General features: G+C 38.7%; 50 protein-coding genes (1 of these 50 running past the window's edge). 29 read left to right on the top strand and 21 right to left on the bottom strand.

Annotated features, from left to right (window positions below; genetic code table 11):
* The 9 genes from bcsB to GQR55_RS06750 form a co-directional block, all read left to right on the top strand.
* A protein-coding gene (bcsB, locus tag GQR55_RS06790; protein ID WP_166419981.1) for a cellulose biosynthesis cyclic di-GMP-binding regulatory protein BcsB crosses the window boundary here: on the top strand, window positions 1-25 show its end. The gene continues 2,222 nt to the left of window position 1, outside the view; the window shows 25 of its 2,247 coding nt (coding positions 2,223-2,247); its start codon lies off the left edge, out of view; the stop codon is at window positions 23-25.
* The gene (bcsZ, locus tag GQR55_RS06785) at window positions 25-1,155 is read left to right on the top strand and encodes a cellulose synthase complex periplasmic endoglucanase BcsZ (protein ID WP_166419980.1); all 1,131 of its coding nucleotides are present in this window, start codon (window positions 25-27) and stop codon (window positions 1,153-1,155) included. The genes bcsB and bcsZ overlap by 1 nt, the downstream gene beginning before the upstream one ends.
* Window positions 1,146-4,964, top strand: coding sequence for a cellulose synthase subunit BcsC-related outer membrane protein (locus GQR55_RS06780; RefSeq protein ID WP_166419979.1), 3,819 nt, complete (start codon window positions 1,146-1,148; stop codon window positions 4,962-4,964). Before bcsZ ends, GQR55_RS06780 begins: the two co-directional genes overlap by 10 nt.
* Window positions 4,965-5,210: 246 nt before the next feature.
* A complete protein-coding gene (locus tag GQR55_RS06775) occupies window positions 5,211-6,704 on the top strand; it encodes a peptide MFS transporter (RefSeq protein ID WP_166419978.1) in 1,494 nt (497 codons plus the stop codon).
* Between the two features lie 145 nt (window positions 6,705-6,849).
* Window positions 6,850-9,597, top strand: a complete 2,748-nt coding sequence (locus GQR55_RS06770) for a metallophosphoesterase (protein WP_166419977.1) — start codon at window positions 6,850-6,852, stop codon at window positions 9,595-9,597.
* Between the two features lie 304 nt (window positions 9,598-9,901).
* Window positions 9,902-10,948: a 4-hydroxyphenylpyruvate dioxygenase gene (gene hppD, locus GQR55_RS06765; RefSeq protein ID WP_024589439.1), complete on the top strand. Its 1,047-nt coding sequence runs from the start codon at window positions 9,902-9,904 to the stop codon at window positions 10,946-10,948.
* 136 nt (window positions 10,949-11,084) lie between these two features.
* Window positions 11,085-12,398 (top strand): fumarylacetoacetase, encoded by a 1,314-nt coding sequence (gene fahA, locus GQR55_RS06760; protein ID WP_166419976.1) that lies wholly within the window; start codon window positions 11,085-11,087, stop codon window positions 12,396-12,398.
* 143 nt (window positions 12,399-12,541) lie between these two features.
* Window positions 12,542-13,705: a M23 family metallopeptidase gene (locus GQR55_RS06755; RefSeq protein ID WP_166419975.1), complete on the top strand. Its 1,164-nt coding sequence runs from the start codon at window positions 12,542-12,544 to the stop codon at window positions 13,703-13,705.
* Window positions 13,695-14,186, top strand: coding sequence for a polymer-forming cytoskeletal protein (locus GQR55_RS06750; protein WP_166419974.1), 492 nt, complete (start codon window positions 13,695-13,697; stop codon window positions 14,184-14,186). The genes GQR55_RS06755 and GQR55_RS06750 overlap by 11 nt, the downstream gene beginning before the upstream one ends.
* Before the next feature lie 3 nt (window positions 14,187-14,189).
* On the opposite strand, the gene GQR55_RS06745 is transcribed toward GQR55_RS06750, so the two are convergent.
* Window positions 14,190-14,663 (bottom strand): hotdog fold domain-containing protein, encoded by a 474-nt coding sequence (locus tag GQR55_RS06745; RefSeq protein WP_166419973.1) that lies wholly within the window; start codon window positions 14,661-14,663, stop codon window positions 14,190-14,192.
* A gap of 185 nt (window positions 14,664-14,848) precedes the next feature.
* Here GQR55_RS06745 and GQR55_RS06740 point away from each other — a divergent pair, with 185 nt between their 5' ends.
* From GQR55_RS06740 to GQR55_RS06730, 3 genes are read left to right on the top strand one after another with little or no spacing between them, the layout of a single operon-like run.
* Window positions 14,849-16,048 carry a multidrug effflux MFS transporter gene (locus GQR55_RS06740; protein WP_166419972.1) on the top strand — a complete coding sequence of 400 codons (1,200 nt, stop codon included), beginning with the start codon at window positions 14,849-14,851 and terminating at the stop codon, window positions 16,046-16,048.
* A complete protein-coding gene (locus tag GQR55_RS06735; RefSeq protein WP_166419971.1) occupies window positions 16,045-16,689 on the top strand; it encodes a LysE family translocator in 645 nt (214 codons plus the stop codon). Before GQR55_RS06740 ends, GQR55_RS06735 begins: the two co-directional genes overlap by 4 nt.
* Before the next feature lie 38 nt (window positions 16,690-16,727).
* Window positions 16,728-17,192, top strand: coding sequence for a methylglyoxal synthase (locus tag GQR55_RS06730; protein ID WP_166419970.1), 465 nt, complete (start codon window positions 16,728-16,730; stop codon window positions 17,190-17,192).
* Window positions 17,193-17,201: 9 nt separating this feature from the next.
* Here the strand turns inward: GQR55_RS06730 and yegD are convergent, their stop codons facing one another.
* The 6 genes from yegD to GQR55_RS06700 all read right to left on the bottom strand — a co-directional run bounded on the left by yegD (window position 17,202) and on the right by GQR55_RS06700 (window position 24,253).
* Window positions 17,202-18,566: a molecular chaperone gene (yegD, locus tag GQR55_RS06725; RefSeq protein WP_166419969.1), complete on the bottom strand. Its 1,365-nt coding sequence runs from the start codon at window positions 18,564-18,566 to the stop codon at window positions 17,202-17,204.
* Window positions 18,567-18,628: 62 nt separating this feature from the next.
* Window positions 18,629-19,471 (bottom strand): DNA ligase, encoded by an 843-nt coding sequence (locus tag GQR55_RS06720; protein ID WP_166419968.1) that lies wholly within the window; start codon window positions 19,469-19,471, stop codon window positions 18,629-18,631.
* Window positions 19,472-19,504: 33 nt separating this feature from the next.
* Window positions 19,505-20,161, bottom strand: a complete 657-nt coding sequence (locus GQR55_RS06715) for an HAD family phosphatase (RefSeq protein WP_166419967.1) — start codon at window positions 20,159-20,161, stop codon at window positions 19,505-19,507.
* Between the two features lie 142 nt (window positions 20,162-20,303).
* Window positions 20,304-20,603: a hypothetical protein gene (locus tag GQR55_RS06710; RefSeq protein WP_101217785.1), complete on the bottom strand. Its 300-nt coding sequence runs from the start codon at window positions 20,601-20,603 to the stop codon at window positions 20,304-20,306.
* Window positions 20,604-20,707: 104 nt separating this feature from the next.
* Entirely contained in the window at window positions 20,708-22,972 is a 2,265-nt protein-coding gene (locus GQR55_RS06705) for a TonB-dependent receptor (protein ID WP_165740498.1), read from the bottom strand.
* A 420-nt stretch (window positions 22,973-23,392) separates the two neighbouring features.
* On the bottom strand, window positions 23,393-24,253 hold the full coding sequence (locus GQR55_RS06700; RefSeq protein WP_166419966.1) for a mechanosensitive ion channel domain-containing protein: 861 nt from the start codon (window positions 24,251-24,253) through the stop codon (window positions 23,393-23,395).
* Window positions 24,254-24,453: 200 nt separating this feature from the next.
* Between GQR55_RS06700 and GQR55_RS06695 the strand changes: the two genes are divergently transcribed.
* The 5 genes from GQR55_RS06695 (at window position 24,454) to GQR55_RS06675 (ending at window position 30,216) form a co-directional block, all read left to right on the top strand.
* Entirely contained in the window at window positions 24,454-24,663 is a 210-nt protein-coding gene (locus tag GQR55_RS06695; RefSeq protein WP_165740494.1) for a hypothetical protein, read from the top strand.
* A gap of 209 nt (window positions 24,664-24,872) precedes the next feature.
* Window positions 24,873-27,008 carry a M3 family metallopeptidase gene (locus tag GQR55_RS06690; protein ID WP_166419965.1) on the top strand — a complete coding sequence of 712 codons (2,136 nt, stop codon included), beginning with the start codon at window positions 24,873-24,875 and terminating at the stop codon, window positions 27,006-27,008.
* A gap of 138 nt (window positions 27,009-27,146) precedes the next feature.
* On the top strand, window positions 27,147-27,998 hold the full coding sequence (locus GQR55_RS06685; protein ID WP_166419964.1) for a carboxylate/amino acid/amine transporter: 852 nt from the start codon (window positions 27,147-27,149) through the stop codon (window positions 27,996-27,998).
* A gap of 69 nt (window positions 27,999-28,067) precedes the next feature.
* Window positions 28,068-29,399, top strand: a complete 1,332-nt coding sequence (locus GQR55_RS06680; RefSeq protein WP_165742027.1) for a glycerophosphodiester phosphodiesterase family protein — start codon at window positions 28,068-28,070, stop codon at window positions 29,397-29,399.
* Between the two features lie 82 nt (window positions 29,400-29,481).
* Window positions 29,482-30,216, top strand: coding sequence for a dienelactone hydrolase family protein (locus GQR55_RS06675; RefSeq protein WP_166419963.1), 735 nt, complete (start codon window positions 29,482-29,484; stop codon window positions 30,214-30,216).
* Between the two features lie 13 nt (window positions 30,217-30,229).
* Here the strand turns inward: GQR55_RS06675 and GQR55_RS06670 are convergent, their stop codons facing one another.
* A complete protein-coding gene (locus GQR55_RS06670; RefSeq protein ID WP_166419962.1) occupies window positions 30,230-31,153 on the bottom strand; it encodes a LysR family transcriptional regulator in 924 nt (307 codons plus the stop codon).
* A 157-nt stretch (window positions 31,154-31,310) separates the two neighbouring features.
* Between GQR55_RS06670 and GQR55_RS06665 the strand changes: the two genes are divergently transcribed.
* From GQR55_RS06665 to GQR55_RS06645, 5 genes are all read left to right on the top strand, one after another.
* A complete protein-coding gene (locus GQR55_RS06665; protein ID WP_166419961.1) occupies window positions 31,311-31,994 on the top strand; it encodes a type 1 glutamine amidotransferase domain-containing protein in 684 nt (227 codons plus the stop codon).
* 115 nt (window positions 31,995-32,109) lie between these two features.
* A complete protein-coding gene (locus GQR55_RS06660) occupies window positions 32,110-32,691 on the top strand; it encodes a rhomboid family intramembrane serine protease (RefSeq protein ID WP_166419960.1) in 582 nt (193 codons plus the stop codon).
* An 81-nt stretch (window positions 32,692-32,772) separates the two neighbouring features.
* Complete coding sequence (gene yghU, locus GQR55_RS06655) at window positions 32,773-33,618, top strand: glutathione-dependent disulfide-bond oxidoreductase (protein ID WP_166419959.1); 846 nt, start codon at window positions 32,773-32,775, stop codon at window positions 33,616-33,618.
* Between the two features lie 235 nt (window positions 33,619-33,853).
* The gene (locus tag GQR55_RS06650) at window positions 33,854-35,794 is read left to right on the top strand and encodes an EAL domain-containing protein (RefSeq protein ID WP_166419958.1); all 1,941 of its coding nucleotides are present in this window, start codon (window positions 33,854-33,856) and stop codon (window positions 35,792-35,794) included.
* A 272-nt stretch (window positions 35,795-36,066) separates the two neighbouring features.
* Window positions 36,067-37,446: a VCBS repeat-containing protein gene (locus GQR55_RS06645; RefSeq protein ID WP_166419957.1), complete on the top strand. Its 1,380-nt coding sequence runs from the start codon at window positions 36,067-36,069 to the stop codon at window positions 37,444-37,446.
* An 88-nt stretch (window positions 37,447-37,534) separates the two neighbouring features.
* Here the strand turns inward: GQR55_RS06645 and GQR55_RS06640 are convergent, their stop codons facing one another.
* Window positions 37,535-37,990 (bottom strand): hypothetical protein, encoded by a 456-nt coding sequence (locus tag GQR55_RS06640; RefSeq protein ID WP_101217777.1) that lies wholly within the window; start codon window positions 37,988-37,990, stop codon window positions 37,535-37,537.
* Window positions 37,991-38,002: 12 nt separating this feature from the next.
* On the bottom strand, window positions 38,003-38,278 hold the full coding sequence (locus GQR55_RS06635; protein WP_007581281.1) for an EF-hand domain-containing protein: 276 nt from the start codon (window positions 38,276-38,278) through the stop codon (window positions 38,003-38,005).
* Window positions 38,279-38,589: 311 nt separating this feature from the next.
* On the opposite strand from GQR55_RS06635, the gene GQR55_RS06630 reads away from it, so the two are divergent.
* A complete protein-coding gene (locus GQR55_RS06630; protein ID WP_010555357.1) occupies window positions 38,590-39,447 on the top strand; it encodes a PA4780 family RIO1-like protein kinase in 858 nt (285 codons plus the stop codon).
* 27 nt (window positions 39,448-39,474) lie between these two features.
* Here GQR55_RS06630 and GQR55_RS06625 read toward each other — a convergent pair whose 3' ends face one another.
* The 5 genes from GQR55_RS06625 to GQR55_RS06605 form a co-directional block, all read right to left on the bottom strand.
* Window positions 39,475-40,149: a response regulator gene (locus tag GQR55_RS06625; RefSeq protein WP_007581275.1), complete on the bottom strand. Its 675-nt coding sequence runs from the start codon at window positions 40,147-40,149 to the stop codon at window positions 39,475-39,477.
* A 92-nt stretch (window positions 40,150-40,241) separates the two neighbouring features.
* Window positions 40,242-41,687: an ATP-binding protein gene (locus tag GQR55_RS06620; protein ID WP_166419956.1), complete on the bottom strand. Its 1,446-nt coding sequence runs from the start codon at window positions 41,685-41,687 to the stop codon at window positions 40,242-40,244.
* Window positions 41,687-42,217: a hypothetical protein gene (locus tag GQR55_RS06615; RefSeq protein WP_165729021.1), complete on the bottom strand. Its 531-nt coding sequence runs from the start codon at window positions 42,215-42,217 to the stop codon at window positions 41,687-41,689. The genes GQR55_RS06620 and GQR55_RS06615 overlap by 1 nt, the downstream gene beginning before the upstream one ends.
* Before the next feature lie 9 nt (window positions 42,218-42,226).
* Window positions 42,227-43,888: a YHYH protein gene (locus GQR55_RS06610; protein WP_206012048.1), complete on the bottom strand. Its 1,662-nt coding sequence runs from the start codon at window positions 43,886-43,888 to the stop codon at window positions 42,227-42,229.
* A gap of 33 nt (window positions 43,889-43,921) precedes the next feature.
* Complete coding sequence (locus tag GQR55_RS06605) at window positions 43,922-44,530, bottom strand: flavin reductase family protein (protein ID WP_166419954.1); 609 nt, start codon at window positions 44,528-44,530, stop codon at window positions 43,922-43,924.
* Window positions 44,531-44,617: 87 nt separating this feature from the next.
* On the opposite strand from GQR55_RS06605, the gene GQR55_RS06600 reads away from it, so the two are divergent.
* From GQR55_RS06600 to GQR55_RS06590, 3 genes are all read left to right on the top strand, one after another.
* Window positions 44,618-46,147, top strand: a complete 1,530-nt coding sequence (locus GQR55_RS06600) for a deoxyribodipyrimidine photo-lyase (protein ID WP_166419953.1) — start codon at window positions 44,618-44,620, stop codon at window positions 46,145-46,147.
* Window positions 46,148-46,149: 2 nt separating this feature from the next.
* Window positions 46,150-46,284: a DUF2256 domain-containing protein gene (locus GQR55_RS06595; RefSeq protein WP_076916399.1), complete on the top strand. Its 135-nt coding sequence runs from the start codon at window positions 46,150-46,152 to the stop codon at window positions 46,282-46,284.
* A gap of 130 nt (window positions 46,285-46,414) precedes the next feature.
* Complete coding sequence (locus tag GQR55_RS06590; RefSeq protein ID WP_166419952.1) at window positions 46,415-46,852, top strand: OsmC family protein; 438 nt, start codon at window positions 46,415-46,417, stop codon at window positions 46,850-46,852.
* 84 nt (window positions 46,853-46,936) lie between these two features.
* On the opposite strand, the gene GQR55_RS06585 is transcribed toward GQR55_RS06590, so the two are convergent.
* Window positions 46,937-47,122 (bottom strand): 2TM domain-containing protein, encoded by a 186-nt coding sequence (locus GQR55_RS06585; RefSeq protein ID WP_166419951.1) that lies wholly within the window; start codon window positions 47,120-47,122, stop codon window positions 46,937-46,939.
* Window positions 47,123-47,341: 219 nt separating this feature from the next.
* On the opposite strand from GQR55_RS06585, the gene GQR55_RS06580 reads away from it, so the two are divergent.
* Entirely contained in the window at window positions 47,342-48,118 is a 777-nt protein-coding gene (locus GQR55_RS06580) for an EAL domain-containing protein (RefSeq protein WP_166419950.1), read from the top strand.
* A gap of 47 nt (window positions 48,119-48,165) precedes the next feature.
* Here GQR55_RS06580 and GQR55_RS06575 read toward each other — a convergent pair whose 3' ends face one another.
* Window positions 48,166-49,653: a dipeptidase gene (locus tag GQR55_RS06575; protein ID WP_166419949.1), complete on the bottom strand. Its 1,488-nt coding sequence runs from the start codon at window positions 49,651-49,653 to the stop codon at window positions 48,166-48,168.
* Window positions 49,654-49,791: 138 nt separating this feature from the next.
* Between GQR55_RS06575 and GQR55_RS06570 the strand changes: the two genes are divergently transcribed.
* On the top strand, window positions 49,792-49,983 hold the full coding sequence (locus tag GQR55_RS06570) for a DUF2986 domain-containing protein (RefSeq protein WP_197178405.1): 192 nt from the start codon (window positions 49,792-49,794) through the stop codon (window positions 49,981-49,983).
* Window positions 49,984-49,985: 2 nt separating this feature from the next.
* On the opposite strand, the gene GQR55_RS06565 is transcribed toward GQR55_RS06570, so the two are convergent.
* The 3 genes from GQR55_RS06565 to GQR55_RS06555 form a co-directional block, all read right to left on the bottom strand.
* The gene (locus GQR55_RS06565; protein ID WP_166419948.1) at window positions 49,986-50,948 is read right to left on the bottom strand and encodes a TDT family transporter; all 963 of its coding nucleotides are present in this window, start codon (window positions 50,946-50,948) and stop codon (window positions 49,986-49,988) included.
* A gap of 189 nt (window positions 50,949-51,137) precedes the next feature.
* Window positions 51,138-53,321, bottom strand: a complete 2,184-nt coding sequence (locus GQR55_RS06560) for a TonB-dependent receptor (protein ID WP_166419947.1) — start codon at window positions 53,319-53,321, stop codon at window positions 51,138-51,140.
* Between the two features lie 154 nt (window positions 53,322-53,475).
* Window positions 53,476-54,774: a PAS domain-containing methyl-accepting chemotaxis protein gene (locus GQR55_RS06555; RefSeq protein WP_165726424.1), complete on the bottom strand. Its 1,299-nt coding sequence runs from the start codon at window positions 54,772-54,774 to the stop codon at window positions 53,476-53,478.
* A 360-nt stretch (window positions 54,775-55,134) separates the two neighbouring features.
* On the opposite strand from GQR55_RS06555, the gene GQR55_RS06550 reads away from it, so the two are divergent.
* Window positions 55,135-56,340 (top strand): MFS transporter, encoded by a 1,206-nt coding sequence (locus tag GQR55_RS06550; protein ID WP_166419946.1) that lies wholly within the window; start codon window positions 55,135-55,137, stop codon window positions 56,338-56,340.
* Window positions 56,341-56,413: 73 nt separating this feature from the next.
* Here the strand turns inward: GQR55_RS06550 and GQR55_RS06545 are convergent, their stop codons facing one another.
* Window positions 56,414-57,460, bottom strand: a complete 1,047-nt coding sequence (locus GQR55_RS06545) for an NAD(P)-dependent alcohol dehydrogenase (protein ID WP_166419945.1) — start codon at window positions 57,458-57,460, stop codon at window positions 56,414-56,416.
* Between the last annotated feature and the right edge of the window lie 211 nt (window positions 57,461-57,671).

Here is a 57,671-nt window from a genome sequence, read left to right as displayed (position 1 = left end):
GCGCTTAGCTGAAGGAGATAAGTAATGAAGTCACTCATTAATGTATTTTTTACCGTGATTGCATTATTTACCTTTAATGTCAGTGCACAAGTAGAGCAGTGTCAGCCATGGGATGCATGGCAAACGTTTAAAAATAACTTTATAAGCCAAGATGGCCGCGTAATTGATTTAGGTAGCGAGCAAAATGTCACAACCTCTGAAGGCCAATCTTATGCCTTATTTTTTGCTGTTGTAGCAAACGATAAAGCAATGTTTGACCTAGTACTTGATTGGACCCAAGAGCATTTATCTGAGGGTGATTTAAGCACTCGTTTACCGGCATGGCAATGGGGTGTTAACAATCAAAATATTGGTGGTATTTTAGATTCAAATCCAGCGTCTGATTCTGACCTATGGATAGCGTATAGCTTATCGCAAGCTGCTATTCTTTGGGATGACCGCCGCTACAGCATATTAGCAGCCGTACTTGCACAGCGAATAATGCGTGAAGAAACAGCCTATATTTCGGGCCTAGGCTTATCATTACTACCTGCTCCTACCGGTTTTGAATTTGATAATGAACGTTTTAAGTTAAACCCGAGCTACTCACCATTATTTATTTACCAGCAGTTTAAAAAGCTCTACCCACACTCCCCTTGGCATCAATTGCACGAAGGCTCAGCAAAGCTAATTTTAGATACAGCAAAGCAAGGTGTTAGCCCTGACTGGGTAATGTATGATGCAAATAACGGTTTTTACTACGATAAAAAAACAAGCGATTTAGGAAGCTACAACGCTATTAGAGTTTATTTATGGGCAAGTATGATGGCAGACAACGCACCTTATAAAAAAGAGCTATTAGCGCAATTTAATCCTTTTATAGAAACAATTAATAAACGTGGTTACGTGCCTTTAAATACTTTTGCTAAGTCAGGAAAATCTGAAAAAAGAGGCCCGCTAGGCTTTAACTCAGCTCTATTACCTTTACTAGCGACTAATAACGATAACTCTACAGTTATGGCAATTCAGCAAAAGCTAATGGTTGATAAATCATTTACCCAGACTCGTTACTACGACAGCGTACTTAACTTGTTTGGTGCAAGTGCTTTAAATAAACGTTTTTCAATTACAGCAGATGGGACGCTACAACCGGTATGGAGCACTGAATGCCGTTAAGGTTTGCCCTAGCTTGCACATTAGCGCTTAGCTCTGGATTAAGCGCTAACACAGTCAACGATATTGATACGCAATCTGTTGATTGGTTACTAAGCCAAATAGGTATTGGTGAAGCACAGCAAAATAATAAACTAGTTGAAGATAGCTTACGAAAGTTAGTTGCTATTGCACCTGCCCGCATAGAAACACAGTGCGCGGTAGCGCGTTATGATTTTGCTAATGGCGAATCAGCGAAAGCTAACCAATTACTAAGTAAAATAGATAATGGGCTTATCAAACAGGCTCCGTGCGTTGAAAAGCTAAAAGTACTTTCTCGTACTGAAGGCAAAGACAAATCTTCAATTCAACAAGCTAGATTACTCGCTCGTGCCGGTCGTTATGAACAAGCTCGCGAAATCTATAATCAAATTTTTAAAAACGTTTACCCTACATTAGATTACGAACTTGAGCATTTAAGCTGGTACGGACAAGACAGCGACCAATGGGAAAGTGTTAAGAAAGGCTATGATAAATTAGCTCAAAACTATCCAAGTATTGCGCAGGTAGAAGTTGCTTATGCACGCCACTTACTTAGGCGTAATCTTACAGATAAGAAAGCTATTGATATTTTAAGTAAATATGGCGCTGGCCCTACTTTTATAAATGAAGTTGAATACATTTGGCTTGGGGCTTTGTCGGAAATGCCTTTAACGAATGATACAGTTAAGCAGTATCAGCGTTATTTCACTCTTTATCCTTTTAGTAGTAAAGGTGAGTTACAATATCAAGATTTTCTAAAAGATTATAAAAAACGCCAAACACTGCTTGCTGATCCTGCCTATCAGCTTTGGGTTAGGGGCGATAGATTACTTGAGAAAAATAAACTTGCCGCCGCAGAACCTCTACTTTTAAAAGCTTTAAGAGGCCGCCCGCAAGACGGCGCTATAATGCGAAGCCTTGGCACACTCTATTTACGCCTTGGTGAAAACCAAAAGTCGTATCAATATTTTACTCGTGCACAAAAGTACACAACTGAGTTCGCTGAGCGTGAAACACTACAAGAGCTTGCAAAAACAGCGAAGCTTTGGCTTTATATACGCGAAGCTAAAAATGCTATTAATAATAAAGAGTTTAAAACGGCTAAGCTTAAGCTCGATTTAGCAGCTACCTTAGGACAAGAAACTAATACCGTAGTATATAACAGAGGTTTATTACAATTTGCTCAAGGACAATATTCACAAGCAGCTCTTACTTATCAAATTGTTTTAAAAAGTGATCCACTTAATAGCAGCGCTTTAATAGGCCTACTTGAAATAGCTGAATTAGAGCAGAATGAAAAAGCCCTAACCTCTTTTTATAACAGCTTATCGTTTAATCAAAAGAAACTAATTAAAGAATCTTATTCTGTCTCTTTAAGCAGTCAGTACCGCGCAAAGGCAAATACGTTTGCACAGTCGGGAGATTTAGAGCAAGCCGAAAAAGTATTAAAAGACGCTATTGAAATAGCGCCAGAACAGCCTTGGTTATACTACGATTTAGCCTTTATATACCAACAAAAGGGGCTTACAGAAGAGGCCCGCGCTTTATTTAATAATGTGCTGTGGCAATTTCCGTTAAACCCTCAGATTCGTTACAGCCACGCGCTTTTTTTACGCTCTCTTGATGACTATCAAGGTGCTATTAAAACCTTGCAGTACATTCCATTTAAATCCAGAGATAAAGACATTATTGCGCTTGAACAGCAGCTGCAACTTAATGAATCTTTAACACAAAGTGAGCGCCACCTTGACGCTAAAGATAAAGCCACTGCTATTTATCATTTAAGTAACTTAGAAGCACAGAGCTTAACACCTGCTATGCAGGCTGAGTTATCACGAAGCTGGTATAGAATCGACGAAAAAAAGCACGCTATAAAACTTATAAACAAAGCACTGAAAGCTGAGCCTTCGCTTTCTGCTTATTGGCATACACTTTATGGTGAATGGCTTTTAGATCAGGGCGATGAGAGTAAAACGAAGCAATGGTTTGAAAATTACGTACTACCAGAGAGCGCAACTGAAAACGAAACAACTCAATATGTACAGCTACAAAATAGCTATATTACTCAGTATTACAATGGTAGTGATTTAATCGCTAAGCTTAATCAGCTGGATCAAAAATATAAAAATACTCCAGCAACAACTACTGCCCTTATTAATGCAAACTTAGCACTTGAACAGCGCGAAGCGGCTGTTATTTTGTATCAACAAAAAGTACAAAACAAACAAACCATAGAGCCTCAAGCACTACTCGCTATTGCTAATACATATCTAGAACTTGGAGACGACTTTCAAGCAAAAGAAGTAACACAAAAAGCGATTACGCAAACCACGTCGCAAGAAGGTTATTTACAACGCCAAATCATGTCATCTCTTAATGAGTTTAATTACTCAGGGGATGCACTTTACTTAGCTAAGCAACTAGTTGAAAAGTCACCCAACGATCAAGAACTACGTTATTTAGGCGCTCAAGTAGCCAGCAAATTTAACGAAACCGAACAAGCACAATCTTGGTACGCGCAAACCCTGTTTCCTAATCGTACATTAAATGAAAAAGAGCTTTACGGGGCGCTTTCAAAAATAGATGAAAACGACGAATGGTATGTAAACGGTGCTAAACGAGAGCTAATAAACGAGCAAAACAAAAACCAAGCCTACATTGCCATTGGTGTTAACTTTAGTGGACAAACAAGTACTGAAAGCGAAGCAACACTTGGTGCGGGCTTAGTCCCGATTGAAGCTTATTTTCCACTTTGGCAAGGCCAAGGGTTTATTAAAGTAGATCCTACAACTATTAGTGCACAAACAACGCGCTTTGATGAACAATTTGCAGGCAGCCGCTACGGGCAAGGTGCTCTGTGTATTTTTACCTGTTCAATTGATGAAGTAACACCACAGGAAAGTGGTGTAGATGTGGGTATTGGTTGGCAAAATGAAAACTGGCGTGTTGATGTAGGTACAACCCCACTTGGCTTTTTAATTGAAGACATTGTATGGGGTGTAAATTACGCAGACAGTTTTGGCGACTTTGGATACAGCCTAGAACTTGAAAAACGCCCAGTTACAAGCTCAGTACTTTCTTATGCAGGTCTTAAAGATGTAAGAACAGGTAAAGTTTGGGGTGGTGTTCGCTCTACAGGCCTAACTGCTAATGTATCGCATGACTTAGGCGGCAAATGGGGTTTTTGGTCAAGCGCCGACTTTACTCTTTATAAAGGTCAAAATGTAAAAGACAACCAACGCTACCGTATGATGGGCGGCACTTACTACCGTGTTATTAGCAATCAAGAGCGTGAATTTACCGCAGGCGCTAGCTTATTACATTGGGCATATAAGTATAATTTAAGTGAAGAAACATGGGGCCATGGTGGTTATTACAGCCCACAAAACTATGTAGGCTTATCTGTGCCACTCACTTATGACGCGCGTTGGGGAGATGATTTTGTTTATCGATTAAAAACCGGTGTTTCTTATTCGCAAACAAAAATTCAGTCTATTGACTTTTTCCCTAACGATGGCGATTTGCAAATAGCTGCATATGATAGAGAGTCAATAACAGGTGTTGATCCTGTATTTGAAGGTGAAACAAGTTCTGGTGTTTCATATAATCTTGAAGGTAGTTTTGAGTATAGAATAACGCCTAATTGGTTCTTTGGTGGTTACTTAGCTATTGATCGCTCTGACTTTTACGAACCAAATTTTGGTCAGCTTTATATACGTTATTACTTTAATCCTGTGTACGGAACACTTGAGTTCCCGGGTACTCCTATTATTCCTTATGCTGAGTTTTAACTTGGCATAAGGTGATATACCGCGAACACTTCCCCTAGCACTAAGGTATATGTATACTTGAGCGCAATTGTAACTAGGATAAGGGTGTGTCTCTTACCTTGTGGTGTTACTGCCATATAGCAAATCATTATCTTAGCTACAAATAATATACTGATGGTCGAGCATTTTAGTGGTTACAAATTCTAAAATAGCTAAAGCAAAAAATTATAAGGCCATCATAACAATACTTAAAGTTAGGAAGTAAATATGAGTTCAGCTCCAGATAGTGGCTGGTTTGGCCACCCTAAAGGACTTTCAACATTGTTCTTCACTGAAATGTGGGAACGAATGAGTTATTACGGTATGCGAGCTATGCTCGTATTATTCATGACAGCAAGCTTACAAGAAGAAGGTTTAGCCTTTACTGTTGCCTCAGCTGCTGCAATTTATGGTTTATACACAGGTGCGGTATACTTTTTAGGTTTACCAGGTGGCTGGCTAGCAGATAGATTGTTTGGTGGTCAAAAAGCAGTATGGTATGGCGGTATAATCATTATGATTGGTCATATTATTTTGGCTATTCCACATGATTATTCTTTCTTCATTGGCTTAATATTTGTAGCAACAGGTACTGGTTTACTAAAACCAAATATCAGCGCAATGGTCGGCCAACTATACAGTGATGCTGATGAGCGTCGTGATGGCGGTTACGCTATTTACTACATGGGTATTAACTTAGGTTCTTTAATTGGTTACTACGTTTGTGGTTACTTTATGGAAAACGTAGGTTGGCACTGGGCGTTTGGTGCAGCAGCTGTTGGTATGGCTATTGGTTTGGTGCAGTATAAACGCTCACTTAGTAATTTACCTGAGCACAGCGCTTTACCAGCTAATCCATTAGGTCCTAAAGGCACTTCTCGCGCCTGGGGTGGTATTGCTGTATTTATAATTGCTGCAGCTGCAGTTACTACGGCTGCAATGACCGGCGCAATTGTAATCAACCCAACAGTGGTTGCAGGCTATGTTGCTGTTGTATTCACGATTATCTTTTTTGTTTATTTTGGTGTTATTTACTTTACAGGTAAATTAACAGATGCTGAAAAACAAAGAATGTGGGCACTATTTTTAGTATGTATTGCATCTGCATGTTTTTGGTCTGGCTTTGAACAAGCGGGTTCATCATTAAACTTGTTTGCTCGCGACTATACTGACCGTCTTATTGGTACTTTTGAAATCCCTACAACGTGGTTTCAATCATTAAATTCACTATTTATTATTGCTTTATCGCCATTTTTTGCAGCGCTTTGGATTAACTTATCTAAAAGCCTAGTGTCACCTAGCTATAGCGTTAAGTGTGCAATTGGTTTAATTATCATGGCATCAGGCTTTTTAGTTATGTTTATGGCGGCTCATTACGCAGCTGAAGGCTTAAAAGTAGCGCCTTACTGGCTTGTTACTACGTACTTTTTACATACTGTGGGTGAGCTTTGTTTAAGCCCTGTAGCATTAAGTGCGGTAAGTAAGTTATCGCCTAAACGTTACACTGGTCAAATGATGGGTGTGTTTGTATTAACTTACTCAATCGGTAATATTATTGCAGGCTTACTTGCTGGTAATTTCGATCCGAACAATGTTGATGAAATTCCTAACTTATACTTACAAATTGCATTATTTAGCATTGGTGTTGGTGTTGTTTTAGTCCTAATGACTTTTAAAGCTAAAGTATGGGAAAAACAAGGGTTAGAAGAGAAAGTCTCTTAATTGTTGTTTATTTTAAATATAACAACATAACCTAAACATTCCTCCATAGCGTCTATGGGGGAATTTTTTATTCAACTTTGCCCCACTCTCGTTAACTGATATTATGCCCTGATTGATTATTGAATAGACTCAGGGACAGCAGTATATGCATTTATTAACGTTATCACGTGCCACTCTAATAGTATTTCTCCTTATTTTTTTATCTGCCTGTGGTGGCGGTGATGATCAAGTTACAGTAAATCCAAATGACCCTGTAGAACCCGAACCTAGCGGTTTAATTATTACCAATGCTAATGGCTTACAAACGTCATTAGATGAAGGTAACTTTGCTATCAATGCTCCTGGCGAAATAGTGGCTAGCGATACTGAAATAACCTACGAAAAATTAGTTCTTGATGAGAGTAATCAAGCAAAAAATATCATTTCAGATATACATACGCTTACCCCAGATACACTTCAACTTTCTAGCCCAATGACTGTCACTATAAAAATACCTGACGACTACATATTAGGCGGCCAATTAACTATTGCTCGTTTAAGCGGAGACTCTTGGTCAAGCATTACTAATTCAACTGTATCGCAAGGCTTTGTTAGTGCACAAGTAAACCAACTAGGTAGCTATGCAATAGAAATGCAACGTACGGTGGCGTTTTCTGATGTTGGCCCAACATGTGATGCTAATGCAACAGAGCAATCTGTAAGGTTTGTGCACGTTGCCGACATGCATTCTCGCTTTGGGTATCAAGAACAATATTTTAGTCGCATTAAGGCTTATTATAAAAAAGCGCTAAGCGAATCACCGCATACATTATTCACCGATGGTGGCGATGACTACGAAAAAGGAACTGTAGCAGAGCAAATATCACAAGGGTTAGCCTCTGATGAAACCGTAAAGCTAATGGCTTTTGATTTACGTGTTTTAGGGAACCATGACTATGCGTGGGGCCCTGAAAAACTACTTGAATTTTCACAAGACGATAATGCCATTGTACTTGCCAGTAATACCCGCTTTGAGGGAGAAAACAGTCAGAATTTTGGTGGTGTCGACTTTGCTAAGGTACAGGTTGGTTGCATAACATTAGGTGTGTTTGGGATGACGTCGGTACCATGGGATGAGCTTGACGAACCAATTGAAAACGACCCTATTCCTGACTTTATAAAACAATTTAAAATGAGTTGGAAATGGCAACAAATCGCACAAAGTATTGTAAGCCAATACAGTGATGACGTTGATTACATGATTATGCTAAGCCACTTGGGCAAAGGAACTGATGTTGAGATAGCAACTAATGTACTGGGTATAGACTTAGTACTTGGTGGGCATACTCATGGTGGTGAGGATTTTATAGAGCTTGATAATAACGCTTTAATCATTCAACCAGATTTTTATGCACGCGGTGTCACCGATTTAAACTTGATCTTTAATACTGCCAATAAAACACTAAGTCGTTACAATAATCAACATGTAGATACACGATCATCTATAGAGCCCGACGAAGAAACCAAGCTAGCCATCGATGAAATAATGGGACGTTACGCACCCGATGCAGATACAGAAATTGCCATTTCAGAAAACTATCCAAGTGACTTTGAAGTTGCGGGTATTACTGCACTTGCAACTAAACATTCAAGCTCAATTAATGCAGCACTGCTCAACCCTGAGCTTGTGCAAAAAAGATGGACGCCAGGGACTGTTACACAAGAAGATTTTCACAAAGCATTTTATGTTGAAAGACAGCCTTCAAACACACCTGGCTTTAATTCACTGTATCAAGTAACCGTTACAGGCACTGATTTAAACACAATGATTGCCAGCCAACCCGATTGGTTTGTGTTAAAGCCAGAAGATATTCAAGTAACGACAAATTATAATGTCGCTTTATTTAAAGGTGCGGCACTTAATCCAGATTTATTTTTTAGCAGTGTTACTTTTAATGATGTAAAGCCAATTGCCGAAGCATGGTGGCTACTTGATCAATACGCACGCTTTAGAACAACGCAATGTCTTCACCTTGATACAGACACACAGCTTAATGCTTGCCAAGATGTTGCAAATATAACAACTTGGAACTTTGACGATCCAACAAACCCACTAATTCCAGACTCAGGTCCATCTGTTTTAAGCTACTTTGACCCAGAAAATGACGGTTGGGGCCCAGAAGATACACGCTATGAGACAACCACTGATCTTAATATTGCCGATTTAACTGATGGTCCTTCTGGTGTAATGGCTTTTACTCGTCATTCTCCAACAGAAGGCTTATTAATTACGTTAAATACAGCTGCAAATGGAGACTTTAAAAATGACGGATTAGTGTCAGACTACACAATAGTTATGGATATAAACTGGCCATTAGAAACAAACGATATTTACCGCGCGATAATCCAAGCCGATACCGAAAACTACGATACAGATGACGCTGATATATTTGCAAGCCCAGACGGTGGGTATGGTGAAGCAACCAGCAGCAGTGGCTACTTTGGCGATACTGAGCCAGGTGATTGGCATCGTATTGCATTTGTATTTTATGCCGCACCAACAAATGGTGTATTTGAAATATACGTAGATGGTGAACTAGCAGGTGTTAAAGAGGAAGGCGAGATAAACCGTCGATGGGCACTTGATAAAACAATCCTGTTATTTACAGATAATAACTACGAAACCCGACCAGGTTATTTAAATGCATTACTCTATGCTGGCCGTGCCATGACCAGAGATGAAATTAAAAGTATGGGCGCTGCACAACAAAAATTAACCTTTGAACAGCCAACGCGAGTGTTAAATCAAACGATTGAACGTCACTACAAAGCAGCTCCAGCAATAAAAACTAATTTATGGATAGAGCAGCGAAACAAGTTCTTTGGTAACGCCTCTCAAAGTGTAAACAATTAAATACAAGTAGGCTTTAGCTTGTTCATTGTAAAAGGAGGTTTAACGCAGATCAAACCTCCTTTTTATCATTTAAAAACAACAAATTAAGAATTAAAACTCACCATTCAATCCTATGGTATATTTCTTCATTTCACTTAACTGTATTACAAACGCGTAACTTTATAATAACCGTCCTATTAAATTTACACATACCACATTTACTAAATAGCGCTCCCCTCTTCCCCAAATCAAAAATCTGGTTAATTATCTACTGCAATATGACAACAACACATAATCGCAGTGCTTAATTGCGGGAGTAATAATGATGAGTGAAGTAAATAACTATTTAGGTTTAGTCGGTATTGAATTTACCGAATACGCAACACCTGATGCTGATTATATGGATAAAGTATTTACTGATTTTGGCTTCTCTAAGCTTAAAAAATTCAAAGGTAAAGACATTGTTTATTACAACCAAAACGATATTCATTTTTTACTGAATAACGAGCGTGAAGGTTTTTCTGCCGAATTTGCTAAAAGCCATGGTCCTGCTATTTGTTCAATGGGTTGGCGTGTTGAGAATGCGCAAAAAGCATTTGAAACTGCAGTAGAGCGTGGTGCAAAACCAGCCACTGATTCAACACATAAAAACATGCCTTACCCTGCAATTTATGGCATTGGCGACAGCCTAATTTACTTTATTGAAAATTTTGGCGACAAAGGCACTATTTACGAAAGTGATTTTGAAGATTTAGAAACGCAAAATGTTGTAGAAGATAAAGGCTTTATCCGAATCGATCATTTAACTAATAACGTTTATAAAGGCACCATGGAAAAATGGGCTAACTTTTATAAAGACGTATTTGGTTTTACAGAAGTACGCTACTTTGACATTAAAGGTCAAAAAACAGCGCTTATTTCGTATGCACTAAAATCACCTTGTGGCACCTTCTCTATTCCAATAAACGAAGGTAAAGGTAACGATAACAACCAAATTGACGAATACCTTGGCGAATACAACGGCCCAGGCGTTCAACATTTAGCATTTTTAACAGATGATTTAGTAAGCTCTCTTGATAAGCTTGATAAATCAACAATCGCTACTTTGGATATTATTCCAGAGTACTACGACACTATTTTTGACCGTGTACCTTGGGTTGCAGAAGACAAAGAAAAAATTCGTCAGCATCAGATACTCGTAGATAGCCAAAGTGAAAATTGTTACTTATTACAAATTTTCTCTAAAAACTTATTCGGTCCAATCTTTATAGAAATGATCCAACGCGTTGATGATGGTGGCTTTGGCGAAGGTAACTTCCAAGCATTATTTGAATCAATCGAACGCGACCAAGAGCGTCGCGGCGTTTTATAAAATATTTGAGTAAATTAAAAGCAGCGAACTTCGCTGCTTTTTGTCGTTTTAATATTTAAAAAGTATTGCGTTGAGTACAAGTATGATTAAATAAACTATACCTTGTCGCCATACAGTAAAATCCAAAGGAAATGTAATGAGCCTAATTAACGAAACCCATGATATTAATTTAACCAGCTGGGTAGAGTCAGCTAATGTTGATAATTGTGACTTCCCTATTCAAAACTTACCGTTTGCAGAGTTTCGTCGTAAAGGGTCTGATGAGGCCTTTCGTGGTGGTGTTGCAATTGGCGACCAAGTAATTGATTTAGCAAAACTGAGCAAATTAAACGTTTTAAAAGGTGACGCAAAAACAGCCGCTGATGCAGCAAGTGAAGCAACCCTAAATACATTTATGGGTTTAGGGGAGCAGTATTGGTCAGCACTTCGTTTAGCGCTTTCAAAAGCACTACGAGCAGGCTCTGAGCACCAACAAGCGCTTAGCGATACACTTGTTGCACAATCTGATATAGAGTTTTCACTACCTTGTCGCATCGGTGATTACACCGACTTTTACACCTCTATTTACCATGCAACCGCCGTGGGCAGTTTATTTCGCCCTGATAACCCATTACTGCCTAACTATAAGTGGGTACCTATTGGTTATCATGGTCGCTCTTCTTCAATTGACGTATCGGGTCAAACATTTCATCGCCCTAAAGGTCAAACTAAAGCGCCAGATGCAGAAGTACCGTCGTTTGGTCCGTGTAAGCGCCTTGATTACGAGCTAGAAGTAGGTATTTACTTAGGTAAAGGTAATGCACTGGGCGATGCTATTGCGATTGAAAATGCAGAGAACCACGTATTTGGCTTTTGTGTATTTAACGATTGGTCAGCACGCGATTTACAAGCATGGGAATACCAACCGCTTGGTCCATTTTTAGCTAAAAACTTTGCCTCAACTGTATCACCTTGGATTGTTACAACCGAAGCGTTAGCACCTTATAGAACAAGCTGGACACGTGATGAGAACGATCCACAACCAATGGACTATCTAGAATCAAATGCTAACCGTGAACAAGGGGCTTTTGATATTCAAATGGATGTGAAGATTCAAACGCAAAAAATGCGCAGCGAAGGCCACAACCCTACACGCGTATCAACATCTAGCTTTAAGCACTCTTACTGGACTGTGGCACAAATGGTTACTCACCACACAGTAAATGGCTGTAACTTTATGCCAGGTGACATGTTAGGCTCAGGCACTCAGTCTGGTCCAACGCACGAAGAAGCAGGCTCTTTACTTGAGCTTTCTCGTGGCGGCAAAGAAAAAATCACGTTAAGCAATGGCGAACAACGTAGCTTTTTAGAAGATGGCGATAACGTTATTATGCGTGGCTGGTGTGAAAAAGAAGGTTATGTACGTATAGGTTTTGGCTCAGTAGAGAGCACAGTACTGCCTACAAAATAATACATTTCCATAAATTAAATATAAAAGGGCCGCTTGTTAAAAGCAGCCCTTTTTTATTAATTTTTGAACGGTTACAATTTTTTTCTAGCTTTTTTAACTCAAATTGCTATCTTAATTCGGTTAATAGCCAGTGTTTATATGCCATGTCAGTATTTATAAAGTCTTTTTATCATAAATTTTTCCCAGCTCGACAGCTACTTATTCGTCAAAATGGCGAAGTTAAGCATGTTGTTTTAGCCTCTTGGTTTCAACTTCTTGTAGCATTGCTTATTTTAGTCACTTTCACTTGGCTGAGTATTTCTAGCTTTCGTGTTTACACACAAACAAATAAAATTTCTGACATAGAACAAAGTCAAATAAACGAGCAAACACTTTGGCAACAAAAAGTCAGTGAACAGCAAGCTCTCCAAGCAACGCAGCTAGAACAACTTGCAGTCCTTGAACAAAAGCAGGCACTACTGCAAAGCATGATAGAATCCCTTCCCGCTTCAATTAGCAAAGATGTCATTAAGCTTGATACAGAACTTGACGTACCAATCAATGAAAACAGTAATGAATTTCACGAACCATTAGTCGATGAAAATCTAAAAGATAAACAGGCTCAGTTAATAACTCCAATCACATTCGCAGCAAGAATTACTAATTTGGATAAGCATTATGAACAAAGCTTTAACTTTTTAGATAACCAGATTAGCGAACGTCACCAAGCTATTTTAGCTATGGTCAAAGGCGCAGGAATTGAATCAGCGCTTGAGCAACATTTAATATTAAGCGCCCAAACAAACGCACAAGGTGGACCACTTGATACCTTTAACGAAACAAAAATACCAAGTCACTTTTTAGCTATCGTTGATAAGTTATTAATATTAAATAATTTAGAAAACTTTTTAACTGAGCTGCCAAATACCCTACCTTTGGCTAAAGCTAAATATTATATTTCGAGCAACTTCGGCCTCAGAAAAGATCCAATGAATAGCAATCATGCCTTTCATAAAGGAATTGATTTAGCTGGTTGGCATAAAACCGAAATATTTGCCCCAGCAGACGCTGTAGTGCTTCGTGCAGGTCGTAATGGTGGTTATGGTAACTTTATCGAGCTTGAACATAAAAATGGCTTAGTGACACGGTTTGGACACTTAAATAAAATTAAAGTAAAAAAAGGTCAGCTGATCACTAAACACGACATAATTGGTTTAATGGGCAGCACAGGCAGAAGCACAGGCACTCATTTACACTACGAAGTATTACTTAACGGTAAACAAGTCAACCCTCTAAAAATAACAAAGGCGCTTTCTCGTGTTTGGTAGAAAAAAACAAAAAACAGTGAGCTCTAATCTAAAAAGAGTAAATCACACACCGTCAATTATTTCACAAGACGTACGCCTTACTGGCACTTTAGTTAGCCAAGGCGAAGTGCAGCTTGATGGCCAAATTGATGGCGACATAAAAGTACAACATTTAGTTATTGGATCAACGGGTGTTGTTGAAGGTATTGTTGAAGCTAAAAGCGTCATTGTTAAAGGCAAAGTTATTGGCTCAATTAATGCCAGTGAAGTAAAAGTACAAAGTGGTGCGCATGTTCATGGCGATGTATTTCACGATACCTTGAGTATTGATGCAGGCGCAATCATTGAAGGCAGCTTAAAGCAACGCTTTGAAAAAGAAGAACCGGAGCTAATTTCGAAAGAACTTAAGCCCGAAAAAGAAGTTAAAGCGTTATTGAAAGAAGATGGCAGCGACTTATCGTTTGTAAATAAACAAGCCGCTGATAAAACTAAATCAAGTTAAGCGCTACTTTTTCTCAGTAATGTACATAGTAATATCTGCAGTGAAAACAAGTTCATTGCGGGTATTATAAAGTTTAACCGGTACTACTAAATCTTCTTTATCAATCCACTTATGCGGTAAATCAATTTCCGCAATTGCAGTCACATCAGTATCTACTTTTGCTAAGTAGCGAACAGTCATCCCTTTTGGGATCCAACGATGGGTTTTAACTGGTACTGTTGCATCAACCATTACGCCCGCACACAACTCCGCTAAGTTACACTGCGCAATAGCATGAATAGTTCCAATATGGTTATGAACGCTACGACGATTTTTAACCACTGCGCTACAATGCCCTTCTCGAAGGTCAAGTACGTAAGGCTTCATAGAGCCAAAGTATGGCGCTTTAAAACAAACAGCTTTAGTAAAAAGCCAATTCCCAAAAGGTAGGCGCTTAAATTTATGCCATGTTTTTACAAGTGCAGATTTATTACTCATTATTATTTTTTCCATCAACAGTTACTTTTTTCAAATTAACACATCAGACCAGTTTTAAAAAGCGCATTTATACTGCCTTTTTAGCTTAATCTAATCAAATAATGAGAACGACAATCTATGTAGGGGCCATAAGCCCTTTCTTTTTTACGAGTGCCCACCTAAAATACTCGGCAAAAGGAGACTCAATGCAAACACAGCCCGCTAAACCCAATATGACTTTATTACTTATCTTAGCGTTACTCGTTATATTTTGCCCTATGGCAATCGATATTTACTTACCCGCTTTTCCAACTATTGCAGAACAATTTGCAGTAACAGAACAACAAGTACAGCAAACCGTTGCTATTTTTATGCTAACAGTGGGTTTAGGCCAGTTAATTGCGGGTCCTTTGGCTGATAAATTTGGCCGAAAACCAGTGGCTATAGTGGGTATAAGTTTATATGCAGGCTCAGCATTACTTGCCTATTACTCACCTTCTTTTGAAATATTGATGATTGCACGTGCGCTTCAAGGTTTTGGCGCTTGTGCCACATTTGTTGTTGCATTTGCGATAGTGCGTGACAAATATGGGAGCGAACGAAGTGGACAAATGATCACTTACCTTAACGGGATTGTGTGCTTTATTCCGGCAATGGCGCCTATTTTAGGGGCATGGCTTACCGTTCAATTTGGCTGGCGTATGAACTTTTTATTTTTAACCGCGTTTGCCATTTTGGGTCTTATTGTTACCCTATTCTTTTTTAGAGAAACTCGCCCTGCTGATAGCCATTACCAGGGTCATATTTTAGATTTACGTCGCTTTACACCGATTATTAAAACACCAATATTTTTGTTTAATAGTCTAATTTGTATGGTCGCCATGTCGGCTATATTAGTGTACGTAACGCTCGCACCAGGCTGGCTCATTACACATTTAGGCGGCACAGTAGCCGACTTTACTTTTTGGTTTACGCTAAATGCCGTAATAAGTATTGTCGCAAGTTTTATATTACCAACGTACATTAAACGAAATAGCCAACGTGCTTTGCGTGTCGGTGTGAGTATACTGGTTTTCTCAGGGTTATTAATGCTCGCGCTTAGCAGTATAGAAACGGCATTTGCGCTTATGTTACCTATTTTAATTGCAGCATTAGGCTTTGCTCTAAGTTTAGGCTCAGCTGCAGGTATGGCTCTGTCGAGTTTTCCTAAACAAGCAGGCACAGCCTCGGCATTACTTGGTGCTATGCAAATGAGTGGCGCGAGTATACTCGTTGTTTTAACCCAATATTTAGGGTTAAGTACACCGTGGTTAATTGCTTTTCATTTATTATTACTAGCTCCGCTTTGGTTTATTTTAATGAGTAAAAAAGCCCATACTTTGCATCCAACTAACAGCACTCAATGATCAACCCTGACTTTTTAGCTTCTTTTTTATTGGCTAGTTTTTTAATGGCAGTAGCACCTGGGCCATCAAATGCATTTTTGATGGCACAAACCTTTGCAAATGGTCGACGCGCTGGTATGAAAAGTGCCTTTGGTTTTGCATTAGGTGGCGTTGTTCATACTTTTTTTGCTGTTGTAGGCCTAAGCGCAGTCCTAAAAGCTTCCCCAAGTGCCTATGCCGCAGTGCAATATTCAGGCGCAGCATACTTATGTTATTTGGGGTTTATGATGATTAAAGGCACGCTAAAGCAGCCAGAGCCTATATCTGAGGGCAAGCAAACCGATAAACCGCATATAAGTACCAGTAAAAAAAGTAATGTCATGTTTCAAGCCATGATGACTGAAGTACTAAACCCTAAAGTAGCGTTATTTTTTATTGCATTTATTCCGCAATTTGTAGATCCAACGCTTTCATCAGCTACTTTCCAGCTCGCCTTTTTTGGTTTGCTTTACCCTATTTTTGCTTTTCCGATTGACTGCACGTATATTTATTTTGGCGACAAAATTGCACAGTTTTTTAGACGTAACCCAAATAGCCAACTTTGGATTGATAGGATCACCGGTATTGTTTTTATTGCCCTTGCTATCAATCTATTATTTTAACTAACCAAAACAGTGGTTAACTAATAAAAAGAATCAGCATGGAACAAAAAACACAATCTCTTCCCGCGCAAAAGAATATTGCATTAGTTGCACACGACGGTAAAAAAGCAGCATTAAAAATATGGTGTGAAAAGCACAAAGACATATTAAGCAAACACACTTTATATGGCACCGGTACTACGGGGCATTTAATCCAAAAAACTACAGGGCTTGATGTAGTCCAACTTTTAAGTGGCCCAATGGGCGGCGATCAGCAACTTGGCGCTAAAATAGCGGAGCATGAAATACATGTTTTGATATTTTTTTGGGACCCATTAGCTTCACAGCCTCATGATCCTGATGTTAAAGCACTGCTACGTTTAGCAGCTGTTTGGAATATTCCGGTGGCGTGTAATGAAGTAAGCGCCGATATGTTATTGAGCTCACCGCTTATGGACGTAGAGCTTGAACGTACATTGCCAGATTACGAAAAATACCTCGCAACCCGACAAATAGATCTTTAAATTTTTAAGCTACTTATAAAGCATGCTGGCCCATTTAGTCAGGCCAGCAGTTACACTACCAAAGTGATCTCCGTTAACCATTTTAATATCACCTAAATGTTCACTTAAAGCCGCTTTAATCAATGGTGATTGTGCACTACCACCTGTTAAGTAAATAACGTCTGGCGTAGTTGCAGCATCGCTAATAGCTTGTTTTGCTAAAGTCACTATTTGGCTAATACTACTCTCAACGGCAACACTTAAGTCGCTCACCGATACATTTTTATTCAGCCCATTATCTAAAAAGCTTAAATCACAATCAAATGTACTTGTAGATGAAAGTGCTATTTTAGCCGCTTCACCTTGTTGAACTAACTGATGGCCTTGCTTGTTTTGTTGTAAATGTATTAAACGCTTATAAAGCTCTGGCGCACTTACATCACGTAATTGTGCATTTAGCTCACGGGTATGGCTTTCACTATAAAATTGGCTTTGTAAGTTTACATCGTTAATTTTACACGCTTGCCAAAATGCTTGATTTGGTAATGGTAAACCCGACTTAAACGTACTGCCTAAACCCAGTAATGGCATTAAACCATGATAGCTCAATGCAATATCTAAATCGTTTCCGCCAACACGTTTACCACTGTGTGATAAAAAATCGCTATCGCGTTGACTACTTCCTCTAAAGCTCGGACCCATTTGTACAAACGAGCAGTCACTTGTACCACCACCAATATCAATAACGAGTACTTTTTGATCGTGTGTTAAATCACTCTCGTAATCGATACCCGCAGCAAGTGGCTCATATAAAAACTCTACGTCTTTAAAGCCTGCGCGTTTAGCTGCGCGTTCTAAAATACCTACCGCTTGTTGGTTTGATTGCTCGCCACCCACAGCCTGAAAGTTAACTGGGCGGCCAATCACTGTTTGTGTGAGGGTTTTACCTAGAGAGAGCTCAGCACGTTGCTTTATTTTTAGAATCATCGCTGTTGCGATATCTTCAAAAAAGTTGATTTGACCTTGTTTAAGGCCAGTTGCGCCAAAAAATGATTTAGGGGACTTAACAAAGTACCCTTCTTCAGGAAACTGTACGTACTCGCTAATTGCTTCACGGCCAATAAACAAGGTTTCATCTGAAGGTTGTAAATCAAGGTCTGATTTAATTCGAGGCAAGGTATTTAATAATGCTTGGCGCTGCGTTAAAAAATCACGCTCATGAGCTGTGCCATGTAAATGCTTAGCAACAAAGTCAACAACCAACGCGCTGTGATGAGTGTAAAGTGTAGATGGTAAGTAATGTTTTCCTTGCTCTAGCGGTACTAATTGAACATTACCCTCGCTCATTACACCCATAGCACAATTAGAACTACCGTAATCAAAACCTACAAACATACTTCACCACACATTACCAAAAAGGCCGCGCAATTTAGCACACTTTGTAAAAATTATAAATGCTATAAACTCTCTCTTACCCGTAAAAAACTAGCAAAACGCGGTAAACCATTTTTTGTTAAACCATGAAATCGATACGTGACAATACTTCCTATGGCTGGTGGGTTTTTACGTTCTTCATCACTAAACCCTGTACCAATAGAAAACACCTGCTCTTGTGCTGTTTTCACCCTTAATGCGCCTAACATACCTTGGTATTTACCCTTGCCTGGTAAGTGCGCAATCACAACTGCTTCCGCATCTAAATAAGGCTTTAATTTTAGTAAGGCATTGCTTCGCCCATCACTGTGTTTAGCGCTTGCTAAATGAAGCATTACGCCCTCGCCTCCCTGCTTAGTTATTTTTTTAAAGTAACCAGTGAGTTGCTCGTTATTAGTAAAACTGTATTGCGCCACAGCGCTAATGTGCGGCGAGTTTAGGCTAGTAATAAGCTCATTATAGTTTTTATAACGAGTGCTAAAAGGCAGATTTTCATCAGGCATATCAAATATTTTATAAGTAATAGTTTGCCAATCATGATTGTTAGGGATTTTAGTTCTGACTATGCCACTAAGCTCAGAAAAGTGCTGACGTTTGGTCCACAACTCACCATCAAGCCATACATTTGGCAATGGCGCTGTAAACCAAGTTGGTGCATTGATAATATTTCCTTTGCGAGTAACAAACTGCGTACCGGTCCATATGGCTCTTACACCATCATATTTCTCGCTGACTAAATACTTACTTACATCGTAATGTTTAGTTTCATCATATACTTTAGCTAATAAAACAGACGGCGGTGCTGCACTTATGCATTGCGTAAAAAGTACTACAGTAATAAAAAGTAGATGTTTGATAGTAAACATTAGCGCATCCAAGCAAGTCAAAGTTGGCTTAAACTATAGTTGAGATTGCACCCATTGCCAAAACTCATCTAAGTTGCTCATTTGATAGGTAGCTTGACTAAAGTCATGCCCTTGAGTATGACTATTGGCAATGGCTACAACACGCAATAAGGCGTTATTGGCAGCCGTAACGCCGGTAAATGTATCCTCAACAGCAATTGCATTGCCTGCCTGTATATTTATCTGCTTAAGTGCCAATAAATATGGGTCTCCTGCAGGTTTAGGATTAGTTACATCGTCTTTTGTCACAACTGCGTCAAACAGCTCATAAAATCCTAAACCTTTAAGTATTGGCATGGCTTCACTTTTAGCACTGCCTGTTACTAGCGCCATTTTTAAGCCACTCGCCTTTACAGCTTTCAACGTTTGCTCTGTAAATGGCATCAGGGGCGGTAAATGTGTTATTACAAATTCGCCAAACAAACGGTATTTTTCATCCGCTAAAAACTGTGCGCTTACTGATAAGTTATGCTCTTGCTTAATCTCTATTGCAGCTTCTAAAGTGGGTCGTCCTGAAAAGCGCTGACAAAAATCATTTTCTAAATAACTAACACCATAAGGCTTAAGTAGTTTACTCCAACATACAAAGTGCATGCTTTCTGAATCAACTAATGTGCCATCCATATCAAATAATACTGCCTGTAATGTCATCCTCACTCCTTATACCAATCTGCTTATATATGGGGTCTATTTAACTCGTTAAATTGATCAAAGATTTATGCAGGTTGGTATTATTTAACCTAAGCTAAATTTTGACAATAAAAAAGGCGCCTAAGCGCCTTTATTAATACTATTACTGAGTCAAACCTGCTGGTGGCTCACCCGTTGCTTCTTCACCTGTTTCAACATCAACAAGCTCATAACCACGTGTTTTACGCATAACTTTAAGTACTGGTTTTTCAAATGCTGTTTTTAAACGATCTGAGTCATCTTTCAACTCATCAAGTGTTGTACCAAAAGGGGCTGCGCCTGTTTCTGACCAGTTAGTCACTTTACCGTTCAGGTTATATTCTACTTCGTGTATTTGATATTGTGCTGCTTCGTCTTTCGTTGCTTCACAAAAAATTACACGGTAATTCCAAAATCCAGCCATTTTCTTATCTCTTTAAATTAATTAACGCTACTTTACCAGCTTTATAAAAACATAAAAGCCTGCACAAGGCAGGCTTTCAAAATTAATACAATTTAGGTTAACGTTTAGAAAAAGTTAACTTTAAATTCAGCACCAACATAGCGTTCTTCATTAACAATACCCGTATTGTTATTAAAGTCTACTGCACCAATAACTTGTTGCTCATCAAATAAGTTACGAACAAATGCGGCTACTTCGTATTCGTAATCGCCTTCAGACCATGTGTAACCTGTACGCAAACCTGTTTCAATAAGCTCTTTACCTTCAAACTCTACTGATTCGTAAAGGAACATATTGATTTTACTACGGTAAGAAATATCACCGCTAGCAAAGAAGTTACCATCGGCAAGTTCTTTAGTGTAGCGAAGCGTAAAGTTAGAGATCCACTCAGGTGCATGCGGTAAGCTATTGCCGTCAAGCACAGCAAGTCCTGAACCATTAATTGGGTCAGTTACAGTACACTGTGCACAAACAGCCACAGCTAAGTTTTTATCTTTAATTTCAGTTTTGTTATAACTTAAATTAAATGTCGCATTAAACTCATCGCTTAATACCCACTGCGTATCTAACTCAAAACCATAGCCAGTCGTTTTATCAGCATTAACTAAACGGTTAAAGTTAGCACCACCACCTACAGCAGTAAGTTGCTGGTCATCCATTGTGTAGTAAAATACCGTAGCGTTAACACGGCCTTGGCCGTCTAGCACGTCTGATTTAATACCTGTTTCGTACGATGTTACCGTTTCTGACTCAGCTGTAGTTACCTCATCACCAAACAAAATACGGCCTTGTAAACTCGGAGCGCGGAAGCTATTTGCTACACGACCATACCAGTTAACATCATCGTTTACTTTATAATTTGCAGATAAGTCCCAGCTAACATGGTCGTCACTAACATCACGCTCTACTAGTAATGCACCACCGCCAATTGGGCTAAGTGTACGGTCTGCTACAAAATCTTTATCATCGTCAGAATAGCGAAGGCCGGCTGTTACTTTTAAATCATCTGAAAAAGTATAATCTACAGAACCAAATACAGCCCAAGCAGTTGTATCTTGTTGTTGACGTACAAAACCATTTAAAACACCAGCATCGGGGGTTGAGAATGTATCGTAGCTGTAGTTTTCAATAGTTAGCTCTTCATCGAAGTAAAAAACACCTACTTGATAATTTAAATCGCCATCAAAGTTACTAGATAAGCGTAGTTCTTGCGTCAACTGGTCGTGATCTGGAATGCCATCAGCACTTTCTGAAGAGAAAGGGATAAAACCAGGCCCCATATCATCTGTGTATGAAGCGCCGTAACCACCATCGATGTCAGCACGCGAATATATTTCAGCACTTTCCCATGCAGAAATTGAAGTGATTGTGTGGTTTTTAAGTTCCCACTCAAGCTTTAAGCTTGCACCTTCAGATTCTACTTGTTGAGTAGAGCGAGATGCCGCATCTTGATAAACAACATCACTTTCGTAGTTGTCTACTAGCTCATTAGTACCTGCTTTAATTACGTTTGCACGAAAAGCAATTGGCGAGCCATCTAAGTCACGTGTGTGATAGTTTAATAAAGCAGTAAAATCATCGCCTTCATATAAAAACTGAACGCGTGCCGCTTTTTCAGTGTAACCACCTTGCTCGTCTTTAGCTTCAAAGCCTGGAGCTTGGTTATCAATGTAATCGTCTTTGTCTTGCCATAATAATGAAACACGAGCAGATAAACGGTCAGTTAAAGCACCACCTACAGCACCACTTGTGTCTACAGCGCCACGGCTACCGTATGAAACAGAGCCATAACCATCAAATTCTTGGCTTGGTTTAACAGAGTCAAACTTAACAAGTCCAGCTGGCGTATTACGCCCAAATAAAGTTCCCTGTGGTCCACGTAATACTTCTACGCGTTCAACATCAAATACTGGGAAGCCTTTTAAAATTGCATTTTCTTGAACTACTTCATCAACAACAAGCGATACTGGTTGTGATGCATTCAAATCGAAATCGGTATTACCTAAACCACGAACGTAAAAGCGTGGGAATGAACGACCAAATGAAGATTCAATAGATAAACTTGGAATTTTCGCATTTAAAAAACGAATGTCCATACCAGCTGAGCTATACGCATCAAGGTTATCACCTTGAAGTGCAGAGACAGCTACAGGTACTTCTTGAGCGTTTTCTACACGTTTACGAGCTGTTACTTGAATAACTTCTAGTTGATTACTTTTTTTAGCTGTTTTTTCTTCAGCAGCTAAAGAAGAAAATGAAGTACCTGCTACTGCAGAGAACAACGTTGCATTGATTAGGGTAGCTAACGTAGATCTTTTCATTGCTTTCATGTTGGGTTTAACCTTTTTTGTGCACTCTTGTTCAACGGTTTTTTGTGTTGCGCAATGTATTCATTGCGGGCTCGTTCAATTTTTCGCGACTTGCGTCATGCGCGCGGACCTTATTACCGAGAGTACAAAAACGATGTTATAAGGCTGAACGAACGATGAAGATTATACCATTGTGTGACAATTTTACTGCATAAATACAGACATAATCAGAAACTTTTTTGCAACATTTAACTACAAAACCACGTGTTTTTACCACTATTTAGATGCAAAACCCCAGTAATGCGGACATATGTCCTTTATTGAATTTAATAAAATGGAGTAGGAAGAAGGGATTGTTTTACATGTTAACCTAAAATAGAAACACCTACTTTTTTATAAAAAGTCGCCCGCGAGCGACTTCCAATAATGACTGTATTTGGATTATGGGCGCTTAATTGCAATTTCACCGTCGATATGAATATCACGCTGCGGGAAAGCAATAACAACATCATGCTCTTCAAATACAGCGTAAATATTAAATCGAATATCACTGCGCACTTTTCTAAGCATGGTTTCTGACTCGGCGCACACCCAAAAAACAGCATTAAATACCAGTGAGCTATCTGCAAAGTCATCAAACAACACCGACGACTTTGGATTAGCCAAAATAGCCTCATGGTCATCAAGTACTTGCTGAATTAACTTTTTAACCAGCAGCACGTCTGATCCGTATGCAACGCCTACACTTACCGATGATCGTGCATTACCATCAATCAGTGTCCAATTTGTTACTGTATTCTCCAATAACTGACTATTTGGGATAAGCATATGAACCCCATCGTTACGGCGAATACGTGTAGAGCGTGTATTAATCGTCTCTACCACGCCTTTTGCATTGCCCACTTCTAAAAAGTCGCCAATACGTATTGGTCTCTCCCACATTAATATCCAGCCACTAATGAAGTTATTAATTATATTTTGCGCACCAAAGCCTACGCCAATAGCTATCGCACCTGATACAAAAGCAAATGCAGTCAGCGGTATGCTTAATACCTCTAAGGATGTAAAAATTAAAATTGCGATACTTAAAATAAAGTAGATACGTGTGAATAAATGCACGGCATCTTGGCTTAATTTTTTTGCCAATAATGTTTTTGTTATTAGCTTGCCAATACGCGTAACAAGAAACCAAATAGCGAATAGTATTAAAGGCACTTGAATAATTTTTGCTACGGTAATGTGTACATCGCTGTAACTAAATACAACAAAGGCAAGAATTTGGTTTATGTGTTCTAAGGTCATTTATTTTCCAAAACAAGCAAAGGAGCGCTTTAAATTTAAATCACTGTAAAGTAAAAGCGGTTCAGTGTTGGGTAAGTTTAGCAGTCATAATATAACTAAAACACCAAGTTAATAAGTTCAAAATGCTTTTTATGAACAATTTATTAACTCTTTATTGCACCGAGTGCTATATAAATAGTGTACAAGCACTGGAGATCACTATGTCACAACTAACTTTAAATCAAAGGCTGGCAACTTTGCAGCCACAGGTAGACTTACATTTATTTGAGAGCAGCCTAGATTATCGAAATAAAATTTTGTGCCTTCTTGCAGAGCAAGAGCAAACACTGGCATCTATTAACAAAGAGTTTGGCCAACAACAACCAAGCAGTTTTGGCTCTGAGAGAAAATTTGTACTTGGATATAACTAGGCAATTATGAATCTACGACCTATATAAGTAGCTCAGGTGTTTACTTTTAGAGCTACTTTTACCTCCCTTAAAGCTAAATATTAGCTAATTTGCGTTCAAATCCCGCTTAATACCGATAAACTTTATTGTATAAACCCCAAAATTTGATAAGTTAACTAGGTTTTTCGACTCGCAAAGCCTATTCCGGCTAATCTTTCTATGGAGTTATTATGCGTAAAACCCTGATCGCCACTACTATTGCTAGTGCTTTAATATTATCTGCCTGTTCATCTAACGATACACAAAACATGGCAAAAGAAGGCGCAGCACAAGTGCAAGACATGAACGCAAACAATGTTTTATTTAAGCCTAGCCCATTGCAATATATGGCACCAGAATTTGATAAGTTTGGTACAAAAGATTACGAAGCTGCATTTGATGCAGGTATCGCTCAGCACACAGCACAAGTACAAGCGATTGCTAACAACCCTGCTCCTGCTACATTTGAAAACACATTAGTTAAAATGGAGTTGTCAGGTGAGCTATTAAATCGCGTATCGGCTGCTTTTTATAACTTATCTGGTTTAATTTCAGATGCTGAATACCAGCGTATTGATGAAAAAATGGCGCCTGTATTATCTGCTCACTCAGATGATATTTACCTAAATGGTGCTTTATTCAAACGTGTACAAACAATTTACGACAACCAAGATAAATTAAACGCAGAAGACAAACGCCTAGTTGATTTTTACTACAAGCAGTTTGTAAAAGCAGGTGCTAAATTAAACGACGCTGAAAAAGCTAAAATGCGTGAAATTAACTCAGAGCTAGCTCAGCTATCTACTGCGTTTTCACAAAACATTTTAAAATCGTTTAAAGAAGACGTTATTGTAGTTACAGATAAAAGTGAATTAGCGGGTCTTTCTGAAGGTGAAATTGCAGGCCTTGCAGCTTCGGCTAAAAAAGCGGGCAAAGACGGCTACATGATCACTTTGGTAAATACAACGCAACAACCAATTTTATCAAGCCTTGAAAACCGTGACCTACGTGAGCGTATTTTTAAAGCCTCTGCAAACCGTGCAGCAAAAACTAACGGCCCTATCATTATTAAAGAAACCAACCTACGCGCTCAAAAAGCAGAGCTTTTAGGCTACAAAGATTGGGCTTCTTATGTAATGACGTCGCGTATGGCACAAACAACTGAAAACGTTTACGGCATCCTTGATGACCTAGCACCAAAAGCAGTTGAAAAAGCTAAAATTGAAGCTGCAGCAATTCAAAAAGTGATTAACGATTCAGGCGAGAGCTTTGAGCTTAAACCGTGGGATTGGACTTTTTATGCTGAAAAAGTACGTGCAGAAAAGTACAACTTAGATCCAGCATTAGTTAAACCATACTTTGAAATGCAATCGGTTATTCACGACGGTCTATTCTTCGCGATGAACAAACTTTACGGTATTACGTTTAAAGAACGTAAAGACCTACCTGTTTATCATGAAGATGTAACAGCGTACGAAGTATTTAACGCTGATGGCAGTGCTATTGGTTTATTTTACTTAGACCCATACGCACGTGAAGGTAAACGTGGCGGTGCATGGATGAGTGCATACGTAAGTCAAAGCGGCTTAAAAGGTACTAAACCGGTTATTTACAACGCGTTAAATATTCCAAAGCCAGCTGCAGGCGAGCCTACATTATTAACATTTGACGAAGTGTCTACAATGTTCCATGAATTTGGTCATGCTGCTCACGGTTTATTCTCAGATGTTAAATACCCAAGTCTAGCGGGTACTGCAACGGCGCGTGACTTTGTTGAATTTCCGTCGCAAGCAAATGAAGACTGGATGATTGAACCAACAGTACTTGCTAACTACGCTAAGCACTACAAAACAGGTGAGCCAATTCCACAAGCTTTACTTGATAAAGTACTAGAATCGCAAAAATTCAACCAAGGTTACGGCACTACTGAATATTTAGCCGCTGCACTACTTGATATGGAATGGCATTCATTTGGCTCTGATAAAAAGATTACTGACGTTCAAAAATTTGAGCAAGACGCGTTAGAAAAACACGGCATTGCTTATTACCCTGTACCACCGCGTTACAAATCAAACTTCTTTAGCCACACATTTGCTGGTGGTTATTCAGCAGGTTACTACGCATACCTTTGGACTGAAGTGTTTGCAGCAGATGCCTTTGCACATATGGAAAATAACGGCGGCTTAACACGTAAAAATGGTGATAAGTTCCGTAAAGAAATCCTATCAAAAGGTAACAGCCGCGACTTAATGCAAAGCTACATTGAGTTTAGAGGTCAAAAACCAACAACCGACGCATTACTTAAGCGCCGTGGTTTGGTTGAATAATTAATAACTTAGTTGAGTAATTAGTAACGTAGTTCATTAATTTTAGACTTTATAAAAGCCCGCTTGCGGGCTTTTATTGTTTATACATCAATTTATAACAGATAAACTGCTGCCATTAATTATTTAAAGACGACAGCTATGCGGTACTTATTTGCAGTAACTTTACTTTGGGCATTTTCATTTAGTTTAATTGGCGTGTATTTAGCCGGCCAAGTTGATGCATGGTTTAGTGTGTTAATTCGCATAGCACTAGCCACTCTGGTATTTTTACCATTTTTAAAACTTAAAACAACGCCTAAACCTTTAGCCTTAAAGCTTATGCTGATTGGCGCTGTACAGCTTGGTATTATGTACAGCTTTTATTACCACTCATTTTTATTTTTAACCGTACCCGAAGTACTGCTATTTACAGTAATGACCCCTATTTACATCACTTTATTAAACGATGCATTGAATAAACAGTTTAACCCACGCTTTTTTATAGTCGCGCTTATTGCCGTAATCGGTGCAATTACCATTCGTTTCGAAAACCTAAATAACAACTTCATAATCGGATTATTGCTTGTTCAAGGTGCTAATATCAGTTTTGCTGTAGGTCAAGTGACCTATAAACGCTTAATGATGAACAATCAGCTTGATGATAAAACCGTATTTGGATGGTTTTTTATAGGCGCACTTATTATTGCCACAATTTGTTATGCATTATTTGGTAATTCAAACAAATTACCAAGCACTTCTACTCAGTGGGGAATACTGATTTATTTAGGAGTTGTTGCATCGGGCCTTGGTTACTTTATGTGGAATAAAGGCGCAACACTCGTCAACGTTGGAGCTTTAGCCGTAATGAATAACTTACTAATCCCAGCTGGTATTATAGTTAATGTCCTTATATGGAATAGAGACGCTGACATTGTTAGGCTAAGTATTGGAGCAGCTATAATGTTAGGTGCATTAATAGTGAATCAAATTATTAATAAAAAAGTAAATTAATAAGCTTGTAGCTAAATTGTCATTAATAATCATTAAGGTAGTACAAATTTTACTTTTTAAGGATAAATAATGAAGCGTATTACCTTACTTACAAGCTGTATATTGTTAGCCACACTTGCAGGCTGCGATGACGATGTAAAAATAGTAGAAAAAGAAGTGGTTGTTACCAACACCGAAGTTGAGGTTGTTGAAGTTCCTACGCCTGTTATTGTAGAAGTACCGAATGGTAACGCTCCAGATATTCAACTAGGTACTCGTCCGTATTATTTAGTCAATGATATGAGCGACAGCGCTTTAAAAACACAATTAGAGTCGTGCAAAGAAGGACCCTTTTACCGCACTGACTTTTCAATTGGTCATCGCGGTGCATCAATGCAATATCCTGAACACACTAAAGAAGCATACATTGCAGCAGCTAGAATGGGCGCAGGTATTGTTGAATGCGATGTTACTTTTACAAACGATAAAGAACTTGTATGCCGCCACTCTCAATGTGACTTACATACCACAACCAATATTTTGGCCATGCCAGAACTTGCAGCCAAATGTAGCGTCCCTTTTACACCCGCAGACGCCGCTAATGGCATTGCAGCTTCAGCTAAATGCTGTACCAGTGATATAAGCTTAGCGGAGTTTTTAACCCTTGAAGGTAAAATGGATGGTGCAAACACAAATGCCACTACCGTTGCTGATTACATGGATGGTACACCCAATTGGCGCACTGACTTATATGCGGCCCAAGGTACATTAATGACTCATAAACAAAGTATTGCATTGTTTAATGAGATGGGCGTAAAAATGACACCAGAACTTAAATCGCCGCAAGTAAGTATGCCATTTAATGGAATGACCCAAGAGCAATATGCACAAAAAATGCTAGACGAATATACACAAATGGGTGTGCCAGCCTCGCGAGTTTATCCACAATCGTTTAATCTTGATGACGTAAAATACTGGATAAACACCAATCCTGATTTTGCAGATAAAAGCGTATACTTAGATGGTCGCGACAGTGATGCCGGATTTGATCCAAGTAACCCGCAAACATGGCAACCGAGTATGGATGAACTTGTTGCCGATGGTGTTAAAATTTTAGCGCCTCCTATTTGGATGATGCTAACAATAGACAGCGAAAGTAATATTGTGCCATCGCAATACGCAATTGACGCAAAAGCAGCAGGTTTAGAGCTTATTGCATGGAGCCTTGAGCGCTCAGGTCCGCTTAATGAAGGTGGTGGTTATTACTATCAATCAATTGCTGATGTTATAGATAACGATGGCGACATGATGACGGTCGTTGATGTACTCGCAAAGGACGTGGGTGTAATGGCTATATTTTCAGATTGGCCGGCTACCGTAAGTTATTACGCTAGTTGTAATAAAATGCCTGCAAGTATTTAAATACTCGACAACAAAAGTCGTTTATTTTATCGCGCTCAGTTACCATATCATTATATATAATTTTATTTAACTGGGCGCTTTTATGATAATTCAACAACATAATGCAGACTTGCCAACACCTACAGGCCTAATGCGAACCACTGTTTACCGTCCTCAAGCACAAGGGCAATTCCCTGCTGTTATTTTTTATTCTGAGATTTTTCAGCAAACCGCCCCAATTGCACGCAGCGCGGCTATTTTAGCAAGCCATGGCTTTGTAGTATTAGTGCCTGAAGTGTTTCACGAGTTAAATCCTATAGGCACTGTGCTTGCTTACGATGATGCAGGTAAAGATAAAGGCAATGCCGATAAGTGGGCAAAGCCACTTGAACATCATGATAGTGACACGCAAGCCATGATCGATTTTATAAAACAACAAAGCTATTGCACAGGTACAGTAGGCGCAATGGGCGTATGTATTGGTGGGCATTTAGCTTATAGAGCAGCACTAAACCCTGAAGTTAATGCGGCATTTTGTTTATACGCGACTGATATACACAGCAATACATTACCAGCACAAGCTGGCAATAACTCATTTGAGCGCATGGCTGACATACAAGGCGAAATTCACTTTATATGGGGCAAACAAGACCCGCACGTACCGCAAAAAGGTCGTACTAAAATTTATCAGCAATGTGTAGCTACGGGGATAAATTACCAATGGCAAGAAGTTAATGCCCAACATGCTTTTATGCGCGATGAAGGCGAGCGATACGATGCAGCCCTTGCCATTAATATGTACCAACAAGCGGTCGCGCTATTTAGCCGGACTTTATAAAAGCATTATATTATTAAGTGCTTTTCAGCATACCCAAGGCGGTATGCTGTTTTACAAAATAAGCTTTTAAGTAATCAATAAACAATCGTAATTTTTTAGAACCCGCAGCCCCTGGGGGAAATACCCCGTAAAGCTCAATGTCTTTACTTTTATAATCATCTAATATTATTTCAAGCAGCCCAGCTTGTACTTTAGGCCACGCATCGTAAAGCGGAATACGCCCAATACCATGCCCGGCTTCAACAAACGCCGTACGTGCAGCTGCATTATTAGTGCTTAAACCGCCTTGCATTGTAACATCGTATTTTTTGCCATCTTTTGAAAGCGTTAACGTTTTACTTCCTAGCTGATAAACCACCCATTGATGCTCTGCTAATTCTAAAGGCGTTTTAGGTTTGCCAAAATGGGTAAAGTAATCCGGCGCGCCACAAATACAGGTGCTCATTGTAGTCAGCTTAGTTGCTTGCAAATTAGAGTCGCTCAGTGCAACCCCACGGATCGCAAAATCAAATCCATTTTTAATAATATCAACCACATCATCTGTAAGTTGTAAGTCTATTTGAATTTTAGGGTATTGGCGCTTAAAGGTATTTATTGCAGGTACAATTAGCTGCATACCCACATTTACGGGGCAACTAATTTTAAGTAACCCTTGCGGCTCACTTTTTATATTTTCTATTTGTTGATTAGCGGCATTAGCTTGTTCGGTAATTATTCTACAGCGCTCATAGTAAGCAATACCCGCCTCAGTAAGCGCCATGGTGCGCGTTGAGCGATTTAGTAAAGTTACTTCAAGCTGAGTTTCTAACTTTTTTAAATGATAGCTTGCTACGGCTCGCGTAAGTCCTAGCTGTTTAGCCGCGGCAGTTAAACTGCCCTGCTCTACTATTTGGGCAAATACCACCATGCTTTTTAACTGCTCAAATGACACCTTCATACGTGCTCCGTAACGTATTTTAAATTCAACCTTTTCATTGTATCAATTGTTGAACCAATAAAGTTAAATTTATCATCGTTGTTTAAACCGCTGTTAGTGCATATAGTAATTGGTAAGCAAGATTTACTAATTTAAATCATCAGAAGGAATATATTCAATGTCTAAAAAAATACTTATGGTTCTTACATCTCACGCAGAACTTGGTAACACTGGCGAAAAAACAGGTTTTTGGGTAGAAGAATTTGCAGCCCCTTATTATGCATTTGTTGATGCAGGTGTTGAAGTAACATTAGCGTCTCCAGCTGGCGGTCAACCACCGATTGACCCAACAAGCACACTTTCTGATTTTCAAACAGACGCAACTAAACGTTACGACGCCGATAGCGCAGCACAAACACTTATGGCAAATACTAAAGTGTTGAGCGAAGTAAAATCTGGCGATTTTGACGCGGTATTTTATCCAGGCGGTCACGGTCCATTATGGGACTTAGTTGATAACACCGATTCAATTTCACTTATCGAAAGCTTTGTAAAAGAGCAAAAACCTGTTGCAGCGGTATGTCATGCAAGTGCAGCGTTTTTGAATGTTAAAGATGCCGAAGGCAATGCGCTAGTAGCCGGTAAAAAAGTAACTGGCTTTACTAACTCTGAAGAAGCTGCAGTACAACTTACCGATATCGTGCCATTTTTAGTGGAAGACGAGCTAATTAAAAAAGGTGGTGACTATCAAAAAACTGACGACTGGGGTGTATTAGCACTAGTAGATGGTTTAGTTATTACCGGTCAAAACCCAGCAAGCTCTGAACTAGCAGCTAAAAAACTATTAACCAAGTTAGGTTAATAGTGATTAATTAGTAAGAAAGCACAGCGTTTTTGCGCTGTGCTTTTTTAATTGCTTTTCATTAGTAAATACAATTCCTATACTGGCAACTCTTAAAGTCAATTAGGGCGATTATATGGCAACCAAGCCAACCACACAGTCATTACTAACCAGCACACGTTTTGCAATTTTTAGTGTTGTTACTATTTGCTTTGTACTACAAGTGATCAATAGCCTACCTGGTATAAACCTAAATGGTTTAGGTATATATCCACGCAGTATTCAAGGGTTAATTGGTATATTATGTGCGCCATTTTTACATGGTAGCTGGTGGCACTTTGCTAGTAATATGATCCCATTTGTGGTGTTAAGTTGGCTAATTTGTCAGTACAGCGTAAAACGTTTTTATAACGTATTTATTTTTACCGCTCTAGTTGGTGGACTGTTAGTTTGGGCATTTGGGCGCAGTAACATACATGTTGGTTTAAGCGGTGTTATATATGGTTTATGGGGCTTTATTCTATGCTACGGCTTAGTCAGACGCTCATTAAAATCAATTATAATTGCTGTTGTAGTGGCTATACTTTATAGCGGTTTTATATGGGGTGTTTTACCCCAGCGCTATCATGTATCGTTTGAAAGCCATTTATTTGGAGCTTTAAGCGGGTTCTTTTTAGGTTATAGATTAGCAAAAGCCGATAAATTAAAAGGTCGGTAAATTAAATGCTTAGCATTGCCTTTAATTAATTTTTAATGGCCACATTTATTATATATGTATTTTATCTAACAGAGGTTATTTATGAGTGATAAAAACGAATACACGCCACCAAAAGTATGGACGTGGGAAAGTGAAAGTGGCGGTAAGTTTGCCAGCATTAACCGCCCAATTGCAGGCGCGACTCATGACAAAACTCTACCTATTGGTGAGCACGCATTTCAGCTTTATTCTCTTGCGACACCTAATGGCCAAAAAGCTACAATCATGTTTGAAGAGCTTTTACAGCTTGGTTGCACCGATGCAGACTATGACGCATATTTAATAAACATAGGTGATGGCGATCAGTTTGGATCTGACTTTGTTGATATTAATCCAAACTCAAAAATCCCAGCGCTAATGGATCATTCAACCACGCCGCCTACTCGCATCTTTGAATCTGGTTCTATTTTACAGTATTTGGCTGAGAAATTTGATGTACTCATACCTAAAGATTTAAAAGCTAAAACTGAGTGTCGTAACTGGCTATTTTGGCAAATGGGCTCAGCGCCTTACTTAGGTGGCGGATTTGGTCATTTTTATAGCTACGCACCAAGTAAAATGCAATACCCTATTGACCGTTTTACCATGGAAACCAAACGCCAGCTTGACGTGTTAAATCGCCATTTAAACGAAAATGAATACATGGCAGGTGATGAATACTCAATTGCCGATATTGCAATTTGGCCGTGGTACGGATCGTTAGTGCTTGGAGCTTTATATGATGCAGCAGAGTTTTTAGATGTTGCCTCATACACCCATGTTGTACGCTGGGCTACGCAAATATCAGAGCGCCCCGCAGTAAAGCGTGGTCGTCGCGTAAATCGCACATGGGGCCCTGAAGAAGAGCAAATGGCAGAGCGCCATAACGATAGCGATTTCGAAGGTTAAATCTATAGAACAGCAAGTAAAGTCGTTAACACTTTAACCTGCTTGATAATTTTAAGGCTCAAAATAAATATTTATTTTGGGCCTTTTTACTTTTTAAACTTTTTTTATTTCACTCATAGACTATATTTATTTAGTTGTGTAAAAGTTCGTTAAGCTCTTTGTATTACCAGTGATGTAATTTTCTAAATGGTTTACTTAATTTCCTAGGTGTTGTTTTTGAAAAAGGTATTAATTAGTGCCATATAATAATTTAAGTACTGATGAGCGAAAAGAAGCGCTCAAAATTTTATACTCGAATGCGGTTGCCGGAATTGCCGTTTCTGTATTAGTAAGCGTTGCTTTAGTATTTGCTTTTGATATAAGTAACGAGAATATCAACCACGATAAAATAGTATGGTTTGGCATAATAATGAGTGTGCTTACTTTGCGCACTATTGATGTAGGGCTTTTTTTGAAAACTCAAAAGTCCAATAAACCTTATAATACAAACTCTTACCTAATCCGTTTTGCTGTTGGTTGCGTACTAACAGCGATGTCTTGGTGTGGTTATGCTATTTGGTTTCATAGCACATCATCTACTATAGAAGTTACCACTACCATAGCTATTTTATCAGCGCTTGCTGGTGGCTCTGCCAACATACTATCTGGTAGCCGTTTTACTGCTATTTTATATAGCTTTACTTTATTAGCTCCCTACTCTTTTCTGTTAATGCTTTCAAGCGATCATTACCAGCACATATTAGGGCTATTAGGCTTAACTTTTGCATTTATTATGATTGCTTCATCATACAAATCAGCCACATTTACACATAGCGCAATTCAGCTCAAAAACCAAAATAGAGAACTGCTTAATGAAATGGAAAACAAGGTTGAGCAACGTACTGAAGAGATCTATCGCTTGTCCAATACCGACCCACTCACTAATTTATTAAACCGGACCGCATTTTTAAAAAATGCAAACAAACAAATCACAGATAATCCTAAAGATCCCTTTGCTTTATTATTTGTAGATTTAGATGGGTTTAAACAAATAAACGATTCGCTAGGCCATAAAGTAGGCGATAAAGTATTAAAAGAAATAGCCCTGAGAATTAGCAATGTATGCAACCAGCAGCTTTATAAATGCCGCTGGGGCGGGGATGAGTTTTTAATTTTAGCAACGTATCAAACCCAAGCTGAGCTTTTCGAGTTTGCTAATAAAGTACTTCAGAGTATTGGCGCCGAACGTAAAACATATAAATATCAAAAATGGGTATCTGCCACAATTGGAATTGCTATGTATCCTGAGCACGGAAACGATTTAAATACCTTAATTCGCTCAGCTGATACCGCAATGTATCACCAAAAACGCATGGCTAAAGGTAATATAAATATTTATAGCGATTCTCTCAAGTTAAAACAAGAAAGGGAATATCTTTTAAGCCAACGTTTAGCTAGTGCCGTAGAAGAAAATGGTTTGAGGCTAGTGTTTCAGCCTATTGTTGATAGTAAAACAAACAAGGTTACCTCGTTTGAATCACTTTTACGCTGGCAACTAGACGGTGAAAATATTTTTCCTGATGAGTTTATTACTATTGCTGAGCAATACGGTTTAATTACCGAACTGGGCCTTTGGGTAATCGATCAAGCCTGTATTCAAGCTAAAAAGTTTAGCCATTTACAACCCCAAATTGCTATAAGCGTGAACGTATCGGTTATTCAACTACAAGATCCTGATTTTGTAACTAAGGTATTAAAAATAGTAAATACCCATCAAATAGAACCTAAAAATCTACATATAGAAATTACTGAGTCAGTATTTGCCGAGGATAAACTCACATTTTTAACAGCCGTTAAAGCGCTACAAAAGCAAGGTTTTTGTATTTCAATTGATGATTTTGGTACTGGTTACTCATCACTCTCAAGCATGCTTGATATTGGTGTAGATATAGTAAAAATAGATAGAAGCTTTATTCAAAATATGGATAAAAGAGGATTAAGTATTATTCATGCAATTGTACAAATGGCCTCATCTTTAGACTTTATGGTTGTTGCCGAAGGCGTCGAAACCATTGAGCAAGCAAACACACTCACTAATATTGGTGTATCTCATCTTCAGGGTTATTACTTCTCAAGGCCAATGGAAGTAGATTTTGTAGACGCTTATCTGCATGGGCAAAACAAGCTGTGTAGTTAACAATATCCCTTACAAAAGCAGCAGAGTTTCAATTTATAAGCTCGCGTGCTGGCTTTCAAATTAACTAAACATAATCTTACAATTACTTACACCCAGTACATAGTAATTAGCGTAGGCTAAATATAATCCAACTTACATAAGTATATTACGTTTAAATTTACGCTAATTAGCACAACAGCCAGCACTGAACATAACAAGTTATGCGCTACGTTATTTTAATAAGTGAATAATAAAAACGTGATTAAATAACTAAATATAAAAAAGGAATTTGCATGATAAAATCACTTTGCTATTCACTCATCACTTTACTTACCCCCATGAGCGTTATAGCTCAAACAATGACAATAAAAACAACTGATGAATTAGTATCCACCAATTCAGAAATTTTATTTGCGTATAATAAAGAATCAAAGCAATTAGAAACCATTAATTTACTCACATCACTTAATAGCGAACTTGCTTTACCAAAAAATGCCATCGGGTTTGATGTGGCTACACTTGCTAACATTACCGATAAACAAGCACTCGTACTAACAAGTGATGGCGTATACAAAGCCCATGCTGGTAAACCAACACTATTGTTTAATTATGAGTCGGTTCTAAATCAATTAAAAATAGATAAACTTGAAAAAATAGACTTTGTCTTCGATGCCAACAACGACGGTCTAAGCGATATTTTCATCCCTGGGTTAGCAAGCAGTACTTTATACATTCAAAATAAAGATGGCAGCTTTAAGCCTAACAAATTTAAACAACCCCCTTTGTACGAAGGTAGTTTTTCAAGAAAAGGGCTTTCGCTAGAAGTTAATATTAACAATAAACCGGTCGTTATTGATTTTAACCACGACGGCGTAAACGATTTGGTTTTTTCAAATGACTTTGGAGCCGATGTTTTGCTTGGTACTTCAGAAGGCTTTGTTCAAAAGCTTACCTCAATTGATTTTAACATCGAGTTAGGCGAGCTAAGTAATGGAGAGACTCGCAAAATAAAGCAAATTATTGATATTAATAACGACGGATTTCTAGATTTTACAACTAGACAGTTTAAGCCAACGCAAGGTATGGATTCGTTAGATATAAAAATAGCACATACTTTGTACCTAGGAAGTGCTAAAGGCTTTAGTAATACGCCCATTACCTTATTTGAAACACAAGGCCCTAGTGAGTTATTGCTCAAAACTGATTTTAATAATGATGGCTTAATTGATTTACAAAAAATGGATTTAGATATTGGCTTAGGTACTATTGCGTCTATGGCATTGGGCGGTGGCAGTACTGATGTAGATGTAGAAATGAACATTTATAAGCAGCAACCCGACGGCTCATTTGCCAATAAATCGAGTATCGAACTTGATTTAGAAATGGAAGTAGGAATGAACGGCGATGATTCCGAGCCAGCCCTATATTTAGGTGATATTAACGGCGACAGCTATATTGACGCAGTATACAAATACAGTAAAAAAACGCTGTATATTTATTACGGAGAGCAAGACTCACTGCTAAATGATAAACGTAAAAAATTAAAACTAACGCTGCCTAAAAATAATAAAGATATTCTTCTGGTAGACATAAACCAAGACGGTAAAAAAGATTTTGTATTTAAATTTACCGAAGAAGATGGCACCAGCAAAATAGAAACACGCTTAAATTAAGCCAATAAAAAAGCCCAACAGAGTTAACCGTTGGGCTTTGGACTTAAGACTTTCGAGTAACAGTCAGCTTTACTCTAAGTTATAACACCTAAGCAGTTACATTTAGCAGTGAATCGCCTTCACTTAAACCAAACTTCTCTTGCACTGATGCAAGAATCGATTCTTTATCTTCATCAGACAACTGGCTTGAATACTCAGTTAATAGCTCATCTAAGTAGCTGACTACTTCGTCTGTATCTACTGATTCTAATGAGTTCTGTGGCGGCGGTGGCGGTCTTTGGCCTTCCACTCGTCCTGCATCACCAATGCTTTTAGCATCAAACTCAAGTTCGCTCATTAAATCAGCAAGCTCTTTTGTTGGTTCAATACCTTGTTCTTTAAATGCCGCTTGAATACTTTGCGCGTTTTCTTCGGTTAAGTTTTCAGCGTCAAACTCTGCAAGCGTTTCTTTAACAAAATCGCTTTGCTCTGTTGTTAGTTTTGCAGCCTGACTACTTTGTTGCGGCATAAAATTCGCAGAACTACTGTTAATACTATTAATCATTTTAGTATCCTTTCAGCGTTCACGACGAGGTGGTTTATGATCGCTAAGTTCTTGTTCACTAATTTCGCCATTACCATCGGCATCTATAGAATCAAAAATTGTTTGTGCATCGCCGTGTGGCGGTTTTTTAGCACTGAACTCTTCAAAGCTAATTACGCCATCACCATCAGTATCAATAGTTGAAAAGTCAGGTTTTTCAGGAGGATTGTCACCGCCTCGAGCAGCTACATTAGCTGAAAAAGCAATAGATAATATTGCCACAGTGGCAAGAGTTGAAAAATGCTTCATAGTAATAACCTCGTATTTAAGAATTAAACTAAGCTTACGCTTTAAAAACGCAAACAATGTGCAAATAATGAGGAAGTAATAAATTATTTTAATAAAAAATAGTAATCTAAATACTTATTTAAAAAGTTCTGGTTGATTGCTTTGCAATCAATATATAAGCTAATAAAATAATACGATTAATTACTCTCAGGCAGTAGTGTTACTGCCCTTAATTCTCAAAGCTGATATACTGCTTGAGCCAATTAAACAAACAAATACAGAGCACTTTCATAAATAATGATTAATAACCAACCCTACTTAGCAGGCAATCTGTGAAAATACCTAAACGCCTACAACCCCTTGTTGATGATGGCCTTATTGACGAAGTTATAAGCCGACTAATGAGCGGTAAAGAAGCCGATGTATTTATTGTCCGCTGTGGTGAGCACATTCGCTGTGCGAAAGTGTATAAAGACGCGGTTAAACGTAGCTTTAAAAAAGCGGCACAATACCAAGAAGGCCGAAAAGTACGTGGTGGACGCCAAGCGCGTGCTATGGGTAAACGTTCTAGCTATGGCCGTCAATTAGAAGAAGAGATTTGGCAAAATGCCGAAGTTGATGCGTTATCTCGTTTAGCTGGCGTGGGTGTACGTGTTCCTGATACTTACTTTTGTATTGATGGCGTGCTGCTTATGGAGCTTGTGTCGGACGAGAATGGTAACGTAGCCCCTCAACTTGGACATGTCGTTTTTAGTGAAGAGCAAGCTATTGAGCAACATAAACTCATGATGCATTACATTAAGCTTATGCTTTGCGCAGGTATAATACACGGCGATTTATCTGAATTTAATGTACTTGTAGATAATAACGGCCCTGTAATTATAGATTTACCGCAAGCAGTTAACGCTTCAGCAAATAACAGTGCACAAGCTATGTTTGCACGCGATGTAAATAACATACGCCGCTACTATGGTGAATTTGCGCCAAGCATACTAAAAACTCAATACGCTAAAGAAATGTGGGCATTATTTGAAGAGGCCAATTTAACGCCTAATTCAACGCTTACAGGTGAATTTGAAGACAGTGACGAACTTGCCGATGTAGATTCTATTCTTGATGAAATTCAAGCTGCCGAATACGAAGAGTTTGACCGCTTAGAGCGAATTAAAAATGCTGACGATGATGAATAGCTCATCGTCATAGCTTACTAATACCTCTTACTGCGGGTGCACAAATCGGTAGCCAACCCCATAAACAGACTGAATAACACTTTCAGTTTGTGTCACTTCATCTAGTTTTTTACGCAACTTTTTAATATGGCTATCAATAGTACGATGGCTCACAATACGCTGATCGGCGTACATAGTGTCCATTAAACTATCGCGCGAATAAATACGATTTGGGTTGTTAAACAAAGGTTTAAATAGCTGAAATTCAAAGTTCGTAAGCTCTATGCTGTTTGATTTGTATTTTACGCTGTAGGTACTCTCGTCAAGCTTCATTGTTGACTCTGTAACATCACTTGCGCTACTTAATCGCCTTAATATAGCTTTAACTCGCGCCACCAGCTCAGCATAACTAAACGGCTTACAAATATAATCATCTGCACCTAACTCAAGTCCAAGCAGCCTATCTATTTCTTCTACTTTTGCCGATACCATAATAATAGGCACATTTGAAAAGCGCCTGATTGCTTTACATAGTTCTATACCACTTTGACCAGGTAGCATTATGTCGAGCAAAATTACGCTCGGCCTGTTAATTTCAAGCCAAGGTAATACTTCATTTCCGTGATGTATTTGATGAGTAACAAAATGATGGCTACTTAAAAAGTCACTCATTAAGTTAGCCAGCTTTACCTCATCTTCCACAATCAGTATTTGTTCGCTCATAGAGTTCTCTGTTATTAGTAATCCAAACTTAGATAAAAATACCATATCAAACAAAGTTCAAGTTACGTATTTTTTATCTGAATCAACTAAAGCTAAATAGTTGGTAGCCTAATAATAATAGCAAGACCGCCTAGAGTGGCTTTTTCAGCAGCTATTTCACCATTATGGCCTTTAACTATATGTTGGCAAATAGATAAGCCCAAGCCCGAACCGCCCTCTTGGCGATTACGAGAGCTATCTACTCGATATAAATACTCAAACAAATGCGATAAATGCGACTGCTCTACACCTACGCCATTATCTTCAATTATAAGCTCTAAGTAGGTTTGCCCTTTAATGCTTATATTATTAGCCGTTAATGAAATAGTGGTGCATTGTGCATAGTGTACCGCGTTCATTAAAATATTATCGAGCAGCTGCAAAAGTCGGGTTTTATCTGCTTGTACAGTTATGTGTTTAGCGCTATTGAGTAAGTAAATTTTTATATTGTGCTGCTCAAGTATAACCTGATATTTTTGCTCAATAGTATTTAATAATAAAGCCATATCAGTAGGTTGCATAGTGTAATGCATACCCCCTAACTCTGCGCTATTGAGCATATGCAAATCATCTATTAAGCGTTTTAAATGCAAAGCTTCATCGTTAGCTGAGCTTATATTTTTTGTATTCGGTTCACGTATGCCAAGTAGCATAGCTTCAAGTTCACCGAGTAAAATGCTCATTGGCGTCCTAAGCTCATGAGAAATATTAGCTAGCCAGCGTTTGCGCACTTGCTCGTCTTTAGCGAGTGTAAATGCAAGGATATTAAAATCTTCGCTTAATTGGCCTAATTCGTCTTTTCGCTCAAGCGTAAGTTTGGTCTCGTAATTACCTTGCGTTAAGCGATGCATACCATTAGCAATTTGCTTTACTGGACTAACTAAGTGACGAGACAATAAAAAGGTAACTAGCAATGTAAGCAATACAGCGGCTAAAGCAATAAACCATAAGTAGTTAGTTTGCTGCTGTAAAAAATCAAGCTCATAACCATCAACCAAGCTATCTCTTTTAGATACAGCTAAGTAACCCACTGTTTTATCGCTCACTGTAATTGGGGTTGTTATATATTTTAAATCGCTGAGGTATCTACCCACTACTCGCTGCTTATTTTCATCAAGCAAAGCGTAGTGAGCAATATTTTCAGGTGGTAGGCGGCGCTCTCCCCCTAAACGAATATGATCGGGTGGCGGCCGTCGCATCATTCCCCCTCTGGGGCCTGGACCTTCTGGTGGCCTAGGTAAAAACTGGCTATTTTCTAGCTGAGATTCAACAAGTTTTCTAAAATTTTCGCCATTGCCAACAACACGTTCCCATGAGGGGGTTTTTTCGTATTGCTTTGCAAGTTGCACAACAAGTGGTTCAAGCGCTTTTACTTCTTTTGCATTAACAAAATCAATTACGCCTTGCCCTATACTCCATTGTATAAGTACTACTAGCCCTGCAATAACACTAAAGGTAAAACTAAATAGTATTAAAAAAAGTTTATTATGAATTTTCATTAATGCGTGTTTTCAACCTTGCTAGGAAAGCTTTCAAATCGGTATGTTATAAACTCTTTGGTTTGATCGTTAACATACAGCGTAGCAACTATTTTTTTGCCCTGAGCGGTCCAATACATATGACCATGATTATTTAAAGTAACCGATACGGTATTTATACCACTTTTAAATAAGTTAGCAGGTAAATGCAATGCATGTCCGTAAATTCGCTGTATTTTAACCCCATTTATATATAAATGAGCATGACCTTGTAAAAAGCCCGTGTCATCGTTTGTAGTAACGCTCATCATTTGCTGCATGTTCATTGCGCCCTCAGGGGGTACAGATAAATCATAGCGCTGAGTATCTAAAATTAAGTTATAACCCGACATACTATCTTTTAATAACTTAAGGCTTAATGCCGGGATTGGCGTATCACTTGGCACTGCTATAGGCATATGGCTATGATCCATCATTTCCTGCTGCGCAAAGAGCTTAAAGCTCAATAGCACAGCAGTAGTTAGGATCAATGCGTATTTAAAATAACGCATAGTTACTCCTTACATTCCCGGTGGTGGACCCATTGTTTCGCCCGTATCACAGCGACCAATTGAATTATCGGCTAATTGACCTTTAAAACGAGGCCCTATTTGATAAGGAAAAGAAGGCTGTAATTTACCATCACTGTCTAACGTTAGTGTTATATGGTAGTGATAACCCTTGCCATCGTTAGTATCGTGGCCGTTATGCTCATCTAATTGAGCACCGGTTACTGTTTTTTGTGCGTAGTAGAAATCTTCAAAGTAATAACCATCGTCGGCATTTAATGTATTACCAGAGAGCGTCGTTACTTCTGCGCCAATAGCAGGACCTGCATCACTTGTTTGTGTGCCTTGGCTAACATCGTATTGATCGACTAAAGTACAGCTTCGCTCACCTTCAGTACCACAACCACCTTCACTTTCTGACGCGCCATAATCACGCATTTCCCAGCCGCTTAATGCAAGTTGACCGTTACTTTCATAAGGACCATAAAGCGGATAGCCATCAGCTGCAAACCCATAAATAGGTGAATGCGCATCGCCATCATCTTCAAGTAAATCAGCTAAGCAACTAGTATAAAAATGGTGATGATATTCACCGTTAGCAGCATGTCCGCCACACACATCAACATCGTATTGCTCAGCAATGGGCGCTAATGTATACCAAATATTATTACCGTAGCTCATGCCATCGCCCCAGTTAAATATACTGGTGCCATTAACCATTAAGCCCACTGTACCTAAACCCGTTTCGCAGGTTTCGGTATCCGATAAGTCGTTAGGTGTTATGGGAAAGTACGCCTCAACTGTTTGTTCTGTCGGGCAACCTGGCCCTGGAGGCCAATAACCGGCACCGCCTGTGTCATCACAATTTTCAGTACTGCTGTTATAGCCAATATCTTCACCAAACGAAATTGTTTGCCCAACTTCTGCTGAAGTTACACCGTTATAAAAGTCAGTCGCTGCACATGGACGATTATTAAGTGAATCTACTTGGTCTTGTGTAAGCGTTACGTCATATTTAGGAATGTCAGTTGTTTGCACATACATGTATTCAACATCGGCATCGTCTTGTGCAACAGTAACAACCTCAACCGATTGCACGTCCTCAACCACTGCACCATTGTTTTGTATATAAGTAGAGGTTGTATCGTTGTTAATTAACCAGCTGGTAAGTTTGGCACTATTATCAATAGTGCCAGTATCTGAGTCTGATGAAGCAATAACATTAACTATAACTGTATCTATAACAACATCGTTAGTACCGTCATCTGCACTGATTTCAAATACAAGTGCTTCATCGGTTAAAACTTCAGGTGCAACAAACTCAGTAGAAGTTGCTGTACTTGAAGATAAGCTAACGGTAGTGCCTGATGTTTGTGACCAGCTAACAGATACTTCGCCATCATCTTCAACTGTTGAACTTAAATAAACGGTATCGCCCGCATTAACAGTTTGATCAATACCGGCGTCAACCGTTGGAGCACTATTATTGACCGTTTCGCCGTCTGTTGTAGTACTTGTTGAATCGCTATTACATGCGCTTAAAGCGATGCAAAGCGCGCTTAATGCAAATAACTTAGTTACATTAGAAGTTTTTGTTTGAGAGAGAGTTTTCAATATTTGAACCTTTACATTAACGTTTAATAAAATAAAGTTAACAAGTAAAAGTGCAAACAATGTGCACAAACTAAGGAAGAATCACCATTAAGATTACAACTGCGGCCTTTTAAGCAAAAACTTATCTTTGGTTGTACTAAAGTAATCGCCGCCCATTTTGCCCACTGCGTTTAATAATTCAGGGTCAATATAGCCATTACTCATCACGCCATCGTTTATACAAATACCTACTACATCCAACAACATCATTTTTCCGCCGCCAGGCTCATTGGAAATACTAATAACCTCGCGTAGCTTACATTCAAACCGCACTTTTGAATCGGCAACACTTGGCGCGTTCACTAACTGACTTTTAGTTTGTGTGATATTTGCAGCATCAAACTCACTTACATCGCTTGGATAATTAGCACAGCTTTGATTCATTTTTTCAACTAGTTCTTCGCTTACAATATTAACCACACATTCTTTAGTAGCTAGTAAATTACTGAGGGTATCTTTATTTGATTTGTCGTTAAGATTTACCTGCGTAACACTTAAAACAGGTGGCTTGCAGCTAGCAACAGTAAAAAATGAATAAGGCGCAATATTCGCAATACCTTCACTATTTAATGTGCTTACCCACGCGATAGGCCTTGGGCTTATACCGCCTACTAAGTAAGAGTAAACATTTTGGTTGGTATTTTCGGTTAAATCTAAAAACATATTTTTCCTTTATTAAAAGTTACGCTGCAAATCTTAAAATAAGTTTATTACGTACAACATTTTAAAGCAGCAGCCATTTTTTAAAATATGCATGAAAAAATAAACATAGTCTGGTTTAAGCGCGATTTACGTCTTAGTGATCATCAACCTCTAAAAAGTGCATTTAGTAATGGTTTACCTACCCTACTACTTTACAATTTTGAGCCATTACTACTTGAAGATGCCCACTACAATGAGCGGCACTGGCGCTTTGTATCTCAATCAATAGTTGAATTAAATAATCAGCTAGCGCGTTTTAACGCCTGTGTTTATATATTTAATTTAAATATGAACGATTTACTTGAGTCGTTAAAAACTCAGTTTGAAATAGTGAACATTTTTAGCCATCAAGAAATAGGCTTAAACAACACCTTTGAGCGCGATAAAACAATAAAAGCATGGTGCCAGCATAACCACATAAACTGGCAAGAATCACAAACAGGCGCGGTTATTCGAGGCAAAAAAAATCGCGATAATTGGAACGAACGCTGGCAGCAAACAATGCAAGCACCTATTGCTGTTCCTAATTGGAAAAACATAAAAACAATTACCCTCAATAACTACCAAGTACCAGCGCTACCAACTACCTACACGCAAAATCACGACAGCTTTCAGCAAGGCGGTTCTTTGCAAGCACGCACTGTAATGCAGAGTTTTTTTGCTGAGCGTGGCAAAGGTTATCAAAAAGGAATATCAAGCCCAAGTTTAAGCCAAACACACTGCTCTCGACTTTCGCCGTATTTAGCATGGGGGAACATTAGCCTTAGGCAAGTGTATCAAATGGCCATTGATGAATATCATTCAAAACACCCTGATAAAAGAGGTTGGAAGCGCCCGCTTGCAGCGTTTGTATCGCGTTTGCATTGGCATTGCCACTTTATACAAAAGTTTGAAAGTGAATGCTCTATGGAGTTTTTAGCCCTTAATTCGGGTTATCATGTATTTCCGTATCGTGATGACAAAAACGTAAAAACCGATATTGAGCGTTGGGCACAAGGTCAAACAGGTATTCCCATTATTGACGCTTGCATGCGCTGCTTAAAAGCTACCGGTTACATAAACTTTAGAATGCGCGCCATGCTTGTAAGCTTTGTAACGCATCATTTAAATATAAGTTGGCAGCAAGCGAGCTTTCCTTTAGCTAATTACTTTTTAGATTTTGAACCAGGGATTCACTACCCGCAAATTCAAATGCAAGCCTCGGTAACAGGCATTAACACCATTAGGCACTACAACCCAATTAAGCAGTCGGAAGATCAAGACCCAACTGGCGCATTTATAAAAAAGTGGTGCCCCGAACTTGAAAAACTCCCTATTGAATACTTACATCAGCCTTGGGAGCAAACTCCGATGGAAGCGCTATTTAACGACTTTAAGTTAGGGGAGGATTACCCTGAACCCATGCTTGATTTAACTGCGGCTTCAAAAGAAGCACGCGAGCGCTTATGGCAATACCGTGAGCGAGCCGATGTTAAACGCGCCATAGGGAGGATTCTTAAAAAGCACGTTGGGGGTACTCAAAAAGTTACTCGAACAAAAAGTAAAACGGATACTAAAAGTAACAGTAAGGCTGAGTAAGCATGGCGCACAAAAAACTAAACTTACCTCAAAAAATATGCCCTATTTGTAATAAACCTTTTACGTGGCGTAAAAAATGGCAGCGCGACTGGGATAACGTTATTTTCTGTTCAGAGCGCTGCAGGCGTAATAAATAAGAGTAACAATTAACTGGCGTCTATTTTGCAACATCATCAGTAATTAGTGCTTTTAAGGCTTTATATAAGTTTATTTTGTAAATAACGCTTAGCTAACCTGAAAAGCTTACACTCAAGCAAGGAGAAGATGATGACTATTAAAAAAACGGCTAGTTCAACATGGTCTGGCGATATTAAAACAGGCAAAGGTAGCATATCAACTCAAAGTGGCGCGCTTAACAAACAACCTTATGGTTTTAATACCCGCTTTGAAGATGAAGCAGGCTCAAACCCTGAAGAATTAGTAGGTGCAGCGCACAGTGCATGTTTTAGTATGGCGCTTTCGCTTGCATTAGGTGATGCAGGCTTTACCGCAGATAAAATTGATACTAAAGCCACTGTAAACCTTGATGAAGTAGATGACGGTTTTTCAGTAACGCATATTGCCCTTGAGGTAAAAGCGCGTATTGATGATATTCAAAACGAGCAGTTTCAAGCCTTATGTGAGCAAACCAAAAAGAGCTGCCCTATTTCCAAGCTCTTAAATACCGAAATATCACTAGATGCGACACTTCAATCAGCATTTTAAATATTTAGACTTAACTATTTAGACTTAACTGTTTAGACAGTTCCTTACTAAAAAAGCCAAGTAAGTAATTACTTGGCTTGCTTATTATAAAGAAGTATTTTTAGGTTTATTCCTACTCAAAGTACTCACTACAAGCCCTATTCCCATCCCAATTGCTGGCCATACTACCCATATATAACTAGGCGAAGTTAGTAAATTTATAACGCTTAGCAAAGTTAAAATAAGTAGATATGTTTTAATTTTTTTGCCTAATGTAATTGTGCTGCTCATTTTTATTCTCCAAATAATGTATGCCACTATTATTGTTTTAATAAGCATCGTGCACAGCTGCTAAATGTCATTAAATGGCATGACATTAGTCATTACTCCCTACCTAAAAATATAGTTATTTATCATGCTTCAATGCATAAAACCCAATACTTTAATCTGTTTGTGTTAGGCTCTAATCTCAACTAACCTTAAACAAATAAACATTAAAGGATGAGCTAAATGAGCGAAAAATCAAAAGATTTCGAAAAAGTGACATGTAACAACTGTGCTGACGCTAACGATCTCGAATTTGATTTTTCTATGGCTTTTCAACCGATTATAAACTGTAAAACTAATCTTATTTATGGCTATGAGGCACTAGTTAGGGGTTTAACTGGCGAGTCTGCTTATTCAATTATTTCAAAAGTAAATGCAGACAACCGCTATGCGTTTGATCAGCTTTGTCGTATTAAAGCCATTCAATTAGCCGCAAAGCTGGGCATAACATCAATGCTAAGCATTAACTTTTTACCTAATGCTATTTATAAACCTGAGCGATGTATACGCACCACACTAGAAGCTGCAAAAAAGTATAACTTCCCAATTCAAAATATTATGTTTGAATTTACTGAAGTAGAAAAAATAGAAGACACCGCACACATAAAGCGCGTTGTTGATTACTATCAATCTCTTGGGTTTAAAACCGCGACTGACGACTTTGGCGCAGGTTATTCAGGATTAAATCTACTGGCTGACTTTCAAACCGATATTATTAAGCTTGATATGGCCCTCATACGCGATATAAACAACGATAAAAAGCGTCAATTAATAGTGACTCATTGCTTAAATATGTTTCGCGATTTAAACATAACCCCATTGGCTGAAGGGATTGAAACCGTAGAAGAGTATATATGGCTTAAAAACGCAGGTGTTGAGCTTATGCAGGGGTATTTATTTGCCAAACCAAGCTTTGAAAACTTGCCTGAGGTAAATTTTAAGGACATAGGTGCTGATTAGTACTCAACACCTATTATTAAACCTTATTGAATCTAAGTACGCTTAAGCTACATATTACCCAGCTCTATCATCATCGCTGTGTACATGCGCAAATTTAGCTCTAGTTGCTCAATGGTCATAAATTCATGCTCTGAGTGACCCGTGTAGCGTTTACCTGGCATTGAAGGACCAAACGACACTGCGTTATCAAACAGCTTTGCATTAGTGCCACCACCAATTGATACAAAGTCAGCTTTTTCGTCGCCCGTAAAATGCTTGAAAATATCAAGCAGCTTTTGCGCATGCGGTGCGCCATCAAGTAGCATCGGTGTGCCAATAATTGTTTCTATGTTAGCAAGCGTTACGTTATTAGCAGCCTGCCAATTAGCAAGTGCAACATCAATTTGCTTTTGTAGTACAGCTTCGTCTTTACCCATGGGGCGACGTGCATTTACAGCAAGTGTTAGTGCATTACCATCGCGCTCAATAACAGTTGGTGCCACTGTCATCGGGCCCATAAAGTCGTGCTTGTAAGCTATTTCGCCAAACTGTTTACCATGAATATCTAAACCAATTAACTGATTTACAAAGTCGATTAGCTCGCCGTCACTGTTATTTTCAAGCTCTACGCCTTTAAATAACTCAGCTAAATAGGCAATCGCATTTATACCCGACTCTGGCTCTGATGAATGCGCCGACATACCTTTAACGCTTATTGCTAAACCATTACTTTTTTCACTAAAGTTAAACTCAACTTTATTTAATGTTTTGGCTTTTGCTTTTAATGCATTAATAAGTGCAGCGTCTGCATTGTGAAGTACTAAGCTGGCGTCTTCTGGAATTTGGCTTCTAAACGCACCGCCAGTTACATCCTTTACATACACACCCGTTTGTGGTGATGTTGCTTTAAAGGTAGGAGCAATTAAGCTCCAGCCTTTCTCGGCAACCACTACAGGGTATGATGCATCAATCGTTACTGCATATTTTGGTTGTTCATACGTTTTCATAAATTGAGTAAGCGGGCCCCAATCAGACTCCTCAGCCAGATAAATCATTAACTCAATACGATTATTAAGCGTTATGCCTTTATCTTTAATTGCTTTCATGGCGTAAAGCGCGGTTGCTATTGCGCCTTTATCGTCCTCTGTACCACGACCAACTAATTTACCAGGCTCAGACGTATCAATAATAAACGGGCTTTGTTTCCATTTGCTAGCATTTGCAGGTTGCACATCGCCATGCGTTACTACCGTTACTTTTTCGCTTTGCTCGCCCATACCAATTAATACGGTGTACCCTAAATCTTGGTAGTCAAAACCAAGCTCTGCGGCTTTCATTTTTAACAGGGCTTTAAAGCCAATAAAATCTTGGTTTTGTGGCGTTTTTATATTCGCTTTATTAACCGTAGGAAAGGCAACTAAATTGGTAAGAGTGTGTATTTGAGCATTTTGGTAGGTATCTACTGCGTAATCGGCAACGCTATCAATATTTTTATTTAACTGCGCATGAGCACCAAACGCAAATAAAGCAATACTGGCTAAAGCTAACTTTTTCAAAACAATTCCCATTTAATTAATAACTAAGAGTGGGGAATTATAACGCTATGAGTTACTTACTTATAGCTCTTTACGCCAAACGCGCAGATTACTTAAGGTAAATATTTATATAGCAGCTTTTATGAGGATGACTGTATAATGCGCGACTTAAAATTAACAGGGCATTTAATTGTGAATCGTCGTAAAAAAATCGTCACTAAATTTCAAAAGAAAGATAAACGCACTAACGCTAAACTACACAAAAGCAACAAACCTGGTTATGTGTCAAAAGCTGAGCGCGAAAAGCTAGCTGAGCAAGAAGGTAATGAGCCACAGGTAATTCAAGAGTAACTTTACGTTACCTGTTGCTTTGATATTTTAAAATGGCAAAAGTACCGACCACTTATATAAACGACTACTGCTGTGGCAACTATAAGTTCGAACGTAGCTAAGTAATTAACCGCATCTATGTATGGTATTGCGAGGTCTATACTTTGCATCCAATCTGTCATTTTAAATAATGCTGTTGACCCAATAACCATTGGAAACGTAAAAGCAGCGTAGCTAGGCGTAAAAGGCCTGCGTAATAACTTTATAAATAACACATAAACAATCAGTGTTTTTATTATCGCTAATGTAAATAATACTCCCACTATAGTTAGTGATGGATTGGCCGCTATATGAAAATACCCCGCTAATGTTAAACTGGCAGGTGCGGCTAAAATGGCAAGTGTTGGCTGTATTTCGTAATCACTTTTTAATGCTATTAAAAAACGATAAAACATAATTGGCAGTATAGTACTGTACGCTGATATGCCAATAACCAACGCACTATAGGCTAACCACGCTAATGTAGGATTACCCGAAAAAGTAATGTCTGCAATAATAATACCCACCGGTGGCACAAACCAGCTGGGCGCCATATCTTCAAAGTTAAACTTTTTTGCTCGCTGATATAAAAAGCTCAACAAAAATGTAAAGTGCAGCACAAAAGCTAAAACCCACATAATGTCGCCAGCTAATGGGTCAAATTGCCCCACTGATTTTGAAATAACCAGGTTAGCCATTGCAAATGTCGGGATCACACTTCCTGCAACTGGGTGTGCTAAATCAGCTTTTAATAAATCGGGGTGCAGTAAAAATTTAGCAGCCAAAAGTAGAACTAATACGCCAGCTAATAGCGCTCCCAGATATTGTCCATAATTATTTAAATTAAAAACGTTTTCCCATGTCCACCCCATACTGGCAATACCCAAAGCTAAACCGGCCATAGCTGTTGGCGCACCCATGACTTTATTTTTAAATTGTTTAAACACTGTATTTCCTAACCATTGGGTGATGAACAAGTTATTGCTTTTTCTGCATTCTACTAAAACTAATGTTATAAAATTAATAAAACAGTGCCTAATAGAACGTGTTAAGCATACTAATATTTCATAAAAAAAAGCAAAAGCCATAACATGGTTATGGCTTTCGCTTTATTTGAAATTTGAATATGAGGTTATTTAAAACGCATAGCTAGCACTTATATTAAACGAGCGCCCCTGCCCTGCAAGCTGTTCAAACCCGTTGCTGCTATCTTGTTTAAGCGCTGCAATACTTACACCTCCAAGTGGGAGCTGGTAATATTCATCAAACACATTACTTATTTCAGCGTTTAGCGTTAATGCGTTCCATGTTGCTTTAGAGCTTAAATTTACCAAGCTATAACTGCCTGTCTGGTTTTCAAAACGATTATTGTCTACACGGCTTTTTGTATCTACCCACTGCCAAGACAATACATTTTCAAATCGACCTATTTGCTGGCTAATATCTAGCTGAGTTTGCAATGGCTTAATTTGGTAAAGCGGTTGGTTAGTATCGTCTCGCTTGCCTCTGGTATTAGTAACATTAGCGTGTAACTGCCAATTGCCTAAATTCTTAGATTCATAAATGTTGGCTGTTAAGTCTACCTTTGCACCATACAAAATCGCATCGACATTAGTAAACTGCAAAATGTTACGCGCTGTATTGTCCAAGTCATAACTATTGAAGCTTCTTACACTATCAGCATCAATATAATCGTTCACATCTGTATACCAAACATTGGTGCTTAACCGCCAACGATCATCTTTAGCCGATTTAATATACGTGGCACTTATAGTATGGGCTGTTTCAACATCTAAATCGGGGTTACCAATATAACCGTTACCATCGCCGTACCAGCCAATCATGGTAGTTGCCATAGTACTTACACCCCAACTGTATCGCTCGTATAAATTAGGCGCTCGGTTTTTACGGGCAAGACCAAATTGCAGCTCATCATAATTTGTTATTTGGTAGTTAATTAATAAGTTAGCATCAACTATAGTGTCGGTTTTATCTCTGTCGCCAGCATTAAAATTCTCAACAGCAATGGTATTATCTGTAGACGTATCGCTCATGGTCATACTTTCCATACTACTCATATCGCTCATATCGTCCATATCGTCCATATCGTCCATATCCATCATACTCATGTCATCGTTGTAAGATTGAACCTCTCCAACGTGGGTATTAATACTTTCAATACGTACGCCTGCGTTTAACCATAATTTTGTATTTATTTGGCTCTCAAATTCTGCAAATGCCGCTATGCGCTCTCGTTTACCGTTATTTACATTTACGTAATCGTCTGGTCCCATCATGGTTGAGCCTTCAATACCTGGCCACCAATCATCAATACTGTAATTATAATATTCTTGACCGAGTAAAATACTGCTGTTTTTATCAAGCGCAATACGCCATTTTAGCTGCGTACTTATATCTTGTGCATCAGTTTTCATTGGCATCATGCCTGTTTTTTCTTCACTGAAAAAACCCATTTCGTGCTTTACGCTATGCCAGTTAACTTGCCCTTCAAGCTCGCTGTTTTCAAAGGAGCGTTTGTATTGAGCTATTGCACCGTAACTGGTGTTATCGGTCATATCCATATACTGATTTGCAAATCCCTGATACGGGATTTTTTGATGCGTTAGCTTTATAACTAATTGCTGCTTATCATCGCGCATAGCTGCGGTTAAACTATGATTTTGTGCTCGATACAATGTATCTAATACTACATCGCCGTTACCGTCTTCATAACTATCTGCGTCACTAAACGAACCCTGATAATTAAGGCTAAACGTGTCACTTGCTAAACGTGCACCAACGCCAAGTTTACGTCCGTTATCAACACTACTGTATTTTGCCGACACATAACCCGAGTGCCATCTTAATTCACTGCTATCGCTGTACTGTGGTGAAATAGAATTAACACTTATTACACCGGCAATATTATCGCCGCCCGCGCTTACTGGCGACACGCCTGCAACCACATTGTAAGACGTAATTTGATTAGCCGAAATATACGAAAGTGGCGGGTTCATATGATTAGCACATGCAGCAGTTACATCCGCGCCATCAATTAACACTTTTACTCTATCGCCCATTAAACCATTTAAAACAGGTAAATTAGATACGCCGCCCGCTGCTGAAAAATCGACACCTAAATCACTTAATAACGATTCTGACGAGCCAAGTGCTAAATGTTTATTTTGAGCATGTCCGTGAACTTCTATCACTTCTAAAGGTGTGTCGTCGGCAAATGCTAAAGGAGATAGCACGCTACTAATAAAAAATGCGACAGGGGTAAGTAAATATGTTTTTTGAGTTTTGCTTTTATAAACCATTGTTAATTTATGCCACTGTAATAATTGGCGTAATTATAGTGTGAGTGGCAAAAGCAAAAGCGCGACATATTGTCGCACTTTATCAATTTATAATGTTGCTAGGTGTGTTTGAGCACATAAGAAGGCAGCTTTAAACATAGGAACATGCAATTAACTAAGTATTTAACTTAGCTACCGTTTGAGAAACAATATCGGCTCCACGTTCAATCTCTTTAATGACCTCAGACACATTAGCAATAAGCTCTCTTCCTTGTTTTGATGAGTCTGAAACTGACGTTATTTGCTTTGATATATCATTAGTGAGCTCTTGGTTATTTTTAACAACACTTGCTATTTCATTAGTAGAGCGACTAGTGCTGGCTGCAAGCTGCCTTACTTCATCAGCTACTACAGCAAAACCTCGACCATAATCACCAGCACGCGCTGCTTCTATTGCGGCATTAAGTGCCAGTAAATTAGTTTGATCCGCAATGCTGCTAATTGTCGAAACAATGGAACCTATGACCGCAGACTGTTCATTAAGATTTTTTATTAAATCTACCGATTTAAGTACTTGGCTTACAATGGCGTCGGAGTTCGCTATAGAGCTTTGTAGTATTTCAGAGCCTTTTTTAGCGGTTGTAGCAGTAGCTACCGCCGATTCATGTGCTATTGCAGCGGCTTCTGTCACTGCACTGTTATTATTAATTCGATCGGTAATATTTGATGCAAACTTAATTATTTTAATTACATTACCTTTGCTATCTAAAATTGGGTTATAAGTTGCTTCTAACCAAATTTCTGAACCGTCGGCGGCAATACGTTTAAATTTTCCTGACTTAAACTGCCCCTGCGCTAATTCACTCCAAAAGCGTGGGTTTTTCTCATAAAACAATTTAGTACAAAACATTTTATGATGCTTGCCTACAATGTCTTTTAAGCTATAACCTATTGTTGCTAAAAAGTTTTGGTTCGCCTTTAAAATATTACCCTCTGGGGTAAACTCTATTGTAGCCAAGGCTTTGTCGAGTGCATTTGCAATAGCTTCTTGCGCTTTTCTTTGTATGTAACTGTTTGTAATATCAGAGGCTATTTTAATAACTTTGGTGACTACGCCGCGCTCTTCTACAGGAAAGTAAGTTGCCTCAAGCCAAAGCTTATCGCCATTAGCTTTGTACCTTAAAAACGAGCCTGCTTTAGAATTCCCTGCTTTCAATGCTTGCCAAAATTGACTATATTCGTTTGACTTTGCATATTCAGGTTCGCAAAACATACGATGATGCTTACCAATTATTTTCTCTTTGCTATACCCAATCGTTTTTAAAAACAACTGGTTTGCGTCTAATATTATTCCATCAGGTGTAAACTCTATATAAGCAACGTGCTTATTAATTGCCGATAAAATAGATTGTTTTTGAATTAATTGAAGCTCCATTTCTTCAATTTTTGCGTTTCTTTTAGAAATACCAAACATATAAAAACCTTAAGGAGTAAATTAGTACAAAAATTAGCAAATTAATGTGATATCAATATGTAGCTGTACTGTAAATATAAGCTTTAAATAACCTTTCGGCTAATATTTAATATCTTATATATATATGCTTTATAAATAGTTTTTTTATTTTATAAATGTTAAGTAGTATTTTCTTCTAATTAACATTTTAAAAACCTAATAAAACCACTAATTTATGCATGACTCTGTACTTTTTTTAACTTAAAATAGCGCCCTCACAGACTACCCTCTCACACCAAAATTTAAGCATACACATAATATGTCCTATTCAAGATCTATTGTGCAGTTTCATTTTTAAAATTAAACCTTAAGGGATCATCTATGACATCAGATGTAACGTCGGCATCTAGTCAACTTAACAGAACCGCTATTTTACTCGTATTAGCGCTAGGCACATTTATTTTAGGATTATCTGAGTTTTCGATGATGCCTATGCTGCCACTAATTAGCGAAACATTTGGCTCAACGCCATCACAAAGTGGCTATGCAATTAGTGCTTACGCCATTGGTGTTGTAGTGGGTGCCCCTATTTTAATGCTTACCACTGCTAATATGAGAAAGCGCAAAGCATTGCTCATATTTATAAGCTTAATGTTTGTCTCAAACGGATTAAGCGCGATGGCAACGTCGCTTGAGCAACTTGTAATATTTAGATTTTTAAGTGGTTTACCTCATGGTGCATATTTTGGCGCGGCTATTTTATTAGCATCGGATATTGCCCCAAAAGGTAAGCGTGCTAGCTTTATGTCTAAGGTGTTTATGGGTTTAACTGTGGCCACTATTGTTGGTGTGCCTGTTGTAACACTTGTGGGTCAAAACCTTAGTTGGCGGTACTGTTTAGCCGGCGCTGCAGTGCTTGCATTTATTGCTTTTATTTTTGTTTACAAAGTAGTTCCAAATATAGATAACGCTAAGCCTTCTAACTTACTAAACGAGTTTGGCGTACTTAAAAACAAACTGGTTTGGTCTATTTTGGGTATTGTAATTATTGGCTTTGGCGGGGTGTTTTGTATTTATACTTACATTGCCGACACCATCTTAGTGGTAACAAAAACAGCCCCATATACTATTTCTATCGCAATGGTAATGTTTGGTATTGGTTGTACGCTCGGTAACTATGTACTGGGTAAAGCTGCCGATAAATCAGCAATTAAAACGACTGGCCTTGCGCTTGTATGTACCATTGTATTTGCCTTTGCTTATGTAACGGCAAGCCATAATATTTGGGCTCTTTATGCAGTGATCTTCTTTATTGGTTGCAGTGTGGGTTTGGCAACACTTATTCAAACGCTATTAATGGATGTTGCTCCAGAAGGTCACGCTATGATCGGTGCTCTTGTACAGTGCGCATTTAATACCGCAAATGCTATAGGCCCGTGGGTCGGCGGAATTGCAATAGCGCAAGGTGCTGCACCTAATCAAACAGGTTACGTAGCAGCTGCATTGTTTTTAGGTGGTTTGGGTATGTGGCTATTAAGTTACTTACAACTAAACAAACAGCAACCAACAGCGCAAACCGCTGGTTAATCTATACTTTAAATAGTAAATACAAAAAGAGCCGCTAACTAGCGGCTCTATTATTTTTAATTTACCTAGTAAATTAAGCGCTTAACGACGCCATATCAATAACAAAACGATATCGTACGTCAGATTTTTCCATACGCTCATATGCTGTGTTAATTTCGTCAATGTTGATCATTTCGCACTCAGGTAGCACGTTATTTTCACCACAAAAGTCGAGCATTTGTTGCGTCTGTGCAATACCACCAATAAGTGAGCCTGCAATACGACGGCGACCCATTAATAATGGTACCGTGCTTAGCTCATCTACAGGGCCAACTTGGCCTACAATAACTAAAGTACCATCCACATCAAGTAGTGGTGTGTAAATAGATAAATCATGTTTTACAGGTACCGTATCTATAATGACGTCAAAGGCAGATTGCGAGTCTTTCATTTCGTCATCATTAGATGACACTAAGTAGTGCTGAGCACCCAATTTAACCGCATCATCTTTTTTAGACTCACTACGGCCAATTACCGTAACGCTTGCGCCCATTGCAACTGCATTTTTAACGGCCATATGGCCAAGTCCGCCTAGACCAACAACACCAACACGGCTGCCTTTTTTAACGCCCCATTTATGAAGTGGAGAATACGTAGTAATACCTGCACATAATAGAGGTGCAACGCGTGAAAGCTCTAAACTCTCTGGAATTGAAAGTACGAACTCTTCTCGTACAACCACACTTTTAGAATAACCGCCTTGGGTCATTTCGCCGGTTTCTCTATCCTTACCGGCATAAGTGCCAACCATACCCTCTCGGCAAAATTGCTCTTCGTTGTTGTCGCACTGATCGCAACTTTTGCATGAATCAACCATGCAGCCCACGCCAACAGAATCACCTTGCTTATATTTTTTAACGTCGCTGCCTACCGAAACAACTTTACCAACAATTTCGTGCCCGGGTACTAATGGGTAGTCACTGCCACCCCAATCATTTCGTACGGCGTGTAAATCTGAATGGCACACACCACAGTATAAAATTTCAATTTCTACATCGTTATTTCGTAACTCGCGGCGCTCAAAAGAAAATTCTGTCAGCTCAGAACCTTGGCTTTTTGCTGCATATCCTACTGTTTTCATAATAACTCCATAGTGGTTAAAAATTTAAATTTTAATAACTCTAACGCAGTTGCCGTGAATACAAACTGACGCTAAAAACAAAAAAGCCCAACAATGTTGGGCTTTAATACGCTAATAACCTAATACAGGTTCATAGGTTGGATCTTAAGGAATAAAACTTGAAAACATGCTCTGAATTTGATCTGATAGTAATCGCCAAACCACTATCTAT

This window comes from Pseudoalteromonas sp. Z1A8 (assembly GCF_011378855.1).
In the GTDB taxonomy this organism is placed as follows: Bacteria; Pseudomonadota; Gammaproteobacteria; order Enterobacterales; family Alteromonadaceae; genus Pseudoalteromonas.
Note: the sequence above shows the minus strand (reverse complement) of the source record. Positions and strands in the feature narration are given on the sequence as shown.

Bases quoted from the DNA above. Each gene is read 5' to 3' on its own strand.
- GQR55_RS06700 (WP_166419966.1), bottom strand. From the start codon at position 24,253: ATGACCTTAGAACACATAAACCAAATTCTTGCCTTTGTTGTATTTAGT.
- GQR55_RS06675 (WP_166419963.1), top strand. From the start codon at position 29,482: ATGATAATTCAACAACATAATGCAGACTTGCCAACACCTACAGGCCTA.
- GQR55_RS06755 (WP_166419975.1), top strand. From the start codon at position 12,542: ATGTCAGTATTTATAAAGTCTTTTTATCATAAATTTTTCCCAGCTCGA.
- GQR55_RS06770 (WP_166419977.1), top strand. From the start codon at position 6,850: ATGCATTTATTAACGTTATCACGTGCCACTCTAATAGTATTTCTCCTT.
- GQR55_RS06640 (WP_101217777.1), bottom strand. From the start codon at position 37,990: ATGATTAATAGTATTAACAGTAGTTCTGCGAATTTTATGCCGCAACAA.
- GQR55_RS06710 (WP_101217785.1), bottom strand. From the start codon at position 20,603: ATGGCTGGATTTTGGAATTACCGTGTAATTTTTTGTGAAGCAACGAAA.
- GQR55_RS06570 (WP_197178405.1), top strand. From the start codon at position 49,792: ATGCGCGACTTAAAATTAACAGGGCATTTAATTGTGAATCGTCGTAAA.
- GQR55_RS06660 (WP_166419960.1), top strand. From the start codon at position 32,110: ATGGCAACCAAGCCAACCACACAGTCATTACTAACCAGCACACGTTTT.
- GQR55_RS06730 (WP_166419970.1), top strand. From the start codon at position 16,728: ATGGAACAAAAAACACAATCTCTTCCCGCGCAAAAGAATATTGCATTA.
- GQR55_RS06695 (WP_165740494.1), top strand. From the start codon at position 24,454: ATGTCACAACTAACTTTAAATCAAAGGCTGGCAACTTTGCAGCCACAG.
- GQR55_RS06545 (WP_166419945.1), bottom strand. From the start codon at position 57,460: ATGAAAACAGTAGGATATGCAGCAAAAAGCCAAGGTTCTGAGCTGACA.
- GQR55_RS06780 (WP_166419979.1), top strand. From the start codon at position 1,146: ATGCCGTTAAGGTTTGCCCTAGCTTGCACATTAGCGCTTAGCTCTGGA.
- GQR55_RS06735 (WP_166419971.1), top strand. From the start codon at position 16,045: ATGATCAACCCTGACTTTTTAGCTTCTTTTTTATTGGCTAGTTTTTTA.
- GQR55_RS06560 (WP_166419947.1), bottom strand. From the start codon at position 53,321: ATGGTTTATAAAAGCAAAACTCAAAAAACATATTTACTTACCCCTGTC.
- GQR55_RS06680 (WP_165742027.1), top strand. From the start codon at position 28,068: ATGAAGCGTATTACCTTACTTACAAGCTGTATATTGTTAGCCACACTT.
- GQR55_RS06585 (WP_166419951.1), bottom strand. From the start codon at position 47,122: ATGAGCAGCACAATTACATTAGGCAAAAAAATTAAAACATATCTACTT.
- GQR55_RS06775 (WP_166419978.1), top strand. From the start codon at position 5,211: ATGAGTTCAGCTCCAGATAGTGGCTGGTTTGGCCACCCTAAAGGACTT.
- GQR55_RS06550 (WP_166419946.1), top strand. From the start codon at position 55,135: ATGACATCAGATGTAACGTCGGCATCTAGTCAACTTAACAGAACCGCT.
- yghU (WP_166419959.1), top strand. From the start codon at position 32,773: ATGAGTGATAAAAACGAATACACGCCACCAAAAGTATGGACGTGGGAA.
- GQR55_RS06555 (WP_165726424.1), bottom strand. From the start codon at position 54,774: ATGTTTGGTATTTCTAAAAGAAACGCAAAAATTGAAGAAATGGAGCTT.
- GQR55_RS06635 (WP_007581281.1), bottom strand. From the start codon at position 38,278: ATGAAGCATTTTTCAACTCTTGCCACTGTGGCAATATTATCTATTGCT.
- GQR55_RS06715 (WP_166419967.1), bottom strand. From the start codon at position 20,161: ATGACATTACAGGCAGTATTATTTGATATGGATGGCACATTAGTTGAT.
- GQR55_RS06685 (WP_166419964.1), top strand. From the start codon at position 27,147: ATGCGGTACTTATTTGCAGTAACTTTACTTTGGGCATTTTCATTTAGT.
- GQR55_RS06645 (WP_166419957.1), top strand. From the start codon at position 36,067: ATGATAAAATCACTTTGCTATTCACTCATCACTTTACTTACCCCCATG.
- GQR55_RS06690 (WP_166419965.1), top strand. From the start codon at position 24,873: ATGCGTAAAACCCTGATCGCCACTACTATTGCTAGTGCTTTAATATTA.
- GQR55_RS06705 (WP_165740498.1), bottom strand. From the start codon at position 22,972: ATGAAAGCAATGAAAAGATCTACGTTAGCTACCCTAATCAATGCAACG.
- yegD (WP_166419969.1), bottom strand. From the start codon at position 18,566: ATGTTTGTAGGTTTTGATTACGGTAGTTCTAATTGTGCTATGGGTGTA.
- GQR55_RS06665 (WP_166419961.1), top strand. From the start codon at position 31,311: ATGTCTAAAAAAATACTTATGGTTCTTACATCTCACGCAGAACTTGGT.
- GQR55_RS06580 (WP_166419950.1), top strand. From the start codon at position 47,342: ATGAGCGAAAAATCAAAAGATTTCGAAAAAGTGACATGTAACAACTGT.
- GQR55_RS06625 (WP_007581275.1), bottom strand. From the start codon at position 40,149: ATGAGCGAACAAATACTGATTGTGGAAGATGAGGTAAAGCTGGCTAAC.
- GQR55_RS06670 (WP_166419962.1), bottom strand. From the start codon at position 31,153: ATGAAGGTGTCATTTGAGCAGTTAAAAAGCATGGTGGTATTTGCCCAA.
- GQR55_RS06595 (WP_076916399.1), top strand. From the start codon at position 46,150: ATGGCGCACAAAAAACTAAACTTACCTCAAAAAATATGCCCTATTTGT.
- fahA (WP_166419976.1), top strand. From the start codon at position 11,085: ATGAGCCTAATTAACGAAACCCATGATATTAATTTAACCAGCTGGGTA.
- GQR55_RS06745 (WP_166419973.1), bottom strand. From the start codon at position 14,663: ATGAGTAATAAATCTGCACTTGTAAAAACATGGCATAAATTTAAGCGC.
- GQR55_RS06605 (WP_166419954.1), bottom strand. From the start codon at position 44,530: ATGTTTTTAGATTTAACCGAAAATACCAACCAAAATGTTTACTCTTAC.
- GQR55_RS06720 (WP_166419968.1), bottom strand. From the start codon at position 19,471: ATGTTTACTATCAAACATCTACTTTTTATTACTGTAGTACTTTTTACG.
- GQR55_RS06600 (WP_166419953.1), top strand. From the start codon at position 44,618: ATGCATGAAAAAATAAACATAGTCTGGTTTAAGCGCGATTTACGTCTT.
- bcsZ (WP_166419980.1), top strand. From the start codon at position 25: ATGAAGTCACTCATTAATGTATTTTTTACCGTGATTGCATTATTTACC.
- GQR55_RS06590 (WP_166419952.1), top strand. From the start codon at position 46,415: ATGACTATTAAAAAAACGGCTAGTTCAACATGGTCTGGCGATATTAAA.
- hppD (WP_024589439.1), top strand. From the start codon at position 9,902: ATGAGTGAAGTAAATAACTATTTAGGTTTAGTCGGTATTGAATTTACC.
- GQR55_RS06615 (WP_165729021.1), bottom strand. From the start codon at position 42,217: ATGCGTTATTTTAAATACGCATTGATCCTAACTACTGCTGTGCTATTG.
- GQR55_RS06620 (WP_166419956.1), bottom strand. From the start codon at position 41,687: ATGAAAATTCATAATAAACTTTTTTTAATACTATTTAGTTTTACCTTT.
- GQR55_RS06740 (WP_166419972.1), top strand. From the start codon at position 14,849: ATGCAAACACAGCCCGCTAAACCCAATATGACTTTATTACTTATCTTA.